Annotated in this window: 55 protein-coding genes, 2 pseudogenes and 1 riboswitch (1 of these 58 only partly in view); of the genes and pseudogenes, 24 read left to right on the forward strand and 33 right to left on the reverse strand. The window is 70.2% G+C overall.

All coding sequences use genetic code 11. The annotated features are described in order from the left end of the window. Positions 1 to 102 precede the first annotated feature (102 nt). Both ABZT02_RS41685 and ABZT02_RS41690 read right to left on the reverse strand, forming a co-directional pair. Positions 103 to 1,236: an IS630 family transposase gene (locus ABZT02_RS41685; RefSeq protein ID WP_356027689.1), complete on the reverse strand. Its 1,134-nt coding sequence runs from the start codon at positions 1,234 to 1,236 to the stop codon at positions 103 to 105. A gap of 85 nt (positions 1,237 to 1,321) precedes the next feature. Next, a complete protein-coding gene (locus ABZT02_RS41690; RefSeq protein ID WP_356027691.1) occupies positions 1,322 to 1,870 on the reverse strand; it encodes an N-acetyltransferase in 549 nt (182 codons plus the stop codon). 979 nt (positions 1,871 to 2,849) lie between these two features. Between ABZT02_RS41690 and ABZT02_RS41695 the strand changes: the two are divergent. The 7 genes and pseudogenes from ABZT02_RS41695 to lnt form a co-directional block, all read left to right on the forward strand. Continuing rightward, positions 2,850 to 3,284 (forward strand): annotated as a pseudogene (locus tag ABZT02_RS41695) (transposase); the annotation flags it as partial. Positions 3,285 to 4,574: 1,290 nt separating this feature from the next. After that, positions 4,575 to 4,826 carry a hypothetical protein gene (locus ABZT02_RS41700; RefSeq protein ID WP_356027694.1) on the forward strand — a complete coding sequence of 84 codons (252 nt, stop codon included), beginning with the start codon at positions 4,575 to 4,577 and terminating at the stop codon, positions 4,824 to 4,826. Continuing rightward, the gene (locus ABZT02_RS41705) at positions 4,823 to 5,212 is read left to right on the forward strand and encodes a hypothetical protein (RefSeq protein WP_356027696.1); all 390 of its coding nucleotides are present in this window, start codon (positions 4,823 to 4,825) and stop codon (positions 5,210 to 5,212) included. Before ABZT02_RS41700 ends, ABZT02_RS41705 begins: the two co-directional genes overlap by 4 nt. A 436-nt stretch (positions 5,213 to 5,648) precedes the next feature. Beyond that, entirely contained in the window at positions 5,649 to 5,828 is a 180-nt protein-coding gene (locus ABZT02_RS41710; protein WP_356027698.1) for a hypothetical protein, read from the forward strand. A 41-nt stretch (positions 5,829 to 5,869) separates the two neighbouring features. Continuing rightward, entirely contained in the window at positions 5,870 to 7,042 is a 1,173-nt protein-coding gene (locus tag ABZT02_RS41715; RefSeq protein WP_356027701.1) for an FAD-dependent monooxygenase, read from the forward strand. A 98-nt stretch (positions 7,043 to 7,140) separates the two neighbouring features. Then, positions 7,141 to 7,623 (forward strand): nuclear transport factor 2 family protein, encoded by a 483-nt coding sequence (locus ABZT02_RS41720; protein WP_356027703.1) that lies wholly within the window; start codon positions 7,141 to 7,143, stop codon positions 7,621 to 7,623. Between the two features lie 64 nt (positions 7,624 to 7,687). Then, positions 7,688 to 9,280 (forward strand): apolipoprotein N-acyltransferase, encoded by a 1,593-nt coding sequence (lnt, locus tag ABZT02_RS41725; RefSeq protein ID WP_356027706.1) that lies wholly within the window; start codon positions 7,688 to 7,690, stop codon positions 9,278 to 9,280. Here the strand turns inward: lnt and ABZT02_RS41730 are convergent. Further along, on the reverse strand, positions 9,204 to 10,109 hold the full coding sequence (locus tag ABZT02_RS41730; protein WP_356027708.1) for a Gfo/Idh/MocA family oxidoreductase: 906 nt from the start codon (positions 10,107 to 10,109) through the stop codon (positions 9,204 to 9,206). The two genes, lnt and ABZT02_RS41730, sit on opposite strands and share 77 nt — an antisense overlap. 121 nt (positions 10,110 to 10,230) lie before the next feature. On the opposite strand from ABZT02_RS41730, the gene ABZT02_RS41735 reads away from it, so the two are divergent. Together ABZT02_RS41735 and ABZT02_RS41740 are read left to right on the forward strand one after the other, a co-directional pair. Then, entirely contained in the window at positions 10,231 to 10,743 is a 513-nt protein-coding gene (locus ABZT02_RS41735; protein WP_356027711.1) for a DinB family protein, read from the forward strand. Between the two features lie 199 nt (positions 10,744 to 10,942). After that, entirely contained in the window at positions 10,943 to 11,386 is a 444-nt protein-coding gene (locus ABZT02_RS41740; RefSeq protein WP_356027713.1) for a hypothetical protein, read from the forward strand. A 12-nt stretch (positions 11,387 to 11,398) separates the two neighbouring features. Here ABZT02_RS41740 and ABZT02_RS41745 read toward each other — a convergent pair whose 3' ends face one another. The 7 genes from ABZT02_RS41745 to ABZT02_RS41775 form a co-directional block, all read right to left on the reverse strand. After that, positions 11,399 to 11,917 (reverse strand): hypothetical protein, encoded by a 519-nt coding sequence (locus ABZT02_RS41745; RefSeq protein ID WP_356027716.1) that lies wholly within the window; start codon positions 11,915 to 11,917, stop codon positions 11,399 to 11,401. Positions 11,918 to 12,260: 343 nt separating this feature from the next. Continuing rightward, positions 12,261 to 12,944 (reverse strand): uracil-DNA glycosylase, encoded by a 684-nt coding sequence (locus ABZT02_RS41750; protein ID WP_356027718.1) that lies wholly within the window; start codon positions 12,942 to 12,944, stop codon positions 12,261 to 12,263. A 68-nt stretch (positions 12,945 to 13,012) separates the two neighbouring features. Further along, complete coding sequence (locus ABZT02_RS41755) at positions 13,013 to 14,593, reverse strand: ABC transporter substrate-binding protein (RefSeq protein ID WP_356027720.1); 1,581 nt, start codon at positions 14,591 to 14,593, stop codon at positions 13,013 to 13,015. Positions 14,594 to 14,784: 191 nt separating this feature from the next. Continuing rightward, complete coding sequence (locus ABZT02_RS41760) at positions 14,785 to 15,549, reverse strand: SDR family oxidoreductase (protein WP_356027724.1); 765 nt, start codon at positions 15,547 to 15,549, stop codon at positions 14,785 to 14,787. 12 nt (positions 15,550 to 15,561) lie between these two features. Then, positions 15,562 to 16,323 carry a 3-oxoacyl-ACP reductase FabG gene (gene fabG / locus ABZT02_RS41765; protein WP_356027727.1) on the reverse strand — a complete coding sequence of 254 codons (762 nt, stop codon included), beginning with the start codon at positions 16,321 to 16,323 and terminating at the stop codon, positions 15,562 to 15,564. 132 nt (positions 16,324 to 16,455) lie between these two features. Continuing rightward, positions 16,456 to 16,905 (reverse strand): DUF3037 domain-containing protein, encoded by a 450-nt coding sequence (locus ABZT02_RS41770; RefSeq protein ID WP_356027729.1) that lies wholly within the window; start codon positions 16,903 to 16,905, stop codon positions 16,456 to 16,458. Then, positions 16,902 to 17,666 (reverse strand): HipA family kinase, encoded by a 765-nt coding sequence (locus ABZT02_RS41775; RefSeq protein WP_356027732.1) that lies wholly within the window; start codon positions 17,664 to 17,666, stop codon positions 16,902 to 16,904. The genes ABZT02_RS41770 and ABZT02_RS41775 overlap by 4 nt, the downstream gene beginning before the upstream one ends. A gap of 89 nt (positions 17,667 to 17,755) precedes the next feature. On the opposite strand from ABZT02_RS41775, the gene ABZT02_RS41780 reads away from it, so the two are divergent. Beyond that, positions 17,756 to 18,187 (forward strand): Rieske (2Fe-2S) protein, encoded by a 432-nt coding sequence (locus ABZT02_RS41780; RefSeq protein WP_356027734.1) that lies wholly within the window; start codon positions 17,756 to 17,758, stop codon positions 18,185 to 18,187. A 4-nt stretch (positions 18,188 to 18,191) separates the two neighbouring features. Here ABZT02_RS41780 and ABZT02_RS41785 read toward each other — a convergent pair whose 3' ends face one another. After that, positions 18,192 to 18,833, reverse strand: coding sequence for a cysteine hydrolase (locus ABZT02_RS41785; RefSeq protein WP_356027737.1), 642 nt, complete (start codon positions 18,831 to 18,833; stop codon positions 18,192 to 18,194). A 138-nt stretch (positions 18,834 to 18,971) separates the two neighbouring features. Here ABZT02_RS41785 and ABZT02_RS41790 point away from each other — a divergent pair, with 138 nt between their 5' ends. Continuing rightward, a complete protein-coding gene (locus tag ABZT02_RS41790) occupies positions 18,972 to 19,439 on the forward strand; it encodes a pyridoxamine 5'-phosphate oxidase family protein (RefSeq protein ID WP_356027739.1) in 468 nt (155 codons plus the stop codon). An 82-nt stretch (positions 19,440 to 19,521) separates the two neighbouring features. On the opposite strand, the gene ABZT02_RS41795 is transcribed toward ABZT02_RS41790, so the two are convergent. After that, positions 19,522 to 20,430, reverse strand: a complete 909-nt coding sequence (locus ABZT02_RS41795; RefSeq protein ID WP_356027741.1) for a LysR family transcriptional regulator — start codon at positions 20,428 to 20,430, stop codon at positions 19,522 to 19,524. A gap of 38 nt (positions 20,431 to 20,468) precedes the next feature. On the opposite strand from ABZT02_RS41795, the pseudogene ABZT02_RS41800 reads away from it, so the two are divergent. Further along, positions 20,469 to 21,403: pseudogene (locus ABZT02_RS41800) on the forward strand (DMT family transporter). An 80-nt stretch (positions 21,404 to 21,483) separates the two neighbouring features. Here ABZT02_RS41800 and ABZT02_RS41805 read toward each other — a convergent pair. Beyond that, positions 21,484 to 22,815: an aminotransferase class I/II-fold pyridoxal phosphate-dependent enzyme gene (locus ABZT02_RS41805; RefSeq protein ID WP_356027744.1), complete on the reverse strand. Its 1,332-nt coding sequence runs from the start codon at positions 22,813 to 22,815 to the stop codon at positions 21,484 to 21,486. 35 nt (positions 22,816 to 22,850) lie between these two features. On the opposite strand from ABZT02_RS41805, the gene ABZT02_RS41810 reads away from it, so the two are divergent. Beyond that, positions 22,851 to 23,534 (forward strand): pyridoxamine 5'-phosphate oxidase family protein, encoded by a 684-nt coding sequence (locus ABZT02_RS41810; protein WP_356027746.1) that lies wholly within the window; start codon positions 22,851 to 22,853, stop codon positions 23,532 to 23,534. Then, complete coding sequence (locus tag ABZT02_RS41815) at positions 23,534 to 24,166, forward strand: FMN-binding negative transcriptional regulator (RefSeq protein WP_356027749.1); 633 nt, start codon at positions 23,534 to 23,536, stop codon at positions 24,164 to 24,166. Before ABZT02_RS41810 ends, ABZT02_RS41815 begins: the two co-directional genes overlap by 1 nt. A 37-nt stretch (positions 24,167 to 24,203) precedes the next feature. On the opposite strand, the gene ABZT02_RS41820 is transcribed toward ABZT02_RS41815, so the two are convergent. The 3 genes from ABZT02_RS41820 to ABZT02_RS41830 form a co-directional block, all read right to left on the reverse strand. After that, the gene (locus tag ABZT02_RS41820; protein ID WP_356027751.1) at positions 24,204 to 25,115 is read right to left on the reverse strand and encodes an EamA family transporter; all 912 of its coding nucleotides are present in this window, start codon (positions 25,113 to 25,115) and stop codon (positions 24,204 to 24,206) included. Positions 25,116 to 25,306: 191 nt separating this feature from the next. Then, positions 25,307 to 26,329, reverse strand: coding sequence for an EamA family transporter (locus tag ABZT02_RS41825; RefSeq protein WP_356027754.1), 1,023 nt, complete (start codon positions 26,327 to 26,329; stop codon positions 25,307 to 25,309). Positions 26,330 to 26,381: 52 nt separating this feature from the next. After that, complete coding sequence (locus tag ABZT02_RS41830; protein ID WP_356027756.1) at positions 26,382 to 26,948, reverse strand: Clp protease N-terminal domain-containing protein; 567 nt, start codon at positions 26,946 to 26,948, stop codon at positions 26,382 to 26,384. A 195-nt stretch (positions 26,949 to 27,143) separates the two neighbouring features. On the opposite strand from ABZT02_RS41830, the gene ABZT02_RS41835 reads away from it, so the two are divergent. Both ABZT02_RS41835 and ABZT02_RS41840 read left to right on the forward strand, forming a co-directional pair. Then, positions 27,144 to 27,332 (forward strand): hypothetical protein, encoded by a 189-nt coding sequence (locus ABZT02_RS41835; protein ID WP_356027816.1) that lies wholly within the window; start codon positions 27,144 to 27,146, stop codon positions 27,330 to 27,332. A 103-nt stretch (positions 27,333 to 27,435) separates the two neighbouring features. Beyond that, complete coding sequence (locus ABZT02_RS41840) at positions 27,436 to 27,864, forward strand: SRPBCC family protein (RefSeq protein WP_280852777.1); 429 nt, start codon at positions 27,436 to 27,438, stop codon at positions 27,862 to 27,864. Positions 27,865 to 27,931: 67 nt separating this feature from the next. Here ABZT02_RS41840 and ABZT02_RS41845 read toward each other — a convergent pair whose 3' ends face one another. The 4 genes from ABZT02_RS41845 to ABZT02_RS41860 form a co-directional block, all read right to left on the reverse strand. Then, positions 27,932 to 28,555, reverse strand: coding sequence for a PadR family transcriptional regulator (locus tag ABZT02_RS41845; RefSeq protein ID WP_356027759.1), 624 nt, complete (start codon positions 28,553 to 28,555; stop codon positions 27,932 to 27,934). 96 nt (positions 28,556 to 28,651) lie between these two features. After that, positions 28,652 to 29,539: an alpha/beta hydrolase gene (locus tag ABZT02_RS41850; RefSeq protein WP_356027762.1), complete on the reverse strand. Its 888-nt coding sequence runs from the start codon at positions 29,537 to 29,539 to the stop codon at positions 28,652 to 28,654. Between the two features lie 95 nt (positions 29,540 to 29,634). Further along, positions 29,635 to 30,549 (reverse strand): RNA polymerase sigma-70 factor, encoded by a 915-nt coding sequence (locus tag ABZT02_RS41855; protein ID WP_356027764.1) that lies wholly within the window; start codon positions 30,547 to 30,549, stop codon positions 29,635 to 29,637. A 31-nt stretch (positions 30,550 to 30,580) separates the two neighbouring features. Then, positions 30,581 to 31,762 carry an FAD-dependent oxidoreductase gene (locus ABZT02_RS41860; RefSeq protein ID WP_356027766.1) on the reverse strand — a complete coding sequence of 394 codons (1,182 nt, stop codon included), beginning with the start codon at positions 31,760 to 31,762 and terminating at the stop codon, positions 30,581 to 30,583. A 169-nt stretch (positions 31,763 to 31,931) separates the two neighbouring features. On the opposite strand from ABZT02_RS41860, the gene ABZT02_RS41865 reads away from it, so the two are divergent. Beyond that, positions 31,932 to 32,744: a PhzF family phenazine biosynthesis protein gene (locus tag ABZT02_RS41865; protein WP_356027768.1), complete on the forward strand. Its 813-nt coding sequence runs from the start codon at positions 31,932 to 31,934 to the stop codon at positions 32,742 to 32,744. Here ABZT02_RS41865 and ABZT02_RS41870 read toward each other — a convergent pair whose 3' ends face one another. Beyond that, on the reverse strand, positions 32,745 to 33,545 hold the full coding sequence (locus ABZT02_RS41870; protein WP_356027770.1) for a type II CAAX endopeptidase family protein: 801 nt from the start codon (positions 33,543 to 33,545) through the stop codon (positions 32,745 to 32,747). 210 nt (positions 33,546 to 33,755) lie between these two features. Between ABZT02_RS41870 and ABZT02_RS41875 the strand changes: the two genes are divergently transcribed. Beyond that, positions 33,756 to 35,531 (forward strand): substrate-binding and VWA domain-containing protein, encoded by a 1,776-nt coding sequence (locus tag ABZT02_RS41875; RefSeq protein WP_356027772.1) that lies wholly within the window; start codon positions 33,756 to 33,758, stop codon positions 35,529 to 35,531. A 20-nt stretch (positions 35,532 to 35,551) separates the two neighbouring features. Here the strand turns inward: ABZT02_RS41875 and ABZT02_RS41880 are convergent, their stop codons facing one another. After that, the gene (locus ABZT02_RS41880; RefSeq protein WP_356027774.1) at positions 35,552 to 37,069 is read right to left on the reverse strand and encodes a glutamate-cysteine ligase family protein; all 1,518 of its coding nucleotides are present in this window, start codon (positions 37,067 to 37,069) and stop codon (positions 35,552 to 35,554) included. A gap of 525 nt (positions 37,070 to 37,594) precedes the next feature. Between ABZT02_RS41880 and ABZT02_RS41885 the strand changes: the two genes are divergently transcribed. The 3 genes from ABZT02_RS41885 to ABZT02_RS41895 all read left to right on the forward strand — a co-directional run bounded on the left by ABZT02_RS41885 (position 37,595) and on the right by ABZT02_RS41895 (position 39,949). Then, the gene (locus ABZT02_RS41885; protein ID WP_356027776.1) at positions 37,595 to 38,161 is read left to right on the forward strand and encodes a hypothetical protein; all 567 of its coding nucleotides are present in this window, start codon (positions 37,595 to 37,597) and stop codon (positions 38,159 to 38,161) included. A 375-nt stretch (positions 38,162 to 38,536) separates the two neighbouring features. Next, positions 38,537 to 38,734 carry a DUF5999 family protein gene (locus ABZT02_RS41890; RefSeq protein ID WP_020123464.1) on the forward strand — a complete coding sequence of 66 codons (198 nt, stop codon included), beginning with the start codon at positions 38,537 to 38,539 and terminating at the stop codon, positions 38,732 to 38,734. 177 nt (positions 38,735 to 38,911) lie between these two features. Beyond that, entirely contained in the window at positions 38,912 to 39,949 is a 1,038-nt protein-coding gene (locus tag ABZT02_RS41895) for a LacI family DNA-binding transcriptional regulator (RefSeq protein WP_356027778.1), read from the forward strand. 125 nt (positions 39,950 to 40,074) lie between these two features. Here the strand turns inward: ABZT02_RS41895 and ABZT02_RS41900 are convergent, their stop codons facing one another. The 5 genes from ABZT02_RS41900 to ABZT02_RS41920 all read right to left on the reverse strand — a co-directional run bounded on the left by ABZT02_RS41900 (position 40,075) and on the right by ABZT02_RS41920 (position 45,369). Next, on the reverse strand, positions 40,075 to 41,112 hold the full coding sequence (locus ABZT02_RS41900) for an endo-1,4-beta-xylanase (protein ID WP_356027780.1): 1,038 nt from the start codon (positions 41,110 to 41,112) through the stop codon (positions 40,075 to 40,077). 55 nt (positions 41,113 to 41,167) lie between these two features. Then, entirely contained in the window at positions 41,168 to 42,001 is an 834-nt protein-coding gene (locus tag ABZT02_RS41905) for a carbohydrate ABC transporter permease (protein WP_356027782.1), read from the reverse strand. Next, positions 41,998 to 42,996: a sugar ABC transporter permease gene (locus ABZT02_RS41910; RefSeq protein ID WP_356027784.1), complete on the reverse strand. Its 999-nt coding sequence runs from the start codon at positions 42,994 to 42,996 to the stop codon at positions 41,998 to 42,000. Before ABZT02_RS41910 ends, ABZT02_RS41905 begins: the two co-directional genes overlap by 4 nt. Before the next feature lie 6 nt (positions 42,997 to 43,002). Beyond that, positions 43,003 to 44,298, reverse strand: coding sequence for an extracellular solute-binding protein (locus ABZT02_RS41915; RefSeq protein ID WP_356027786.1), 1,296 nt, complete (start codon positions 44,296 to 44,298; stop codon positions 43,003 to 43,005). A gap of 729 nt (positions 44,299 to 45,027) precedes the next feature. Next, positions 45,028 to 45,369: a hypothetical protein gene (locus ABZT02_RS41920; protein ID WP_356027788.1), complete on the reverse strand. Its 342-nt coding sequence runs from the start codon at positions 45,367 to 45,369 to the stop codon at positions 45,028 to 45,030. Positions 45,370 to 45,603: 234 nt separating this feature from the next. Between ABZT02_RS41920 and ABZT02_RS41925 the strand changes: the two genes are divergently transcribed. Then, on the forward strand, positions 45,604 to 47,556 hold the full coding sequence (locus ABZT02_RS41925) for an APC family permease (protein WP_356027790.1): 1,953 nt from the start codon (positions 45,604 to 45,606) through the stop codon (positions 47,554 to 47,556). Between the two features lie 47 nt (positions 47,557 to 47,603). Next, the gene (locus ABZT02_RS41930) at positions 47,604 to 48,023 is read left to right on the forward strand and encodes a TOBE domain-containing protein (RefSeq protein WP_356027792.1); all 420 of its coding nucleotides are present in this window, start codon (positions 47,604 to 47,606) and stop codon (positions 48,021 to 48,023) included. A 58-nt stretch (positions 48,024 to 48,081) separates the two neighbouring features. Here the strand turns inward: ABZT02_RS41930 and gcvP are convergent, their stop codons facing one another. Continuing rightward, positions 48,082 to 50,967, reverse strand: a complete 2,886-nt coding sequence (gene gcvP / locus ABZT02_RS41935; protein ID WP_356027794.1) for an aminomethyl-transferring glycine dehydrogenase — start codon at positions 50,965 to 50,967, stop codon at positions 48,082 to 48,084. 175 nt (positions 50,968 to 51,142) lie between these two features. Then, positions 51,143 to 51,238: riboswitch (glycine riboswitch) on the reverse strand. A 123-nt stretch (positions 51,239 to 51,361) separates the two neighbouring features. Here gcvP and ABZT02_RS41940 point away from each other — a divergent pair. Then, positions 51,362 to 51,739 (forward strand): PRC-barrel domain-containing protein, encoded by a 378-nt coding sequence (locus ABZT02_RS41940; RefSeq protein ID WP_356027796.1) that lies wholly within the window; start codon positions 51,362 to 51,364, stop codon positions 51,737 to 51,739. 494 nt (positions 51,740 to 52,233) lie between these two features. Here the strand turns inward: ABZT02_RS41940 and ABZT02_RS41945 are convergent, their stop codons facing one another. The 5 genes from ABZT02_RS41945 to ABZT02_RS41965 form a co-directional block, all read right to left on the reverse strand. After that, the gene (locus tag ABZT02_RS41945; RefSeq protein ID WP_356027798.1) at positions 52,234 to 52,476 is read right to left on the reverse strand and encodes a hypothetical protein; all 243 of its coding nucleotides are present in this window, start codon (positions 52,474 to 52,476) and stop codon (positions 52,234 to 52,236) included. Positions 52,477 to 52,577: 101 nt separating this feature from the next. Next, a complete protein-coding gene (locus ABZT02_RS41950; RefSeq protein ID WP_356027800.1) occupies positions 52,578 to 53,945 on the reverse strand; it encodes a DNA polymerase IV in 1,368 nt (455 codons plus the stop codon). Between the two features lie 57 nt (positions 53,946 to 54,002). Next, entirely contained in the window at positions 54,003 to 54,686 is a 684-nt protein-coding gene (locus ABZT02_RS41955; RefSeq protein ID WP_356027802.1) for a MerR family transcriptional regulator, read from the reverse strand. 263 nt (positions 54,687 to 54,949) lie between these two features. Continuing rightward, a complete protein-coding gene (locus tag ABZT02_RS41960; RefSeq protein ID WP_004002801.1) occupies positions 54,950 to 55,423 on the reverse strand; it encodes a bifunctional nuclease family protein in 474 nt (157 codons plus the stop codon). 78 nt (positions 55,424 to 55,501) lie between these two features. After that, positions 55,502 to 56,019, reverse strand: partial view of a MerR family transcriptional regulator gene (locus ABZT02_RS41965; protein WP_356027804.1) — the 3' portion only. Its footprint extends 220 nt past the window's final position; only the last 518 of its 738 coding nucleotides appear in the window; its start codon lies off the right edge, out of view; it ends in the stop codon at positions 55,502 to 55,504.

Below are 56,019 nucleotides of genomic sequence, written 5' to 3' on the forward strand. Positions count from 1 at the left end.
CTCAACTCCCTCGCCGACTACCTCACCAAGGTCGGAACCACCGGCCAGAAAACAGAGCAGAACTAACCCTCAGGATTTCTGGCGCAGCACACTAGTGCCGCATCAGGCAACGTTTGCCCTGTCGATCACTTCACGTAGCCGTTCGTCGGCGGCGTGCTTGTTCCGCCAGATGATGTAGCGGCGGATCATGCTGCCCTGTTCTTTGTGGCTGGCGTGGTCCGTGCCGTCCAGGGCGAAGTAGCGCAGGGCGGTGAACTGGGCCTCGATGCGGTTCAGCCAGGAGCTGTTGGTCGGTGTGTAGGCGAACTCGACGTTGTTGGCTGCGGCCCAGTCGCCGACCCGGGAGTCCTTCTTTGTGGTCAGGTGCGGGGAGAAGTTGTCGAGCACGATCGCGATCCGGATGTCCGACGGGTAGAGGCTGCGCAGGTAGCGGCAGAACTGAAGGAACCTCGTCCGGTTCTTCTTCGGCTTGATGTGGCCGTAGAGCTTGTCTTGGGCCAGGTCGTAGGCGGCGAACAGGTGCCGGACCCCGTGCGGGCGGGTGTAGGTCGCCCGCCGACGGGGTCTCGGCTCCCGGTCGGGGTCCTTGTGCCGTCCGCCGCGCTCGGCCCACTGTCGTCCGGGATGGGGCTGGAGGTTGAGGGGGCCGAACTCGTCCAGGCAGAAGATGACTTCCGGCTCGCCGTCCTCGGGTATGACCTCGCCGTCGGCGATCGCGTAGAGGTGCTCGACGCGGGCCTTCTTGGCGGCATAGTCCGGGTCGCGGGAGGTCTTCCAGGTCTTTATGCGTTGAAAGGACACGCCCTCCTCGCGGAGCAGGACCCGCAGGCCCTCGTGGCTGATGTCGTCGACCACCCCCTCGGCGACCAGGAAGTCGGCCAGCTTGGCCAGGCTCCAGGTCGAAAACGGCAGGCCGTGCTCGGCAGGCTTGGACTTGGCGATCTTCTTGATGTCGCGCCGCTCGGGCAGGGTGAACGTCCTGGGCCGGCCGCCCTTGTACTTCGGGTAGAGCGCCTCGAAGCCGTCGGCGTTGAAGTTGTGGATCACGTCCCGAACCCGGTCCGCGCTGGTGAACGTCACCTCGGCGATCTTCGCCACGTGCATGCCCTGTGCGGACAGCAGCACCATCTGCGCCCGCCGCCAGGTCACCACCGACCCGGTGCCTCTGCGGATGATCCGCAGCAGGCGCCGCCCCTCGTCATCATCGATATCGCGGACGCGTACTCGTTCTGCCACCCGCACAGCCTGGCGACACCGCGCCGTCCGGACCAGCATCCAAACGGCGCGTCACGTCACAACACGGGTATCGGCGCACGCGTCACTATGCGTTGGGGTCACGCAGGCCGACTGCGTCATGCCGCCAGAACGGCTCTGCATAAACCAGTGTCCCCGTCATCCATGGCTCATGCTCCGGGAACCTGATGACCTGAAAGGCACCGTCCGGGATACGCAGGGATGGCTTTCGAAAGCCCAGGCCACCACCGGGCGCGAAGCCGAAACGCGAGTAATAGCCCGGATCACCCTCCAGGAAGACGAGGGGAACAGCCCGCTCGGCGAGGATCCCCAGTCCGTGTCGGACCAGGGCCGAGCCGATACCCCGCTTATGGAGCTCAGGCATCACTGCCAGCGGACTGAGGACTTGCACGTCAACCAGCCGGCGAGGGGCATCGAGAAGACTGCGGGTGAACATGACATGCCCGACGACCTGCCCGTCGTGCTCGGCGACCAGCGAGAGACCGTCCTCGGGTGTGATGGTGTCCCGCAGGGTATCGACCAGGTCGGCCACGACAAGGCCATGGTCACCGAAAGCCTGCAGGTGAACATCCCGCACGGCCTGTCTGTCACTCGGAAGTTCTTCGCGAAGATCCATGCCCGGAGGGTAAAGGCCCCTCCGGATAGTTTGCACACGGTTTTGGAGCCGGAAGGACCCGCGGCCAGTGACCGCTCAGTTGCACACCGGCCCAGCGTCCGAACCGAACGCTCGCTCCGACGGGGCGAAGGTTCGCTGATGCGGCGCTAGTCGATGTCGGCTGGTGGAGGCTGTCGATCAGCGCGATGAAGTCCCGCCCGCCCATGCCGCGACGTTTGCCCTTGCCCGCTCGGTGGGTGCGCAGGCGGCGGCACAGCCGGGTCCGGGAGTCGGCCGCATGGCGATCATCCCGGCCCCGGACAGTCCGCCCGAGCGTCGTCCGCTCACCGTCGCCTGCGGGATGTGGCCGCACCGGCGGTGCTGAATCACCGTGCAACATCAGGAGGCCCTGTTGCCGCAGTTCTCCATGTCGATGGGCGGGCAGTCCCGGCAGTCACGCTGGAGTGTGACCGCCTGGCTCACCGGCTCGGAAACGGCGCCAGCGATAGGGGTGGCGGCTGCCTCTTCAACCGGCGGGCATGACGGACGCGGAGTGGGCAGCCGGAGGCGTACTGACGCCATGCGACTCTCGATGCGACCCGCTATTCGGATCCGGACAGGCGGAGCCGATGTTCTCGCAGCGGCGCTGTAGGACACCGATCTGGGAGGATGCCACGCAAACACGACTTCCGTCCGTGATCAAAGGCGTCGACGGCTTTGATCATCAGGGGTCGCATCTCTCGTTGCCGAAGCAGACGAACCGCTCACGGCGGTGCGCACGCATGATCAGGCCATCACTCCAACTCGGAACGCATCAGCCCTGACGATCACCTCACGCGAGTTTCGCCTGCGCCGCATTGTCTACGCCTCTGATCAGCCTTGATTGACAACTCTGTGCCGCTCAGAATGGCTTGTGCAAAGGCCAAACTGCAGCGAGTCGCGCGACGAGCGGCTCCAGGTGGCACTTCCCGGGCCGCAACTCATCCTGCTCAACACGTTCGCGGTCATCCTCAAGGTCTCCGGCGAGCTGGTCGCCGCGACGATCCGCACCATTCGTCCAGCCCACCGCCGAGGTGGTCCGTGCCCAACTGGACAACGTCGTCGACATGCTCGCCCGGCAGTTCCCCAACGTCAGAGACATGTTCCTGGACGCCAAGGAGGACTTGACCGCCTTCACGGACTTCCCTGAGCGCCACTGAAGAAAGATTCAGTCCACCAACCCGCTGGAACGACTCAACCGCGAGATCAAGTGCCGCACCGACGTCGTCCCGATCTTTCCCAACCCCTCGAATGACTCGCAACCGCCGTGCTCGTCGAAATGCACGACGAATGGATTGTATTCCCCCGCCGCTACCTCCCCGAAGGCAGCACGGACAAGATCTACCCGAAGGAAACAGACCAGCTCGGCCCGATTACACCACCGCAGGGGACATGAGCGCACCAGCCCACTGGAGCACGCCAGGAGCGCAGATCGACAGCATCACGGATATGCAATTTCGAATGACGGTAAAGAACGCAGTCGGCAAAACGCTTGCCGTAGGAATCCTCAGCGCGGTCGCAATGCTGGGAGCTACAGGCAGCGCTAGCGCCGCGGAATGGATTTACATCGGACAGGTACAAGGTTACGGTCAAGGAGGGGATCGCAGCCACGCGTACGCTAACGCCATCAATGACGCATTCAGGAAAGGCGAAACCGGAGGGATCGCCGGAGCCCTACGTAACCAAAGCAAGGTATTGCAAGAAGGCTGGGTCCGCAACCAATATTACGTCCTGATCGAAGACGGCTGCGATCGCCTTGTGAGTAACAGCGCAATACGCTCCCCACTGACCTCCACTGATCGGATCCGTCCAGGCCCTAGCGTGCTTCACGCCAGGGCCGCTCCGACTGAGGCCGGATACGGCCTGCGGGCACGAAGGTGGACTGGCGAGAGGGCGTCAACCTCGCGCTTTCACGAGGTGGGCTGTCCAAGCACCGATCAACGACCTCGTGCACGGTTCGCCGTGGCTCGGCGCACGAGTAGCTCGTTGAACTGAGCATGGTGGCACGGGAATTGATCGTGGCGGAGTACCGGGTCACCGGGTTGTCGCCAGCAGTGATCGCTGAACTCGTCGCTGCGGTAGGGCCGTTGTGGCACGAACAGCACCAGGCACGCCTGGCGGCCCGGCCGCGGCGGCGGGCTGTAGGAGCCAGAGGAAGCACAAGTTCGTCTTCGTCGACCGACTGCTGGTCACATGGGTGAGTCTGCGCCATGGCACCACTCATGACGTGCGCGCGTGAAAGCGGTCCTTGACCTTGGCGGCCTCGTCTTCGACAGCTCCGCACACTCGCGGTGTATCCGAAGCAGCGCCGCCCGGTCGGCGGCAGGCCGCGCTCGACGCGCTGGCGCATCTCCCGCTGCTCCCACTCCGGCATCTGCCCGACCTCGCCGGGCCGGCGAGGAGGCGGCCAGCGGCCGTCGTGAGGTCCGACTCGGGACTCTGGACGCACAGCACGGACACCTCGTGCTTGCGGAGAATCTCGATTCCCTCGGCCGGTTCGCGCCGGTTCCGCCAGAGCATGTAGACGATGATGACGTCGACTTCGCCGCGCTGCACGACAGCCATGAGGAGCTCTCGCTTACGCGATCACACCTACCGACCGTCCCTCGCCCCCTGGCCGAGGGAAGCACAAGCAGCTACCTCGATCGCCTCCCCGGGCGGGTATACCCGATGCATTCTGTCAGGCATGGCGCACACAACGATCAAGGCCGAGAGCAGTGTCCGGGACCGGCTGGCGATCCTGGCCGCCGAGAAGGACACCACGATCGCGGGGCTCGTCGGCGAATTCGCCACCCACACCCTCACACAGAGCGAGCGGGACGAGCAGGTCGCGAAGACCCTCGAAGTCCTGCACGCGCTCTCCGGCTATGCCCCGGATCCCGAGCAGGACCGCGCAGCGGACGATGAGCTCACGCGCCGGCTCGGCAGCGCCGCGTGAACCCTGTCGCCTCTGTCGATGTAGTCCTCGACGACAGCGCTCTGCTCGCTCTGGGCTCGGGCAAGGTCCTGGCCTCCCGCCTTGTGTACCAGGCCGCCGAGACCGGGGCCTGGCGCGTCCACGTCGCGCTGGCCACACTCGCCGAAGCGGACCGGGTACGCACCGGACTCGCCGGCCACCTCGGCATGCTCGACCAGGTGGTTTTTCATCCGCTCGATCTCGCCGCCGTCCTGGCCGCCTCGGGCCACGAGCGGTCTCTGGGCTGGTGCCACACCCACCATGTGGCCATGCCCGGCCCCGAGCGCCCGGAGGGGGCACGCGTCGCCACCGTCCAGCCCAAGGCCTGGGACAAGGCCGGCGTCCGGGTGCTCGACCTCGCTCCGTGAGATACACCCAACCCCTGAGTAACTCTGGGTCGCGCCGGAGTACCTGGAGCGCTGCCGCACCGCGGCCCTGGACTCGCCGGTCTCGGCCCCGAGCTGGGATCCGCCGGCCGAGGACCTCCTGGACGCCGGCTGGGCGGTCTGGGGCCTCCTCCGGCACTGACGGCTTCGGGCCCCCCGCCCTCGCCGCGTCGCGGCCGCCGCCTGCGGCTTCGGGCCGGGGTTCGACGGCGACGTACGCGCCCACCTGGTGCAACACCTCGACGTGCGGCGGGAGTTCTACCGTGCAGCCGCGCGGCGCGGGCAGTGCGTGGTCGTCTGGATCGACTGACCGCACCCCCACTCCAGGGCGCCCGCCCCGAAACCCGTGACCAATCACATACGTTGTGCGTAGCCGTCCGGTAGCGCACTGTCAGTGCTTGCGCCTACGCTTGTGCGCATGTCCCCCGATTCCGTGACCCCTGGTTCCGTGCGTTCTGCTGCCGAGGTGAACGAGCAGATCCGGGCCCTCTGGATGCGCGCCGGCGGCACGCTGTCGTCACAGGAGCGCGCGGAGTACGAGCTGTTGGTGGTCGAATGGGCGGCCGCCATCCGCGGTGCCGTCATCGAGGCGGCCTGAGTCCCGAAAAGAAGGCGCGTCCCTCGAAGTGAGGTCATGCCATGAGAGCGATCGTCGTGGGCGCGGGCGTCGGAGGACTGACCGCGACACTGAGCCTGCTCCGAGCCGGCCATGACGTGACCCTGGTCGAGCAGTCGCGGCGGCTCACCGAGATCGGCGCCGGCATCCAGCTCGCCCCCAACGCCACCCGCGTACTGCGCCGTCTGGATCTGCTCGACGCCGTCGCGGAACACGCCACGCGTCCGGCCCACGTGAGCTTCCGCACCTGGTCCGACGGCTCCGAGATCTGTCGCTACGTCATCGGTCGCGAGGCGGAGGAGGAGTTCGGGGCGCCGTACCTCCAGGTCCACCGGGCCGATCTCCAACAGGCCCTGGCCGCCGCCGTACCGCCCGATGCGCTGCGCCTGGCCACCACCGTCGTGGGGATCGACCAGGACGACAAGGCGGCCCATGTGACCACGGCGAGCGGTGAACGCCTGGACGCCGACCTCGTCGTGGCCGCCGACGGCATCCGTTCCCCCGCCCGCCAGTGGCTCTTCGGCGCGGACGACGCGGTGTTCTCGCACACCGCCGCCTACCGGGCCCTGCTCCCCGCCGCCGAGGTCGCCGACCTCGACCTCCCGGAGTACGCCGCCTGGCTCGGCCCCGGCCGCCACGTCGTCCACTACTGGCTGCGCCGCGGCGAACTCCTCAACGTCGTGGCGGTGTTCGTGACGGACCGGACGGCCCAGGAGTCGTGGACCGCGCGGGCGGAACCCGGCGAGCAGCTGCGCGCCTTCGCCGGCTGGGACCGCCGGTTGCTGACCCTCCTCGACCGCGCGGGCCAGGTCCTCCGCTACGGCATCCACACGCGCGCCCCGCTTCCCCGCTGGAACGTCGGCCGGGTCACGCTGCTCGGGGACAGCGCCCACGCGATGGTGCCCTTCCAGGCGCAGGGCGCGGCCCAGGCGATCATGGACGCGGCCGTCCTCGGCGACTGCCTCTCCGGCACGACACCGGACGAGGTGCCCGACGCGCTGGACCGGTACGTCCGCAGGCGCGCCCCCGCCGCCACGGCCGTGCAGGCCGGCTCAGCGCGTGCGGGCCACGACTACCACCTGCCGGACGGCCCCGAGGCCGAGGAGCGCAACGCCCGCCTGGTCGCCCTCGCGGCCGAGAACAGGTTCGGCCCGCACGCGGCCGCCTGGCCGGTCGACGTCCTGGCCGACGGCTGACCCCCGCCCCTCGACCGCCTCGCCCATCCACCATCCCGCCCTCCGAATGTCACCGCACGCCCCTTGGCTCGGCCCGCCCCATGCCCAACACTGAGCCGATGACGCAGCGTGTGGAGCTCGCGACCGTGATGGACCGGCTGGCCGTGGACGCACTCGTCACCGACTACGCCGTGGCCGTGGACGACGGCGACTGGGAGGCGTACCGAGGACTGTTCACCTCCGACGGGAGGGCCGACTACCGCTCGGCAGGCGGGGTCGAGGGGGACGCGCGGCAGGTCGCCGCATGGCTCGCGGAGAGCCTGACGCCGTTCTCGATGCGGCAACACCTCATCGTCAACCGCCGCGTCCGGTTCGGCACCCTGGACCAGGACACCGGTGACACGGCCCGCGTCCAGGCCGACTACATCAACCCCATGCGCCTCGCCGACGACACCCCCTCCACCGCCCCCGACTTCGTCTGCGGCGGCCGCTACGCGTTCACCCTGCTGCGCACGGACGAGGGCTGGCGGCTGCGCGCGGTCGTCGTGCGCGAGAAGTGGCGCCGCCCGCCGGACCCCCGGCCCGCACCTGTGATCAACTGAGCCGACGCCCTCGGGTGGTCAACCACACGCACACCGGAGACCCACACGGGGTAGGAGGCGGCGTATGAACACGTTCGGCCACTGGCTTGCCTCCCCATGGCGGCGCTCGACCGTCGCGGTGCTGGCAGGCGCCCTCCCCGTCCTCGCGTTCCCCGCACCGTCCCTGTGGTGGTTCGCCTACGTCGCCCTCGTCCCCTGGATCGCGCTGATCCGCTCGGCTCCCACGGCGAAACGGGCGGCGTACGACGGCTGGGCCGGCGGCTTCGGTTTCATGGTGGGGATGCACCACTGGCTGCTGCCGAGCCTGAGCGTGTTCATCTTCGTCATCGGCGCCCTGCTCGGCGCGCTGTGGGCCCCGTGGGGCGCGCTCGTACGGCACTTCCTGGCCGGAACGGCCGGGACGGCCGGGACGGCCGGGACGCCCTCGCCCGGCCGGATCGCCGCCGCCCTGGCCGTACTGCCGTCGGGCTGGCTCGGCATCGAGCTCGTCCGCTCCTGGCAGGGGCTCGGCGGCCCGTGGGGCGTACTCGGCTCCAGCCAGTGGGAGGTCGCACCGGCCCTGCGGCTGGCCTCCGTCGGCGGGGTGTGGCTGATCAGCTTCCTGATCGTGGCCGTCAACGTCTCGGTCGCCGTACTCGTGACGGTCCGCGAGTCCCGGGCCCCCGCGGTGGCGGGCCTCGTCGCCACGGCCGCCGTGACCTCGGCGGCCTGGATGTGGTCACCGCGCCCCGACACGGGGGGCAGCACCCGGATCGCCGTCGTCCAGCCCGGAGTCATCGACGGCCCCGACCGGCGTTTCGCGCGCGAGGAGCAGCTGACCCGCGATCTCGCCGGGCAGGACGTCGACCTGATCGTCTGGGGCGAGAGCAGCGTCGGGTTCGACCTCGATGACCGGCCCGACCTGGCGAAGCGGATCGCGGCGCTCTCCGCGGAGACCGGCGCCGACATCCTCGTCAACGTGGACGCCCGCCGCTCGGACAAGCCCGGCATCTACAAGAGTTCGGTGCTCGTCGGCCCCGACGGGCTCACCGGCGACCGCTACGACAAGATGCGCCTCGTCCCCTTCGGCGAGTACATCCCGGCCCGCTCGCTGCTCGGCTGGGCCACCTCGGTCGGCAAGGCGGCGGCCGAGAACCGCAGGCACGGCTCCGAGCAGGTCGTGATGAACGTCGGCCACGGGCTGAAGGTCGGCCCGATGGTGTGCTTCGAGTCGGCGTTCCCCGACATGAGCCGTCATCTCGCCGAGGACGGCGCCCAGTTGCTGATCGCCCAGTCGGCGACCTCGTCCTTCCAGAACAGCTGGGCCCCCGAGCAGCACGCCTCGCTGGCCGCCCTGCGCGCCGCCGAGTCGGGCCGGCCGATGGTGCACTCGACCCTGACCGGCGTCTCCGCCGTCTACGACGCGAGCGGACAGCGCGTCGGCGAGTGGGTCGGCACCGACTCCAGCACCTCGCGCGTGTACGACGTACCGCTGGCGACCGGGACGACGCCGTACGTCCGCTTCGGCGACTGGCCGGTGCACGCGGCCCTGCTGGTGCTCCTCGCGTGGTGTGCCACCGCCGGCCTGCGCGCGCTTCGGCTCAGGCGGAGCGCTCCAGAACCGCTCGTACCACCCGCTCGCACAGCTCATGGGTCGCCAGCGCGTCCCGGGCGCTGAGCACCTTTCCCGCGCGCACGGCGTCGAGGAAGGTGAGCACCGCCTGCTCGATGCCGCGCTGCCGGGCCACCGGCACCCAGTCACCGCGCCGCCGCACGGTCGGCTGGCCCTTGTGGTCGATCACCTCGGCGAGGTTGAGCACCTGCCGCTTGGTGTCCTGCCCGGACACCTCCAGGATCTCCTCGGCCGAACCGCTGAGCCGGTTCATCACCCCGAGCGCGGTGAAGCCGTCCCCGGCGAGCTGGAGCACGACGTGGTGCAGCAGCCCGTCCTCCACACGCGCGCGTACGGTCACGTCGTCGACCGGCCCCGGCACCAGGAACCGCAGGGTGTCGACGACGTGGATGAAGTCGTCGAGGATCATCGTGCGCGGCTCCTCCGGGAGCCCGATCCGGTTCTTCTGCATGAGGATCAGCTCGCGCGGATGGTCGGCGCACTGCGCGTACCCGGGGGCGAACCGCCGGTTGAACCCGACGGCGAGACTCACGTCGCGCTGCTCGGCGAGCGCCACCAGCCGTTCGGAGTCCGCGAGTTCGTAGGCGAGCGGCTTGTCGACGTACGTCGGTACGCCCGCCTCCAGGAGCCGCGCGACGAGCTCGGGGTGCACGCTCGTCGGCGCGTGCACGAAGGCGGCGTCCAGGTCCTGGGCGAGCAGCGAGTCGAGGTCCCGGTGCCGTTGTCCCTCGGGAAGGCGGAGCCCGTCCGCGACCCGGCTCAGCGTCGCCGGCGTCCGTGTCTGCACATGCAGTTCGATGCCGGGCCGGCCGCCGAGCACCGGCAGATACGCCTTCTGCGCGATGTCACCGAGTCCGATGCAGCCGACCTTCACGTGGACTCCTCCGACGGTTGTCTCCCAGGCTCTGCCCGAAGCATACGGCGGCCGCGCCGCGCCCCGGCCGGCGCGGCGGAATTCGCTGGTGGCCAGGGGTGAGGTGGGTCAGGATGCGAGCATGACGACTCAGCGCGCCGAACCCGCGACCACGGCCGACGAACGCAGCATGCTGGAGGGCTGGCTGGACTACCACCGGCAGACCCTGGCCCTGAAATGCGAGGGCCTGACCGACGCCCAGCTCAGGACCGCCTCGGTGGAGCCGTCCACGCTCTCCCTGATGGGCCTGGTGCGGCACATGACGGAGGTGGAGCGCAGCTGGTTCCGCCGGGTCCTGACCGACGACGACGCCGGGCCGATCTACTACAGCGAGGCCGACCCGGACGGCGAGTTCCGTCTCAGCGAGGCCGACACCTGGCAGGAGGCGTACGGCACCTGGCAGGCCGAGATCGGGAAGAGCCGGGAGAACGCCGCCCGCTTCGGCCTGGACGACATCACCCTGGGCAAGCACCGCCGGACCGGAGAGCGGTTCAACCTGCGCTGGCTCTACACCCACATGATCGAGGAGTACGCCCGCCACAACGGCCACGCCGACCTGATCCGCGAGCGCATCGACGGCGCCACCGGCGACTGACGTCAGCACCGGGAGGCCCGAGCACGCCGTACGGGGTCGGAGATCACTCGTGCGGGGCAACCTGCGCTCGTCCGCTGTCGCCGAGGTCGCCCGAACCAGCAGAGTGACGCGGGTGCATCGAACCACGACTACCGCAACGCTCCTGGTCACCGTGGCTGTATCGGCCCTCACGGGCTGTGTGACGGTCCAGCGTCCACCCGTGTCCGGGCCGGCGACGACGGCACCGTCGCAGGTGCCGGGGCCGGGGGACACCCGTCCGGAGGGTCAGGCGGAGCCGCAGATCGTGCAGGCTCCGGCCCAGGAGGCGCTGTCCATGATCGAACCGTCCCCGTCCTCGAAGCCGGGCGGAACCGCGCCCCGTGACAGGGCCCCGGAGACCGTGGCGACCTCCGGGCGGCCGCAGGACCGACAGCCGGCCCACGTGCGTCCGGAGCGTCCCGCGCACCCGGCACATCCGCAGCCGTGGCACCCGGACGCCCCGCACCACCGCCAGCCGCGCGTCGAGATCCCGGACGTGGCCAAGTCCGTCCCCAAGTCGGTTCCCAAGGGCCCGAAGGACGTCTGCGCGCTGGGCAGGAAGTACGGCGGCTGGCAGGAGGGCAGCCCCGAGACGGTCATCTGCGAGCGGACCTACGGGCGTTGAGGCCCGCGGGTCTCAGGGCCGCTGCCGCGGCGGCCCCCATCGTCCGTCACCGGATCCCCCTTCGCCGAGCCGCAGCTCAAGTCTGCTGATCGCCGCCCGCACCCCGTCGCTGTAGCTGTCCTCCCCCAGGGCGTCCGCCGCCCTGCGAGCCCGGCGCAGATGGGTGCGGGCGGCGTCCGCGCGGGCCAGCCGCACGTAGTCGACGGCCAGATTGAGGTGCAGCGAGGGATACAGGGCGCGCACGGCGAGCGCGCTCTCGTGCCGGGCCGGCCGGTCGTCGGTGAGTTCCTCGGCGGCCGTCAACGCCCTGAGGTCCCAGGCGAGTTCGTCGCAGGGGTCGTCCTGGGCGTCGGCCATGTAGTGCGCCAGCGTGCAGCGGTGCAGGGGATCGCCGTCCTCGCCGATCTCCGCCCACAGAGCCAGGAAGCGGTGGCGGGCCTCCTCGCGGTCCCCCGCGTGACACAGCATGACGACCTGCCCGATCCGTGTCATCACGGCATCCGGCGCCGTCTGCTCCTGTCGCTCCGTCAAAGCGTCCTCCGGGCCTTCGTCGGCTGTCGTCGCTGTCCCCCCGACGCTAGGGCCTGTCCGACGGATCATGTCGGCGGCGCGTGGCCGGATACGCCCATCTGTGGCGCCGTCGCCGGGTGCCGGGTACCCCACGCCCGGCGGCGTTCGCGGGGGGATTCAGGTCGGGTCACCGGCCTTCCGCCACACGGCTGCCGCACCGTCCCCCGCACAGACGCGGACAGGGCACCGCGCCCGCCCCGGAGCCGACTCGACTCTCCGGACGGGCGCCGTGGCCCCCGCCCCTCACCATCCCGGTCGGGCGGGAGACCGGGCCGGCCGGTGCGGCACCGGCCCGGAGGAGGGGTCAGCCGAGGTTCGGGATCGTCCAGTCGATGGGCTCGTGGCCCTGCTGGGCGACCGCCTCGTTGATCTGCGTGAACGGGCGGGAGCCGAAGAACTTCTTCGCCGACAGCGGGGAGGGGTGCGCGCCCTTGACCACCACGTGCCGGCTCTCGTCGATCAGGGGGAGCTTCTTCTGCGCGTAGTTGCCCCACAGCACGAACACCGCCGGGTCGGGCCGCTCGGCCACCGCGCGGATCACCGCGTCGGTGAACTTCTCCCAGCCCTTGCCCTTGTGCGAGTTGGCCTCTCCGGAGCGGACCGTGAGCACCGCGTTGAGCAGCAGGACGCCCTGCTGGGCCCACGGCATGAGATAGCCGTTGTCCGGGATCTCCAGGCCGAGCTCCTCCTTCATCTCCTTGTAGATGTTCCGGAGGGAGGGCGGGGTCCTGACACCCGGGCGGACCGAGAAGCACAGGCCGTGTCCCTGGCCCTCGCCGTGGTACGGGTCCTGACCGAGGATCAGGACCTTCACCCGGTCGTACGGCGTCGCGTCGAGGGCGGCGAAGACCTCCTCGCGGGGCGGGTAGACAGGACCCTTCGCCCGCTCGTCCTCGACGAACTCCGTCAGCTCCTTGAAGTAGGGCTGCTGCAGCTCGTCGCCCAGAACCCCGCGCCAGGACTCGGGCAGCATGGCGGTGTCGGTCACGTCAGTTCCTCACGATGTGCGGTCACTTGCAGACCTCAGAACCTACAGGCGCCCACTGACAATCGCCGCTACCAGCTGGTCTTCCAGTACAGCTCCCACATCGTCATCATGGTCGCCGGGTCGATGACCTTCTCGAGACCTGCGATCTCCTCGCTCGCGGCCACGTACTGCTTGCCCTGCCACAGCGGCACCAGCCGTGCGTCGTTCACGAAGACCTGCTGGGCCTCCTCGATCTGGGGTCCGACAGCCCCGCGGTCGCTCTCCGCGCGCGACTCCGGCAGCAGTTTGCCGGTGATCTCGGGGGCGTCGTACGGGGTGCCGAGAGCGTTCTGCTTGCCCACGAAGGGAGCGATGAAGTTGTCGGCGTCGTGGAAGTCGGGGAACCAGCCGCGCCCGAACACCGGGTACTCACCGTTCTGGTAACCCTCGACGTAGGTCTTCCACGGGCGGCTCTTGAGGGTGATCGTGAACAGGCCGGAGGCCTCCAGCTGCTTCTTCAGCTCCTGGAAGGCGGGCTTGGTCGTGGAGCCGTACCGGTCGCTGGTGTACCAGAGGGTCAGCGGGACACGCTCGGTGATCCCCGCTTCCGTGAGGAGCTTCTTGGCCTTGGCCACGCTGGGGTCGCCGAAGTCGTCGAAGAAGCTCGTGGTGTGACCGGTGAGTCCGGCGGGGACCATGGAGTACAGCGGCTCGACGGTGTCCTTGTAGACGTAGTGCACGAGCGCCGGGCGGTCGACGATCTGGGCGACGGCCTTGCGGACCGCGGGCTTCGCGGACCACGGGTCGCGGGGGTTGAACACCAGGTAGCTGATCTCGGTGGTGGGGTTCTCGATGAGCTGGAGCCCCTCCTTCTGCTGGTTGACCTCGATGTCCACGGTGTCGGAGGCGCCGAGCCCGCGGTAGACGACCGAGATCTCCTTGTCCTTGAGGGCCTTGACCATGTCGTCCGACCGCTGGAAGTAGCGGATGGTGACGGCCTTGTTCTTGAGGTCCGCTATGCCCTTGTAGTTGTCGTTGCGGACAAGCTCGGCCTTCTCGCCCTCCTGGTAGGAGTCGAGGCTGTAGGGCCCCGAGCCATTGATCTTCCCGTCCTTGCGGATGGCGGTCGCGGAGTACTCCTCGGGGTCCACGATCGACATGGCCGGCGTGGTGAGCACCAGGGGGAAGGTGGCGTCGGGCTGGCTGAGGTGGAAGACGACCTCGCGGTCGCCCTTCGTCTGCACCCGGGAGAGCGTTCCCAGCAGGCCCGCGGGGCCGCCGTTGACGTTGATCTTCTTGATCCGGTCGAACGAGTACTTGACGGCCTCGGCGTCCAGCGTGTGCCCGTCGGAGAACTTCAGCCCCTCGCGCAGCGTGCAGCTGTACACGGTGCTCGACGAGTCCGTGAACTCACAGTGCTCGGCGGCGTCGGGTTCGGGGTCGGACGCGCCGGGGGAATAGTTCAGGAGCGTCTGATAGACGTTGCGGAACAGCTCCCAGGAGTTGTCCCAGGAGGCCGCGGGGTCCAGCGTGGCCGGGGCACTGGTGGTCCCCACGACGATCGACTTCCCGCTGTCGGAGGAGTCCGAGGAGAACACACCACATCCGGCCACCGTGGATATGGACACGAGTGCCGCGAGCGGCGGCAGGTATCGGTTCCGCTTGAACACGCGCTTGCTCCTCGAGATGCCGTGCCGAGAGTCGGCAAAACATACCGCAGCGCCACGCACACTCAACCGGTTCGGTCACAGGCGGCTTGATCGTCTCATCGGTGATGACCCTGTATTGCCGCTGTGAGGCTTTTGTGCGTCGACACGGGCGCCGTCGGTGTCAACGGGCGCCCGTGCCGAGGCGACGAGGGTCAGCCCACGCCGGCGTTGAGGAAGATGCCGCCGTCGACGACGAGCGTCTGGCCGGTGACCCAGTCGGACTGCGCCGAGGTCAGGAAGGCCGCGGCGCCGCCGATGTCGGAGGGCACGCCGAGCCGGGCCAGCGGGTAGGACGCGGCGGCCTCGGCCTCGCGCCCCTCGTACAGGGCCGACGCGAACTTGGTCTTGACCACGGCCGGAGCGATCGCGTTGACCCGCACTCCCGGCGCGAACTCGTGCGCGAGCTGCTGGGTGAGGTTGATCATCGCGGCCTTGCTGACGCCGTACGCGGCGATGAAGGGCGAGGGCGCGATGCCCGCGACGGAGGCGATGTTGACGATCGCGCCGCCGTTGTCCTTCTGCCAGGCGTGCCAGGTCCTCTGCGCGAAGCCGAGCGCGGAGATCACGTTGGTCTCGAAGACCTTGCGGGCCACGTTCAGGTCCAGGTCGGCGATGGGCCCGAACACCGGGTTGGTACCGGCGTTGTTGATCAGGTAGTCGACACGGCCGAAGGCGTCCATGGCGCGCTCGACGGCGACCCGCTGGTGCTCCTCGTCGTGCGCCTTGCCGGCGACATAGACGGCGCGCTCGGAGCCGAGCTGCTCGACGGCCTCCTTGAGCGCGTCCTCGGTGCGGCCGGTGATGACCACCCGGTCGCCGCGCGCGACGAGCGCCTCGGCGACGCCGTAGCCGATACCGCGGCTGGCGCCCGTGATGAGCGCGACCTTGCCCGAAAGCTCGGGGAGTTGCGAAGTCATGGTCCCGTTCCCCTAGTCGAGCGGTCCGCCGGCGACGTACAGCACCTGGCCGGAGACGAATCCGGCCGCCTCGCCCGTGAAGAAGGCGATGGCGTTGGCGATGTCCTCCGGCTCGCCGACGCGCGCGACCGGGATCTGGGTGGCGGCCGCGGCCTTGAACTCCTCGAAGCCCATGCCGACGCGTTCGGCGGTCGCGGCGGTCATGTCGGTGGCGATGAAGCCGGGGGCGACGGCGTTGGCGGTGATGCCGAACTTGCCGAGCTCGATGGCGAGGGTCTTGGTGAAGCCCTGGAGCCCGGCCTTGGCGGCGGAGTAGTTGGCCTGGCCGCGGTTGCCGAGCGCCGAGGAGGAGGACAGGTTGACGATCCGGCCGAAGCCCGCGTCGACCATGTGCTTCTGGACGGCCTTGGTCACCAGGAACGAGCCCTTGAGGTGCACGTTCAGGACGGTGTCCCAGTCGGCGACGCTCATCTTGAACAGCAGGTTGTCGCGGAGCACGCCCGCGTTGTTCACGAGGATCGTCGGCGCGCCGAGCTCCTCGGCCACGCGCGCGATGGCGGCCTGCACCTGTGCCTCGTCGGAGACGTCCGCGCCGACCGCGATGGCCCGGCCGCCGGCCGCGGTGATCTTCTCCACGGTGTCCTTGCAGGCGGCCTCGTCGAGATCGATCACGGCGACCGCGCGGCCCTCGGCCGCCAGTCGTACGGCGGTGGCGGCGCCGATGCCGCGCGCGGCACCGGTGACGACGGCTACCCGCTGCTCAGTGGTGGACATTGCTGATTCTCCTCGCCCTTGAGAACGTTCGGCCCGACCGGGTCGGTGAGCGACCGCTTAGTACCTTCGGCAGACGTGACGCTAGAAGCCCTGGCACGCGGTGTCAACGTCCCACGGGACCGGTGTGATCCATTACCTCACCAGCAGGTCGAGCAGGCGCTCCGGTTCGGCCGCCGGATCCAGGGTGAGTCCGGTGTGCACGGGGCCCGGCTGGACGATCGCGGAGCGGGGGGCGACGAGCCACCGGAAGCGGCGTCCGGCGTCGTCCCGCGCGGCCGGTCCGGCGGCCTCCCTGCCCTCACAGACCGCCTCGACGGCCCGCAGCGCGGCCCGGACACCGGCCGCGTCCGCGTCCGGGTCGAGCGCCCGCAGCCGGTCCTCGTCGAGGTGGGTGCGCACGCCGACGTAGGCCTTGGCGCGGCAGTACACGAGCACGCCGGCGTTGATGCACTCACCGCGCTCGATCCGGGGGACGACCCGCAGCAGGGCGTACTCGTAGACGTCCCGCTCGCTGCTGCGGCCGCCCCTGATGACGTGGCGCTCGACCACGCTGCCGGCCATGTGGATGTGGCGCTCGCTCACTTGCCCCCCTCGATGCCGGTGATGCGTTCGTGGACCGCGGCGGCCCGCAGGAGCAGGGGCCGGGCGTACGCCCTCCTGAGCTCGTCCGGGGTGCCGAAGCCGGGCTCCTCCGCCAGCCAGGCGTCCGGGATCTCGGCGGTGACCTCGGCGAGCAGGTCCTCGGTGACCCGGGGGGCCAGTTCGGCGGCGGCAGCGGCGACGTCCGGCGCGAAGGGCCTCAGGACGTGGTCCGAGGCGTCGTAGGGACGGGCGGCGGACTTCTCGGCGCCGGGCCAGTTGTGCTGCCAGATCATGGTCGCACCGTGGTCGATGAGCCACACCTCGCGCCGCCACCACAGCAGGTTGGGGTTGCGCCAGGAGCGGTCGACGTTGTTGACCAGCGCGTCGAACCAGACGATCCGGCCCGCCTCCTCGGGGCTCACCGGGAAGGCGAGCGGGTCGAAGCCGAGCGCTCCGGAGAGGAAGTCCATGCCGAGGTTCGTGCCGCCGCTGGACTTGAGAAGCTCCTGCACCCGCTCGTCCGGCTCGCCGAGTCCCAGGTCGGGGTCGAGGTCGAGCGTGCGGAGCCGCGGCACCCGGAAGCCGAGCCGGCGGGCGAGCTCCCCGGCCACCACCTCGGCGACCAGCGTCTTGCGACCCTGGCCCGCGCCGGTGAACTTGATGACGTACGTCCCGCGGTCGTCGGCCTCGACGAGCCCCGGCAGCGAGCCGCCCTCACGCAGAGGCGTGATGTAGCGGGTCGCGATGGCTTCCTTGAGCATCGCCCCAGGTTACTGGGGGGTGTCTGAACAACAGGCACTCCGGGGCCGTACCTCAGGGCAGTTCGGATTCCGTGGAAGGGGACGTCAGCATGGCCAGCGAATCGATTCATCCCGCATCGGCCCCCAGTCGCCGGGTCGTCGTGGCGGCGGTCGGCGCGGCGGGGCTCGCCCTCACCTTGAACGCGTGCGGGTCGGAGGACGAGCCCTCCTCGTCGTCGGACACGGCCGCCGCCGGCAGCGTCCTGGCGAAGACCTCGGACATCCCCGAGGGCGGCGGCAAGATCTTCAAGGACTCGGGGGTCGTGGTCACCCAGCCCACGGCGGGTCAGTTCAAGGCGTTCTCGTCGAAGTGCACCCACCAGGGATGCGCGGTGTCGGGCATCACCGACGGGGTCATCACCTGTCCGTGCCACAAGAGCGAGTTCTCGGTGGCCGACGGCAGCGTGAAGAAGGGTCCTGCGACCCAGCCGCTGCCCGAGGAGAAGATCACCGTCAGCGGCGACTCCATCTCGCTCGCATGAGATGTCACCCGCGGCGGGACCGTTGCAGACAGGCCAGCACCTCGTCCGTGGTCGCGAGGGTGGCGACGAGGGCGAGCGTGTGACGGATCATCGCCGGGATGTAGTCGGAGGGCACCCCGGCGACGGCGTCCGTCACCACCACGGCCCTGTAGCCGCGGTTCACCGCGTCGAAGACGGCGTTGGGCACCGCCACGTTGGCGGAGACCCCGGTCACGACCAGGGTGCGGCAGCCGAGGTTGCGCAGCAGCGCGTCGACCTCGGTGCCCTGGATCGGCGACAGGCCGTGCAGCCGCCGTACGACGAAGTCCTCCTCGCGCACCTCGATCGGGGCCGCCACCCGCACCGCGGTGGTCCCGGAGAGCTGCTGGACGGGCAGGCGCTCGGCGGCGCTGAAGAGGCGGGCGTTGCGGTTCGCGCCGCGCCCGTCCGGACGGCGTTCGGCGATCGCGTGGATCACCTGGACCCCGCTGTCGTGCGCGGCGGCGACCAGGCGGGCGACGTTGGCGAGAGCGCCCGAGGCCCGTGCCGCGTGGGCGAGTTCGGGCAGCGCGCTCTGCGGTCCGACGACGCCTTGCTGGCACTCGACGGTGAGCAGGACGGTGGCCCCGGGATCGAGCAGTTCGCTGAGTCGGTCGTACGACGGCACGGCTCCCCCTCGTCGCCGGTGGTCCGGAGCCGGTGACAGTAGCCACCATTGCGTGGAGACGGAAGACAACCCATCCTTTTCTGACGTGATGTCAGAGGATCTCTCCTCTGGCACGACGTGAGAGACAGAGGGGGATGTATGACCGTCACTCAGCGCCGGGGCCGGAAGATCATGATGACGCCGGGCGAGCTGGACGAGTTCCTCACCAGCCAGCGCACCTGCCGGGTCGCCACGGTCTCCACCGACGGCGCTCCGCATGTGAGCACGCTGTGGTTCGCCTGGGACGGCACCTCGATGTGGCTGTACTCCGTGGTGCGCAGCAAGCGCTGGACGGACCTGCGCCGCGATCCGCGGGTCGCGATCGTGGTCGACACGGGTGAGGAGTACGACGAGCTGCAGGGCGTGGAGCTGTCAGGTGCCGTGGACTTCGTGGGCGAGGCTCCCCGAACCGGCGAGCTGTGCGCGGAACTCGACGTCCCGGAGACGCTGTTCGCCCGCAAGAACTTCCGCCTGGAGGAGATGCCGCACGACGGACGGCACGCGTGGATACGGCTGACCCCGGAGAAGATCGTCTCCTGGGACTTCCGCAAGCTCGGCTCGGCGTAGGCCTGTCCGGCGGACGACGACCGCGAAGGACAGCGCCTCACCGGCGCCTTGACGCGGGCCCGTTCCGCCGGACCGCACGGGTTCAGGCGCAAACGGCTTTCTCCGCAGCCGACTTCAGTGCCTCGACCGCCGCCCGGATCGACGGGCGGCGGTCGGCGTCCGCACGCCACACGGCGTAGATGTGCCGGCTGACCGACTGCCGCACGGGCACGGTCCGCACGCCCTCCGGGACCGGCCCGCGCCCCAGCCGGGGCGCCACGCACACGCCGAGTCCGGCGCCGACCAGGGCGAGTTGGGTCGGATGCTCCTCCGCGCGGTGCGCGACGCGCGGTTCGATGCCCTTGGAGCGCAGGGTGTGCATCAGCCACTCGTCACAGAACTCCCCCTCGCCCCAGGTGATCCAGTCGTCGTCGGCGAAGTCCTCCAGGTCGACCTCGCTGCGGTGCGCGTGGCGGTGGGTCGCGGGCATCGCCACATCGGCCGTGTCGTCGACGATCGAGGCCTTCACCAGCCCCTCCGGCATGGGCAGGGGCTTGTTGTACCAGTCCAGGACGACCGCGAGGTCGTGGTCCCCGCGGAGCACGGCGAGGACCGCGGCCTCCGGCTCCATCTCGCGCGAGCCGATCCGCAGGTCCGGATGCGCCGAGCGCAGTCCGGCGATCGCGACGGGGAACAGTCCACGCGCTGCCGTCGGGAACGCGGCGAGTCGCAACTCCCCGACCACTTGGCCGCGTTGGGCCTCCAGGTCGGACTGGGCGAGTTCGACCTGGGACAGGATGCGTGCCGCGTGGTCGGCGAGGAGCCGGCCGGCGTCGGTGAGCCGCACCCCCCGGCCGTTCTTGGCGAGGAGCTGCTGGCCGACCTCGCGCTCCAGCTTGGACATCTGCTGGGAGACGGCCGAGGTCGTGATGTGCAGGCCCTCGGCGGCGCCGCTGACCGAGCCGTGCCGGGCGAGGGCGTCGAGGGTGCGCAGACGCTCCAGGTTCAACATGTAAGCGATCCTACGAGATATCTCGCTGAAATTCTCGCTTGTGCTACGAGATCATGTGCTGGATCGTGGTCGGCATGACCACCGCGACCGTCACCGAAGCCCCGGTTCGGGACTCCCGCCGCCCTGCCCTCGACTGGCGCCTGCGCTTCGGCGTGCTGTCGCTGATCTGGGGATTCAGCTTTCTGCTCATCAAGGTGGGCACCGAGGGGTACGCGCCGTTCCAGGTGACGCTCGGCCGCCTGTTGTTCGGGGCGCTAGTGCTGGTGGGGGCAATGGTGGTGAAGCGGCAGCGGCTGCCTCGCGGGGTGCGGACATGGGGGCACCTGGCGGTAGCCGCGTTCCTGTTGAACGCGCTGCCGTTCTCGCTCTTCGCCTACGCGGAGTTGACGATCCCGTCCACGCTGGCGGGGATCTGCAACGCGACCTCACCGTTGTGGGGGATGGTTCTGTCCCTCGTCGCACTGTCCGAGGACCGGCCCACGCGCGTGCGTGTCGCGGGGCTGGGGCTCGGGTTTCTGGGAGTGCTGACCGTTCTCGGTGCGTGGCAGGGCTTCAGCGGGCTGGACTTCGCCGGCACGGTGATGGCTCTGCTGGCCTCGCTCAGCTATCCCATCGGGTGGATCTACGTGCGGCGGACGCTGGCGGGGGTGGGGTACTCCCACATATCCCTGACGGGGGCGCAGTTGCTGCTGGCCACACTGCAACTGGCGGTCATCACACCGCTGTTCGCCGGGATACCGACGCACATCGAGGTGCTTCCCCTGCTTGCCGTCGCCGGTCTCGGCGCGCTCGGTACGGGAGTGGCCGTGCTCCTGCAGTACGGGCTGGTGGCGGAGGTGGGGCCGACGACCGCGCAGATGGTCACGTACTTCATTCCGGTCATCGCCACGGGGGCGGGGATCGCGGTGCTCGGGGAGTCGGCGTGGTCGTTATGGCGGGGGCCGCGTTGACTCAGGTGCGGCGGGGTTCCTAAGGGGGTGGGATGCGTGGACTGTTGGCGGGCGCGGGTCGCATGTGGCAGGCCGCGCCCCTGGGTAGGTTGGCTTTCCGCCTCTATACATGGTTCCGCGTCGATGCCGGGCCCACAGACTTCGCGATCGCGTCCGCCAGCGGGGGGACTTCGTCGCCCCCCAGCGTCGCCACCGTCACCCTGATTCCCTGCGGGGCGCCCATCCTGAAGCGGGCTCCCGGGGCCACCGCCCAGCCCGCGTGCAGCAGGCGGGACACCGCGCCCGTCTCGTCCGGGACCGGGATCCACACGTTGAGACCGCTGCGGCCGTGGGCCTCGACTCCGCGTTTCGCCAGTGCGTCGATCAGCCGGTCGCGGCGCTCGCGGTAGGCGGCCGCAACCCTCGTGGTGTCGAGCACGCCGTCCGCCCACAGGTGCGCCACCGCCCGTTGGGTGATTCGGCTGACCCAGCCGGGGCCCAGGCGGTGGCGGCCGTGGACACGGTCGACGGTGACCTCGTCGCCGGTGAGCACGGCAAGGCGCAGATCGGGGCCGTAGGCCTTGGCCACCGAGCGGACGAAGGCCCAGTGGCGGGTGACTCCGGCCAGGGGGTGCAGGGGGAGGTCGACGATGCCGTGGCCGTGGTCGTCCTCGACGAGGAGGACGTCCGGATGCTCCTCGAGGACCGCGCGGAGGGCACGCGCACGTGTGGCGGTCACCGAGGCGCCGGTCGGGTTCTGGGCCCGGTCGGTGACGATCAGGGCTCGCGCGCCCGACTCCAGGGCCCGGCGTACGTCTTCGGGACGCGGCCCCTCGTCGTCGACGCCCACCGGGGCGATCCGCAGCCCCAGCGCCGGGACCAGGTCGAGGAGGCTCCCCCAGCCGGGGTCCTCCACGGCGACCGTGTCACCCGGCTTGAGGTGGGCGGCCAGGACGCGCTCGATCACGTCGAGGGATCCGGAGGCGACGGCGAGAGGGCCGTCCGGAACGCCGTCCGCGTCGAGGGCCTTGCGCGCCAGGCGCGCCAGGTCCGGGTCCACACTCGCCTCTCCGTACAGGACCGGCTCGCGGTCGCCCTGTGCGGCGGCCGCCGCGAAGGCAGGCGCCAACGGGGGCAGCAGTGCGGGGTCCGGGTTGCCGTTCGCCACGTTCCGCACGCCGTCCGGGACCTCGACCCCGATGTACTCGCGCCCCGTGGTCGCCGGCTTCGACCGGACCCGGCTGCCCCTGCGCCCGGCGGTCTCGATGACCCCGCGCTCCCGCAGAGTGCGGTACGCCGCCGCGACCGTATTGGGATTCACCCCCAGCTCGTTCGCCAACTCTCGCATGGGAGGCAGCAGTTGGCCGGGCTCCAGCTTTCCGGCACCCACCGCGCGCTCGATGCCGGCCGCAATCTCTGCTGCGCGTCGCCCTGTGATCCGATATTCTCCTAGCACAAAGCAGATTATGCACTAGTGCAATGGAGACCGCAATGCAGGGGACCACCGCGACCACGCCGGAGCCGACCGCCTACGCGCCGACCGACCGCACCGTCCCGACGCGCTCCCCCGACCGGGCCTCGTACGACCGGGACCTGGTGCACTCGATACTCGACGAGGGCTACGTCTGCCACCTCGGCTTCGTCCGGGACGGCACTCCGGTGGTGCTGCCCACGCTGTACGGGCGGGTGGGCGAGCGCCTGTACGTCCACGGCTCGACCGGTTCGCGCCCGCTGCGGATGACCGGCCAGGCCGACCCCGGGCTGCCGGTGTGCCTGACGGTCACCCACGTCGACGCGCTGATCCTGGCCCGCTCGGCCTTCCACCACTCGATCAACTACCGGTCCGTGGTGGTGCACGGACTCGCGTACGACGTCACGGACCCCGAGGAGAAGCGCCTCGCCCTCGACGCCCTGGTCGACCATGTGGTTCCCGGGCGGGCTCACGACTCCCGGCCCGCCAACAAGAAGGAGCTGGCCGCCACCGCCGTCATCCGCCTCGACCTCGACGAGGTCTCCGCCAAGCTCCGCACCGGCGGTGTCAACGACGAACCCGAGGACCTCGCCCTCCCCCACTGGGCCGGCGTGGTCCCGCTGCGCAAGGGCTACGGCACCCCGGTCGCCGACGCCGACCTGGTCCCCGGTACCGAGGTCCCGGACTACCTGGCGGTGCTGTGATGCTGATCCACCCCTGGGACGCGGCCCGGGACGACGCCGAGTGGCAACAGTGGCTGGCCGTCCACGACTTCGGGCAGCTCGCCGTCAACGGCCTCGCGGGCGAGCATCCGTTCGTCCAGCCGCTGCACTTCGCCTTCGACCCCGCACGGGGCGAGGTCCTCACCCACCTCGCGCGGCCCAACCCGCTGTGGGGTGCGCTGGAGGCGAGTCCGGACTGCCTGCTGAGCGTGGTCGACGACTACGCGTACATCCCGGGCCCGTGGCAGGCCGACCCGGACGGACCGTCCGAGCACGGCACGCCCACCAGCTTCTACGCGGCGGTCCAGCTGCGTTGCCGGGCCCACGTGGTGGACGACCCGGCCGAGAAGGCCTCGCTCCTGAACCAGCAGGTCGGCCACTTCCAGCCGGAGGGCGGCTCCGCGCGCGTGGCGGTCGGCGAGGTGCCGTTCGGGAGGATGCTGTCGGGGATTCGCGGGCTGCGGCTCGAAGTGACCGGCGTACGGGCGAAGTTCAAGTACGCCGGCAAGCGGACCGCGGAGGTGCGGGAGCGGATCGCGGACGGGCTGGCGGACCGGGGCGGTCCCGGAGACGCGGCGGCACGCGAACACCTGCTGCGGCGGCAGCGCGCCTGAAGGAGGGGCCCTTCACCGAGAAGGGCCCCTCCGTCTGTCAGGCGGGTACCCGCGCCTCCGTCACCGCGAGTCCCGCGACCGCGCCCAGCATCAGCACGGTGCCGAGGACGACGGCCGGGGTGAGGCGCTCACCGAACAGCAGGACGGCCAGGACCGCCGCGCTCACCGGTTCGAGCAGCATGATCACGGAGACGGTGGTGGAGCGGACGACCGCGGCGGCCGCGAAGTAGAGGCCGTAGGCGAGAGCCGTGGGGACGGTCGCCAGGTAGCCCAGCAGAACCAGGAGCAGCCCGGGTCGGGCCGTGTGCGGGAGCAGGCCCTCGTCCAGCGCGAGGGGCAGCAGACAGAGGCTGGTGACCGCGAACACCGCCACGGACGTCCCGGAGGACTCCGCCCGGGCGGCGCGGGTGATCAGCGTCATCACACAGCAGCCGGCCGCCGACAGCAGCCCGAGCAGCACACCCGTCGGGCGTACCGACGCGTCCGCACCGCCCAGCATCAGCACACCGAGTCCGGCGAGTGCTCCGGCGACGGCGACGGCTCCGCCGCGCCCGAGCCGCTCCCCGAGGGTGAGGCGGGCCCCGAGCGCGATGAGCACGGGTCCGGCGCCGAGGGTGACGACCGTGGCCACGGCGAGCCCGGTGGACCGTACGGCGGCGAAGTAGGCGGTCTGGAACACCGCGAGCCCGACGCCCGACGCGCCGACCCGCAAGGCCCTGCGGCCGAACGGTTCCGAGATGGCCGTACGCGCGCGTGGCCGTACGAGACGGACGGCGAGCAGCACCGCCAGCCCGGTCGTGCAGCGCCAGAAGGACAGGGACACCGGGCCCAGGTCACTGGTCCGGTAGGTCAGGGAGGCTACCGCTCCGGCGGTGCCCCAGGTGGTACCGGCGATGATCAGGTAGACGAGGCCTCGCCCTACGGGCAGGCCTGAGGAAGCATGCGACACGTGTTCTCTCCGCAGTCGCGCCGAGGCGCGGAAGTTCGGAAGAGGACGCCCGCTCACCGGCGGGGTCCGCGGACTTCGTCTGCGGGCAGCACCGTTCAGCCCGGCGACGGACCGGGCGTGGTCTCCGGAGGGCCCGCCTCAGGCGGCCGGCGGAGAGACGATGAGAGTGCGCGTATGCATGATCCCGAAGCCTAGAGGGCGTTTTCCCGGGCGGACAACCGACTTTCGGCGGCACCGGCCGCGACCGGCTCCACGGAGCCCTTGGCCGGGGTCGAGGACTGCGCGATGAAGGCGCCCAGCAAGACGACCGCGCCGCCCACGATCTGCGGTGCCGAGAGGTGTTCGCCCAGCAGCACCCAGGCGAGGACGGTCGCGACGACCGCTTCGAGACAGGCCACGACCCCCGCTATCGCCGGTGAGAGCCTGCGTACCGAGACCACTCCGGTGACGTAAGCGAGGACGGTGGCGATCAGCACGATCCAGCCGAGCAGCAGCCCGGCCGCGACCGGGGTGCCGTTCATGTCGGCGCGCTGCGCAAGGACGGAGAAGTCCATCGTCCAGGGGTGGGCCACGGCGGTCAGGACGGCGGTGCCCACGAGCAGGCCGTACGCGATCACGCCGAGCGGGTCGGGGGCCTCGCCGGAGTCGCTGCCCTGGTCGGACAGGACGAAGTAGCCGACCTGGCAGCAGGCGGCGCCGAGCGCGAGGAGCAGTCCGAGGGCGTCGAAGCTCAGGCCCGACCAGACCTCGACGACACAGGCGAGTCCACCGACCGCGAGGACCACGCCGAACGCGGCGGCGCGGGTGACCGGCCGCCGCTGCACGAACCGCACCCAGCCGAGCACCAGGGCCGGGGCGAGGTACTCGACGAGCAGGGCGACACCGACCGGGATACGGGAGATCGAGGCGAAGTAGAAGGCCTGTACGCCCGCCACGCCGAGCAGCCCGAAGCCGGCCAGCAGAGCCGGACGGCTGCGCAGCAGCGCGCGATGGCGGACGGCGAGCGGCAGCATCACCAGGGCGGCGCCCGCCACCCGCAGCCACACCACGTGGAGCGGATCGAGACCCGCCTCGATCAACGGCTTGGCCGCGACCCCGGATCCGCCGAAGGCGAGCGCGGACACCAGCGCGAGACCGAGCCCGACACCCTTGCCGTCACCGGGACCGACTCCCTTGCCGTCACCGGCCGCCCTGCTGCTCTCAGACGTATGCACCGGCCCATGATGACAGGGGACGACATGAGCGTCACGCCCGTTGACTCCTGTCTCAGCGGCTGGACCGGGGCGGGCCGTCCCACAGGCCTCCGGGCTGGTGGTCGTCGATCCGCGCGAACACGGCCCGGGCGTCAATTCCCGCCCGGGTCAGCACCTCTACGGCCCGGGACTCGGGGTCCACCAGAATGGCCGCGAGCAGGTCGATCCCGCGGGCGGGCCCGTCGGCGCGGTGCGCAGCCCGGGCGCGGGCGTGTTCCATGGCGCCCGCGGCGAGCGGCGAGAAACCGTCGGCCGCCGTCACCACGGGGACCGCGCCGGAGTCCTCGACGGTGCCCTGCCAGCGCAGTCCGTAGCCGATGCTGCGCTGCACGAGATACCCGAGGAGCCGCGGCAGCTGGGGTTCCGCGTCGAGGACGGCGTACGCCTCGGCGTCGGCGTCCAGCAGCGAGTGCAGCAGATGGGCCGTGTCGATCTGCCGGTCCCCGTCCCTCAGTGCGCGCCTGCGGGCACCGGACACCACCGCTGTCAGTTCCGCGCTGAGCCTGACGTCGTCGTCCGGACGGCCCGGCGGCGGGCCGCTCGGTTCGCGGGCCGACTGCCGGGGGATATGGGGGTGCACATCCCCCACCCCATCAGCCCCGGCTCATCCGGACATCCCCGAGGGGAAGCATCTTCGCGTCCCACGGAGAGCGGAGCCCGCGGCCGCGATCTCCTCCTTACGGAGGACATCAGACCTTTGTGTCCCGGTGGCGCGCCGCCTTGTCGTGCGCCTCTCGCGCAACCGCCACGCGACCGCCGGTCGTCCCACACAGGCGTGGAGAGCTGGAGCTGGCTGGTGACGCTGCCGGCCGTGGACGGCAAGCGGTACGTGTACCGGGTGTACGCCCCGGAGGACGCGCTGCTCGCCGACCTGTTCTGGGAGGCGTGGCACTGTCACGACGAGAGCGCGTTCCCGCGCGCGTGGGACCTCATCGACGCGGCGGAGATACGTCGGGTGGGCTGAACGTCCCACGCCCCCACACTTTCTGACGGTCAATCAGTATTGAATGTTGCAGCCCCTGCGGCTACTTTCCGCGACACCACAGCCCACACGAAGAGGTGGCCGCATGGCGGAAATCAGCGCGGAGGCACGCATCCCGGCACCCGCGGAGAAGGTCTGGGCCCAGCTCACCGACTGGTCCGCGTACGGGGAGTGGAACGCGACGCACACCAGCTTCCCCAAGGGCGGCCCGACGGTCCTCGAACCGGGCGGGACCTTCCAGGAGAACATGAAGCTGATGGGCTTCCCCGCCGAGGTCGAGTGGACCATCGACCAGGTGGAGCCGGCCCGGCTGTTCGCCATCCGGGGCAAGGGCCCGATGGCGGTGAGCGTGGCCACGCGCTACACACTGACGCCCGACGGCGACGCCACCACGGTCCGGATCGACGGCGAGTTCACGGGCGCCGCCGTCTCGCTGATGGCGGGCAAACTGAAGGATTCGGGCACCGCCGCCCTCAACGAATCGCTGCGGAAACTGGCCGGGCTGGTGTCCTGACGGCAGGGCACGCGAAGACGCCCCGGGAATCTCTTCCCGGGGCGCAGTCACCGCCGTACGCCTGTGATCAGCCCTCGTCGGCGAGGATGAGGTACAGCTTCTTGCGGGCCTCGTTGATGACGGCCACCGCCTTCTCGCGCTGTTCCTTGCTGCCGGTCTTCCAGACCTGGCCGAAGGCCTCCATCAGACCGAAGCCGGCCTGCCGGATCTCGCCGAGTGCCTCGAAGTCGATGCCGCGGGAGGCTTCCTCCCAGGGCGCGTCGGGACCCTCGTCGGCCGCGCTACGGCCGGCCTCGGTGAGCGAGAACAGCTTCTTGCCGCCCTCGGTCTCACTGGAGATCAGCCCCTCGTCCTCCAGCAACTGGAGGGTGGGGTACACCGAGCCGGGGCTGGGCTTCCACGCCCCGCCACTGCGCTCGGCGATCTCCTGGATCATCTCGTAACCGTGCATCGGCCGGTCCTTGAGCAGGGCCAGGATCGAGGCGCGCACGTCGCCGCGCCGCGCCCTCCCCCTGGGTCCGCCCCGACCCCTCGGCCCCCAGGGCCCGGGGCCGAAGCCCGGCCCTCCGAAACCGGGGCCACCGGGACCGCCCGGACCGAAGGGCCCGAAGGCGGCCCGCAGGCTCTCGGGACCACCACGGCCCCGACGACCGGCTCCACCGTGTCCACGCTCGAATCCGTGGGAACGCATCGCCATCACTCCATTCCATCGTTGATCTGTCGCGATGCTTCAACGATATATCGGAACCGATCGCGTGGCAAGGCCCCATGGCAGTGCCGAGGAGGGTCAGCTCAAGGCGTCGCGCAGCGTGGTGGCCATCAGGTCGATGGCCTCTTTTCCGGCCGTGACCGGGCCCGTGTGGGTGAAGTAGTGGTCGACGCCCTCGAAGACGCGGTGGGTGACCGGAACCCCGGCCGCCTCCAGGGCCTTGGCGTAGGCGTCCCCCTCGTCGCGCAGGCGGTCGTTCTCCGCGGTGATGACCAGGGCGGGAGGAAGGCCCGCGAGGTCGTCGGCGAGTCCGGGCGAGACGAGGGGGTGGGCGCGATCGGCGGGGTCGGGGACGTAGGCGGCGGTGAAGATCCGCATGATCTGCGGGGTGAGCAGCGGCTTGGCGACGAGGGACCGCTTGGTGGCCGGGTCGGCGAGCTGGTCCGTCGGTGCGGAGTCGATGATCTGGAGCCGGGGGGTGAAGGTGCCGCGCTCCCTGGCCAGGCGGCACACCGCGGCGGTCAGGTTGCCCCCGGCGCTGTGTCCGCCGACAGCGAGCCGCGAACCGTCCCAGCCGCCGGCGGCGCCGTTCTCGACGACCCACGCGGTGACGTCGTAGGCCTGGGTGACGGGCGCGGGGTAGGGCCGCTGGGGCGAGACCGCGTAGTCGACGTTGATCACGACACAGCCGGCCGTGGCGGCGATGTAGCGGCAGATGTGGTCGTCCTGCTCGGGGCGGGCGACCACGAACCCGCCGCCGTGGAAGTTGACGTACACGGGGGCGGGGGCATCGGTGGCCGGCGGGCGGTAGACGGTGCACGTCACCGGCCCGGCGCCGGTCTCCACCCGAAGGGGCTCGGTGCGCGCCGGGATGTCGGTGAAGCGCAGGTCCTTGTGCACACGGGACATCACGCAGCCGAGCAGGAGCTGGATCCCCCTGGCCTTGATTCCGGGGCTGAACGGCATGACTGAACACCCATCGCTACAAGATTAAATTAACAGGAATCCTGATAATGAATGCTCGGCGTCGAGAGCGCAATGGGTGTTCGGCGGGCGGTGTGTCACTCCCCTGTCGCCGCCGGTCGCAGGGTCAGCGGAGTCTGCGACCCGACCCGGGTCAGCTTCTCCGGGTTGCGGACGTAGTACAGGCCGGTGATACGGCCGTCCTCGACGCGGGCCGCGAGGACGCCGTCGATCTCGCCGTTCACCCGAAGGACGAGCGCCGGGCTGCCGTTGACCTCGGTGGCCTCGCCGGTCAGCGTGACGGTGAACTTGGCGATACCGCCCCTGATGAAGCGGGCCACCTTGTCGGCGCCGGCGATCGGCCGGGGCGCGGCCTGCTTGACGCCGCCGCCGTCGCTGACCAGGACGACGTCGGGGGCGAGCACGTCGAGCAGTCCCTGGAGGTCGCCGGTCTCCAGGGCGCGCCGGAACGACTCCACCGCTGCCCGCGTCTCACCTGCGGAGGCCGCCCTGCGGGGCCGCCGGGCGTCGACGTGGCGGCGGGCGCGGTGGGCGATCTGGCGCACCGCCTCGGGGCTCTTCTCCACGGCGGCCGCGATCTCGTCGTAGTCGACGTCGAACACCTCCCGCAGCACGAACACCGCACGCTCGGTCGGTGACAAGGTCTCCAGGACACACATCAGCGCCATCGACAGGCTCTCGGACAGTTCCACGTCCTCGGCCACGTCCGGCGCGGTGAGCAGCGGCTCGGGCAGCCAGGGCCCCACGTACGCCTCCTTGCGGCGGGTCATGGTGCGCAGCCGGTTGAGAGCCTGGCGGGTGGTGATGCGGACCAGGTAGGCGCGCCGGTCCTGGACCTGCGCGAGGTCGACCCTGACCCACCGCAGCCAGGTCTCCTGGAGGACGTCCTCCGCGTCGGCCGCCGAGCCGAGCATCTCGTAGGCGACGGTGAAGAGCAGGTTGCGGTGGGCGACGAACGTCTCGGTCGCCGGGTCGGTGGTGTGCTCGCTCATGTGTGGGTCCTTCCCCCGTGGAACGCGCGGCTCAGGCCGCCTGGTCGGCGGTGGCCCGCGCTTCGGTCAGCTTCTGCCCGCGCGTGGCGTCCTTCGCCCACCAGGTGCGGACACCGGGCTTGCGCGCCTCGTACCCGAGCTGCCAGACGGTGCTCCGGCAGACGATCTCCTTGAGCTTCGCACCGAGGAAACCGCCGAGGTGGAGGCTGATCGCGGTGTCGTCCTTGCGCGCGAACTGGAAGATCCCGACACGACGGCCCAGGCTGATGCACTGGCCGGCGAACCCGACGTCGGCGGTGGCGGGCCGCTCGCCCGCGATCCGGCTGAGCACGGTCTGCGCGGCCTGCGGGCCCAGCTGTACCGCGGACTGGCAGCCCATCCGGTACGGCAGGTCCGACGGCGCCGCCGAGTCGCCGGCGGCGACAATGCGCTCGTCGTCCACGCTGGTCAGGGTCTCGTCGGTGCGCAGGCGGCCCAGGGCGTCGGTGCTCAGCCCGCTGCGCGCGGCCAGGTCCGGCACGCCGAATCCGGCGGTCCAGATGGTCACCTCGCTCAGGAGCTCGCGCCCGTCGTCGAGCCGTACGGCGTCGCGGGTCACGGCCGTGACCTTGGTGCCGGGGCCTTCGAGGACGGTCACCCCGAGCCGGGTGAGGCGCCGCGCGACCGAGAGCCGGCCCCGCGGGTGCAGGTACGGGCCGAGCACGCCGCCGCAGACGAGGGTCACCGCGCGGCCCTCCTCCGCCAGTTCGGCGGCGGTCTCGATACCGGCCGGGCCGGCCCCCACCACCGTCACCGGAGCCGTCGAGGGCAGGGCGTCGACGAGGGGCCGCAGTCGCCGCGCGTCCTCCAGTGTGGCGATCGGACGGGCGAACTCGGCCGCTCCGGGCACGTCCGGGTCGGCGCTGCCGCTGCCCACCGCGTAGACCAGGTAGTCGTATCCGAGCGTCTCTCCGCTCGCCAGGCTCACGTTGCGCCCCGCCGCGTCGATCCCGGTCACGGTGTCGACGACCAGCCGGACCCGCTCGGCAAGGACCTTCCGGTAGGGGACGACCGCGTCGTGGGAGCCGCCGACCAGCTGGTGCAGCCGGATCCGCTCGACGAAGCTCGGGCGCGGGTTGACCAGGGTCACGGTCACGTCGTCGCGCAGGGTCAGGCGGTTGGCCGCCATGACACCCGCGTATCCGCCGCCGATCACGATGACTTCGGTGCTCATGGTGTCTCCTCCGTCTCAAGGGGTTCGGCCTCAAGACACCGGGCGGGAGGCCCCTGTGACAGCTTGTGAGCCAGGTCACTTCTCGGTGCGGAGAATCGATGGGGAAATCGGTCCAGCGAATCCGGATTGGCCTTGTCCCCGGCGCCGGACCGCCCCGTACCGTCAGCCCATGCGTATCCGAATCGTCGACGCCTTCACCGACCGAGCCTTCGCCGGCAACCCGGCCGGGGTCCTGCTCCTGGACGACACCTTCCCGGACGACGAGCGGCTCCAGAACATCGCCCTGGAGGTCAACCACGCAGAGACGGCCTTCGCGCACCGGCTCCCCGGGGGTGGCGAGGCCGACTGGGCGCTGCGGTGGTTCACGCCCGCCACCGAGGTCGACATGTGCGGCCACGCGACGCTCGCCACGGCCCACGTCCTGTTCAGCACCGGCATCCACCGGGATCCGGTACGGTTCGCGACCCGCAGCGGGGTCCTCGTCGCCACACCCGGCGAGGACGGCTCGATCACCCTGGACTTCCCGACGGCCCCGCTCACCCGGGTCGCGCTTCCCGAGGGGGTCGCCGAGGCGCTGGGCACCGAGCCGCTCACCGCCTTCGACACCGGCCCGAACATCGGCGACCTGCTGCTCGAGCTGGCCGACGAGAAGACCGTCCACGCCCTGCGCCCGGATCTCAAGGCCCTGGCCGCCTACTCGGAGCGCGGGATCATCGCCACCGCCCGCGCCGAGAATCCGGACCTGGGCTACGACTTCGTCTCCCGCTGCTTCTTCCCGAACGTCGGTATCGACGAGGACCCGGTCACCGGCAGCGCCCACACCGCCCTGGCGCCCTACTGGTCGGAGCAGCTCGGCCGTACGGATCTCACCGGACTGCAGGCCTCGCCCCGGTCCGGCCGGGTCCGCACCGGGCTGCGCGGTGAGCGCACGCTGCTGACGGGCCGTGCGGTCACGGTCATCGAGGGCGAGCTGCTCGCCTGATCACGCGGTCGGCAGCCAGCCCACCTTCCCGGCGAGCAGCGCGTATCCCACGAACGCCCCGATGTCGAGCAGCGAATGCGCCACCACCAGGGGGCCCACCCGGCCCCACCGCCGGTACAGGTAGACGAACACCACGCCCATGACCATGTTGCCGATGAAGCCGCCGACGCCCTGGTAGAGGTGGTAGCTGCCGCGCAGTACGGAACTGGCCACCAGGGCGGTGCCCGGCGTCCAGCCCAATTGGTTCAGCCGGCGCAGCAGATAGCCGACGACGATCACCTCTTCGAGGATCGCGTTCTGCATCGCCGAGAGGATCAGCACCGGGTACTTCCACCACACGTCGGGCAGGGCCTCCGGCACCACGGTGAGGTTGAAGCCCAGGCCGCGCGCGGCCAGGTAGAAGGCGATTCCGGTGCTGCCGATCACGGCCGCGATCCCGGCCCCGCGGGCGAGGTCGGGGCCCGGCCGGGTGCGGTCGAAGCCGAGGGTCCTGAGGCTCTGCCCCTCGCGCAGCAGGAAGTGCGCGACCAGGAGGACGGGCACCAGGGCCGACGCGATCCCGAAGAGCTGCCAGGCGAGATCCAGCCAGGGACGGCCGGGCGCGGCCGAGGCGTTGAGGGTCGCCGCCTGGTCCCTGAGACCCCCTGGTTTGGTGACCGATCCGACAAAACTGATCAGCGCGGACACACCGCTCGCACCGAGCGAAAGCCCCAGAACGAGCAGCGTCTCGTCACGGAAGAACTTCCGTGAGAGCGCCCTCTGCGGAAAAGAATCGGCCACTGCCCCTTCCTCCGCCTGCACACCTGCCTCCAGTTGAGTAATCCAGCCTCATCCCCAACTCCGCCCCGCTAGGGTCCTTCGAAAGAACTTACGAAGATCGTGAGTACTGACGAAGTTCGTGCGCGACAGGCCGTCGGGGGGACGGACGCCGTACGGGGCGTACCTCCCACCTTTTCCTGCCAGATACGGCTGTCCGGGCACGGGGAGTCGACAGGGAGGGGCACCACCGTCATGGGACGTCACAGCTTGCCCGATCAGTATGGGGCGGGCGGCAGCGACCCCCGCCCACGCGCCCGCCGCCGCACCGTGGCCATCGCGACAGTGCTCGTTTTGACCGTCGCCGGCGGTACGGCCGCAGCCGTCCACGGCGGTCTGCTCTCCTTCGGCTCCTCCTGCCGGGACGAGGCGGTACGGATCGAGGTCGCCGCCTCCCCCGACGTGGCCCCCGCCCTGCGCACCGCGGCCGAGCGGGCCCACGACGAGAACCTCACCTCCGACGGGCGCTGCGTCGACATCTCGGTGACCGCGCGAGAGTCGTACAAGGTCAGGGACACGCTCGTGGCCGGCAAGGACCCCGGCGCGCAGGTGTGGGTGCCGGACTCGGACCTGTGGGTGGAGCAGATCTCCGCGGACTCCGGCGCCACGGAGGTGGCCCGCGTTGGCAACGTCGCCTCCAGCCCGGTCGGGATGGCCATGGTGCCGACCGCCGCGAAGTCGCTGGGCTGGCCCAAGAAGACGTACGGCTGGCTCGAACTGGCGGGCGCCACCCTGCGGGACGACTCCCTCAAGCTGGGCGCCGCCGACCCCGCGCGCAGCGCGTCCGGGCTGCTCGCCCTGACCCGGCTCAGCGGTGCGGCGGGACAGGTCGAGGGCGGGGCGACGCAGGCCGCGGCGATGATGAAGGCGCTCTCGCAGCGCATCTCCGACAGCGACGGCCAGCTCGTGGAGACGCTGCCGCGGGACTCCTCGGGCACCGAGCAGGGCAATCCGAAACGCAATCAGGCGCTGGTGCTGTCCGAGCAGGCGGCCTTCGCGTACAACTCCTCGGCGGAGTCCGGGGACGGATTGGACTTCTTCTACCCCGAGGACGGTTCACCGCGGCTGGACTACCCGTTCACGCTCGTCGACGAGAAAAGGCTGAGCACGGACGAGAGCCGGGCGGCGATCCGCTTCATGACGTATCTGCGCAAGCCCGAGCAGCAACAGCTGCTGACGGACCGGGGGTTCAGGACCTCCGGCGACCAGGTGTCGGCCTCACTGGTCGCCAAGGCCGGGGGCAGGGTGCCGCAGCCGTACGCGGCGGCGGCCGGTGAGCCCGCCTCCGCGACAGCCCTCCAGGAGGCCCTCGGCACCTGGACGATCACCGTGCAGAGTGCGCGGATCACCACGGTCGTGGACGCGTCCTCCTCCATGTCGGAGACCGTGCCGGGCACCGGCCGCTCCCGGATGGACGTCACCAGGGCGTCCCTCCTCCAGGCCCTCGCCACCTTCACCCAGGAGGACGAGATCGGCCTGTGGGAGTTCTCCACGAAGCTCGACGGCGACAAGGACTACAAGATCCTCGTGCCGACCAACCGACTGGGCGACAGCACGGCCGCGGGCGGCACCCAACGGGAGCGGCTGTCGGCGGCGTTCGGCGGTCTGGAGCCGGTGCCGGGCGGTGCGACGGGTCTGTACGACACCACGCTCGCCGCGTACAAGGCGGCGACGTCCTCCTACGCCGCGGGAAAGTTCAACGCGCTGGTGGTACTGACCGACGGTGTCAACCAGGACCCCGGCAGCATTTCGCGCGGGGCGTTGATCTCCGAACTGGAGAAGCTCTCCAGCCCGGCACGCCCGGTCCCGCTGATCGTGATCGCGGTGGGCCCCGGCGCCGACCGCGCGGAGGCCCAACAGCTCGCCGGGGCCACCGGCGGTTCCGGCCAGCAGGTCAACGACCCCGCCCAGATCCACACGGTGATCCTGAAGGCCATCGTGGCCGCGGGTGCCAAGGGCGGCAGCGGCTGACCCCGCGCCCGGCGGGGGCCTCACCCCAGCCGGACCGGCTCCGGCAGCCCGACCGGCCAGGTGTGCACCGGCTCTCCCTCGCGCATCAGCTCGCCGTACCGCCGTGTCGTGGCCGCCAGCGCAGCGTCCCGCGACAGTCCCGCCTCCAGGGCCCGGTGGAAGGTCGCCGCCTGCCAGGACGCCCCGTTGGCCCGGCGCCGGCACCGCTCCTCGATCACCCCGAGATACAGGTCCCGGTCGGCGCGCTCGATGCCCCACGCCGCGAGCCCGGCCTCGGCCAGCGGCAGCAGTTCGTCGCGTACGAGGCTCACCGCGTCGACCTCGACCGTGCCGCCATGCCGGCCGCGGCGGGGCCAGGTCATGCGCGCGTCGATGCCGTGGCGGCAGGCGGCGTCGAAGTTGGCCGCGGCCGCCTCGAAGGGCATCCGGGTCCACACCGGCCGCGACTCCTCGGCGAGGGCGCGGACGAGGCCGTAGTAGAAGGCCGCGTTGGCGATGACGTCCGTGATGGTGGGGCCGGCCGGCAGCACGCGGTTCTCGACACGCAGGTGCGGGACACCGTCGGCGATGTCGTAGACGGGCCGGTTCCAGCGGTACACCGTGCCGTTGTGCAGGACGAGTTCGGCGAGCGAGGGCACCCCGCCCTCGTCGAGGACCTTCAGGGGGTCCTCGTCGTCGCAGATCGGCAGCAGGGCCGGGAAGTAGCGCAGGTTCTCCTCGAACAGGTCGTACGCCGAGGAGATCCACCGCTCCCCGAACCAGGTGCGCGGCCGCACGCCCTGCGCCTGGAGTTCCGGCGGGCGGGTGTCCGTGGACTGCTGGAAGAGCGGCGGCCGGGACTCGCGCCACAGCTCACGGCCGAACAGGAAGGGCGAGTTGGCGCCGACGGCTATCTGCACGCCGGCCACCGCCTGTGCGGCGTTCCACACGTCGGCGAAGCGGTCCGGGGTGACTTGGAGGTGCAGCTGTACGGAGGTGCAGGCGGCCTCCGGGGCGATGGACTTCGAGGTGCAGGTGAGACGTTCCACCCCGTCGATGTCGAGCACGAACTCCTCACCGCGCGCGGCCACGATCTGGTCGTTGAGCAGGGTGTAGCGGTCGACGTCGGAGAGGTTGGAGGAGACCAGGTCGTCCCGGTCGAGGGTCGGCAGAATGCCGATCATCACGATTCCCGCGTCGAGCTCGCCCGCTTTACGGTCGGCATATGCCAGCGAGGTACGGAGTTCCTCCGCGAGCCGGTCGAATACCCTGCCGCCCAGTCGATGTGGGGCTATGTTGACTTCCAGATTGAACATGGCGAGTTCTGTTTGGAAATCTCGGCTTGCGATGCGTTCGAGGACCTCTCCATTCAGCATTTTCGGCATACCGTCGGTGCCGACCAGATTCAATTCGATCTCCAGCCCCATCAGATTCTTGGGGCGATCGAACCGCTGCTCCGCCAGAAGCCGCTCCAGCCCCGTCAGGCACGTGCGGAGCTTGTCGCGGTAGCGCTGGCGATCGGACAGGTCGAACTGGCCTGCCACGACCTTCTCCCCCATCGATGGGTCCTTCCTCGCTGCGTCATGATTCACGTGGGATGATGCCCAGCCGGAACGATCGGTAACGTCCCGCCGCGGCCCCGAGCCCGCTACGCTGTCGGATGTGACCGGTGGCACATTCACTCGGCATGCGGCTGCCAGCAGTTTCGAGTGCCCCGAAGAACTCGTGAAAAACGCCGACGAGAATTGGCCGACCGCTCCCCGAACATTCTCCGAGGTCATCGCCGCGAAGTAACCACGGTATCGGGATGATTCCCGCGTATCGCCGACCGAATGACTCCTTGCCCTGGGCGTCGGAAGCGGCTAGACGAAACACCGTCTGAACATATGTCGTATAAACTCCGCACAAGGCAGAGGGTTGGCACCCGCGGTCCTGGATCCTGCCGTCAGGTGACGTACGGCAGTCCCCACCCCCGCACCTGCGTCACCGGACCCCGGCCCCCGCCTCTCTGACCCCGTGAGCTGACAGCGTCGTCCGCCCCCGCCCTCGCGCCACCGTGCCTGTCGAATGAGAGGCGACCCACCATGCCGCTGCATGTCCCTCCGGCTCCCGCACCAGCACTTCGCTCCGTCCTCACCGCACTCGCCTCGCCCACCGCAGTCCGCGAGGCCCGGACCCCTTCCCTGTTGCGCGCCCAGGGGCCCGTCACACCCGAGCTCCCCCTGCCCGTGCACGTCCTGGACGGCACCGCCACCAGGCTGGCCGGGTGGCGTTTCCTGATCCGCTGCGGCGAGCGGTCGGTGGCCGCGGCCGAGACCATGCTCACCCCGGACGGCTGGGCGTTCTCGCACTTCTTCGAGGGCCCCTACATCGCGTCCACCGAGCGCGCGCTGCGCCAGGCCGAGGTGATGCAGCAGCCCTACCAGCCGCGCCTGCTGTCGATCCCGGGCCTGTACATGCTCGCGCTGTGGCTGCACGGCGACTGCGCGGCGGACGCCGCCGCGGGCGACCTCGCCGCCACCGACCTGCTCGTCCCACTGGCACCGGCCCCGCCGGGCATCGCCGCGCACCGCCCGCACCGGGCCGCCGAACTGCTCCCGGTACTGACCCATCGGGTGACTCCGGCCCCACTGCTCGGCTCACCCGCCTGAACCCCCGCCCCGCCCGCTCGTACCCCGCCCCGAATTCCGGGTAGCGGGGTACGACTCCGTTTCAGGCGCCATTAGGGTCGTACGAAATCCCCCGGGGATCACACAGAAACCCTTTGCTCGTACGAGCGCACAATTGCTCGGACGAGCCGGACGCAAGACCGACTCCCAGTGGACTAGCCCTATTCGGCCCCCTCGAACCACCCGAAGGGACAGTGCAGTTGAGATGAACCGTCCGGCCGGGTGACGCGTCTCCAACCTGTGAAGAAGTGGTGATGCGAAATCCCTGCGGATTGACGCCCGTAGGGCAACACTGGGTTCGACTGAGTTATCGCAACGGGGGACGTCATGACCACAACACAGCGAAAGATCCCACCAATGTGCCAGCACCAGCCACCGTGTCCCACCGCCGACTCCGCCGACCGGGAATCCGCCCGCCTCGTGGCGCACCACCCGGAACAGGGCTGGAGCCTGCTGTGCAACGGCGTTCTGCTCTTCGAGGACACCGGTGAGCTCCTGCCCGACGGTCGGGTCATCGCCCCGCACCGCCCGCTCGCGGCGGCCACGGCCGCCTGAGCACGGCCGGGCGGCCGCGTACCGCCCGGAGACCTGAGGGGCCGGCTCGCAGCGATCGTCTGCGCACCGGCCCCGACGCATGTCCATCGGCGATCACTCGCTGTGACGCCTTGTGTATGGGCCCACTTTTCCGGAAGACTCCTGGAAGTTTCGAGGCTCCGACGCGGAGGTGGGCAAGTGACAACAGGCGAGGCCGACGCCGGGCCCCGGGGCAGAGTCACCATCACGGAGATCGCCCGGCAGGCCGGAGTATCGGTGCCGACGGTGTCCCGGGTGGTCAACGGCCGGTCGGACGTGTCCCCGCACACCCGCGCCCGGGTCGAGGAACTGCTCCAGCGGTACGGCTACCGCAAGCGCCCCGCGGCCCCCGGCACCCGCGCCTCCTTGCTGGACCTGGTCTTCAACGACCTCGACAGCCCCTGGGCGGTGGAGATCATCCGGGGAGTCGAGGAGGTCGCCCACGCGGAGGGCGTCGGCACCGTGGTCTCCGCGATCCACGGCCGCTCCGGCGACGCCCGCGAGTGGATGCGCAACCTGCGCGCCCGCGCCTCCGACGGGGTCATCCTGGTCACCTCGGCGCTGGACACCGTCCTCCACGACGAACTGCGCGTGCTCGGCGTCCCGTTGGTCGTCGTCGACCCGGCCGGCTCGCCCGCGCTGGACGTCCCCACCATCGGCGCCGCCAACTGGTCGGGAGGGCTCGCGGCCACCGAACACCTGCTCTCCCTCGGCCACCGCAGGATCGGCCTGATCGCCGGGCCGCCCCGGCTGCTCTGCTCGCGGGCCCGCCTCGACGGCTATCGCGCCGCCCTCGAAGGCGCCGGGCTCACCCTCGACGAGGCGCTCGTCGTACCGGGCGACTTCCATCCGGAGTCCGGCTTCGCGGGCTGCGAGAAGCTCCTCGACCTGCCCGAGCCGCCGACCGCCGTGTTCGCGGCCAGCGACCAGATGGCCCTCGGCGCGATCGAGGCGCTGAGGCGGCGTGGCCTGAGGGTGCCGGAGGACATGAGCCTGGTGGGTTTCGACGACCTTCCGGAAGTCCGCTGGTCGGCTCCGCCGCTGACGACCATCCGCCAACCCCTCGCCGACATGGGCAAACTGGCCGTCCGCACGGTCCTCGAACTGGCCCGTGACGAACACCCGGACTCACCGCGCGTGGAACTGGGGACGGAACTGGTGATCCGGTCGAGCACCGCACCCCCGGGCACTGCCTGACGGGCCATGGCCGGGGGTGGGGTGGGGCTCCGGTCGCCCGGGAGCGGACTCCACCGGTCGAGCCCGGGAGCGGGCTCCACCGGTCGGTCCGAGCAGGCGGCCCCCGGGCGGGACAGCCCGGCCCCCTACTTCAGCGCCGCCCGGATCGCGTAGTACGCCGGCTTCGGCTGGAACTGCTCGTCCCACGGCAGCGCGGCGCCCTGGCCCTCGAAGAAGGCGGGGATCCAGCTGTACTTGTCGGTGTAGTCCCAGATGGTGATGCCGACACACCGGCGCACCGCGAGGCACGCGTCGGTCAGGTCGGCGTACCACTCGGCCTGCTGGGCCAGTTTCTCCTCCGTCGCGGGCAGGATCATCCGGATGTCGACCTCGGTCAGCGCGGTGTCGAGACCCAGCTCGGAGAAGCGGCGCAGGTTGTCCTCCAGGGTGGTCGGATAGCCGTACTGGAGTGCCAGGTGGGCCTGGAGGCCGATGCCGTCGAGCGGGACACCCTGTGCCTTCAAATCCTTGGCCAGGGCGTAGTAGGCGTCGCTCTTCGCCCCGACCCCCTCGATGTTGTAGTCGTTGAGGTAGAGCTTGACCTTGGGGTCGGCCTGGCGGGCCCAGCGCAGCGCGTCGGCGATGTAGCCGGGGCCGAGGGTCTTGTAGAACACGGTCTCGCGGTAGGTGCCGTCCTCGTTGAAGGCCTCGTTGACGACGTCCCAGGCGAAGACCTTGCCCCGGTAGTGCCGCACCTCGGTCTGGATGTGCTTCTTCAGTACGGCCTTCAGCTCGTCCGCCGTCCACTCGCGCGAGGTGATCCAGCCGGGCAGCTGGCTGTGCCACACGAGCGTGTGGCCGCGCACTTTCTGGTGGTTCGCGCGGGCGAGGTTCACGATCTCGTCGCCGTTGGTCCAGTCGAAGACGCCCTGCTCGGGCTCGGTGGCGTACCACTTCATGCCGTTGCCCGGCGTGATCTGGTCGAACTCGCTGCCGAGGATCTTCTTGTACGGCTCGTCGACGAGCTCGGGGTTGTCGGTGGCACTGCCGAAGTAGCGGCCGTGGCGCTGGGCGAGGTCGGCCAGGGTGGCCGGCTTGCCGTGGGCCTGGGCGGGTGCGCCGAGCCCGGTGACCACCAGGGCCGCGGCCAGGACTCCGACGAGTCTCAGACGGTTCTTGCGCATGGTGCGACTCCTCACGTGCGGGGGTGGGGTGAGTCGTACGGGTGAAGCGCCGCCGTCAGCCCTTCGTGGCACCGGCGGTCAGTCCGCCGACGAGCTGGCGCTCGGCGACCGAGTAGAAGGCGAGGGCGGGAACCATCGCCAGGACGAGATAGGCGAAGACACGGGCGTACTCGGCGGAGTACTGGCCCTGGAACTGCTGCACGCCGACGGGCAGCGTCCACCAGGTGTTGTCGGTGAACACCAGCAGCGGCAGCATGAAGTTGTTCCAGCTGGTGACGACGGCGAGCACCGAGACCGTGCCGAGCGCGGGCCGTGCCATCGGCAGCAGGACGCGCCAGAAGAAACCGAAGGGGCTGCACCCGTCGAGGGTGGCCGCCTCCTCCAGCTCACCGGGGATCTCCCGGAAGAAGGCCCGCAGGATGATGATCGTCATCGGCAGTCCGAAGGCGGCCTGCGGAAGGATCACGCCCAGCGGGTTGTCGAGCAGTCCGAGTGAGCGCAGCAGCAGGAACAACGGGAGCACCGCCACCGCGAAGGGGAACATCAGCCCCATCGTGAAGAGCGTGAACAGCGCCTCCCGGCCGCGGAAGGCGAACCGCGCGAAGGAGAACGCGGCCAGCGCGGACGCGGCGACCACCAACACGGTCGTACCCACCGCGATCAGCGTGCTGCTGCCGAGCAGCCGCCAGAAGTCGCTCCCCCCGAGGATGTCGGTGTAGTTGCTGATCAGCCAGTGCTTCGGCAGCCCGAAGGGGTTGCTGGAGAGTTCGTCGGTGGACTTGAACCCGGACAGCACCGCGTACACCAGGGGTACGACCATCACCGCGCCGACGGCGACGAGGATCGCGTGCAGGGGCAGGGTCCGAGCGGTGGTCTTGCGGGCGGTCACTTGCCGTCCCCCCTCATCGTCGTAGTGGCCCCTTCGAGGTCGCGGCGGAGCACGAACCGCTGGTAGGCGAGGGCGAAGACGAGGCAGATGCCGAACATGACCACGCTGATCGCGCTGGCGTAGCCGACCTGATAGCGCTTGAAGCCGTACTGGAACATGGTCACGGCCATGGTCTCGGAGTGGTGGTCGGGGCCGCCTTGGGTGACCACCCACACCAGGTCGAAGAGCTGGATCGACCCGATGACGGACAGGAAGACGCTGATCCGCAGGGTGGGCGCGAGCAGCGGCAGGGTGACGTTGCGGAACCGCTGCCAGGCACCGGCTCCGTCGATGAGCGCCGCCTCGGTCAACTCCCGTGGAATGGACTGGAGTCCGGCCAGGTACAGCATCATGTGGAAGCCGAAGTACTTCCACATCATGACCAGGAAGAGCGTCGCCATGACGTACGAGGGGTCGGCGAACCACAGCCCACCCACCCCGTCGAGGCCGACGGCGCCGAAAATGTGGTCGGCGAGCCCGTCGTCCGGGGCGAAGACCATGCTGAACAGCACGCCCGTGATCGCCTCGGACAGGACGTAGGGCGCGAAGAACAGCATCCGGTAGACGGCCCGGCCGCGGAACTTCTGGTTGAGCAGGACCGCCATGGCGAGCGCGAACGGCAGTTGGAGCGCGAGCGAGAGCACGACCAGGACGAGACAGCGCCACAGGTCGCCCAGGAAGACGGGGTTGTCGAAGAGGGACGTGAAGTTGTCGACGCCGACGTAGTCGGAGGGCATGCCGAAGCCGCCCCAGCGGAAGAAGGCCGCGTACAGCGCGAACAGCATCGGCAGCAGGACCATGCCGATGAACAGCACCAGGGCGGGCAGCTGGAAGCCGACCGCGGTGAGCCAGTGCGTGACGCGCCGGCGGCCCCGCCCCCGGGCCCTGACGTGTTCCGGGGGCGGGAGATCGGTGCCCGGACCGCTCCGCTTGTCTGCGAGGAACGTGGAGGTCATCGCGGGCTACTGCTCTTCCTTCGCCGTCTGCGTGATCGACTGGGCGACCTGTTCGGGGGACTTGGAGCCGGCAATCAGCGCGGCCACGCTGTCATTGACCTCCTGGCCGACGGCGGGCGCGTACGCCTGGTCGAGATAGAGCTGGAAGCCGGTCGCGGCCTTCAACTGGGCCTGTACGAGCTTGAGGTTGGGGTCGGTCATGGCCTTCTCCGCGTTCGGCAGCACCGGAAGGACGCTGGTCTTCTTGACCAGTTCCAGTTCGGTGGCCTCGGAGGCGAAGAACTTCAGGAAGTCGACGGCCGCCTGCGGGGCGCCCCGGCGCAGGGCGTGTCCGCCGCCGCCGCCGAACACCTCGGTGATGGCGCCCTTGCCGCCCTCGACCGAGGGGAACGGGAAGAAGCCCAGGTCGTTCCCGAGGCCCTTGCCGCTGTCGGCCTCCACGGACGGGGCCCACTGGCCCATGAGTTCCATGGCCGCCTTGCCGTTGCCGACGGCGGCCGCCTGGCCGGTGGGGGTGGAGTAGGCGGCGTTGAGGAAGCCCTTCTGGAAGGGCTGGAGGTCCACGAGTTCCTTGAGGTGCCGGCCGGCCTCGACGAATCCGGCGCCGGTGAAGTCCTTGTCCTCGCTGGCCTTCTGGAGGGCGTCGATGCCGGCGGTGCGCATCGCGAGGTAGGCCCAGTAGTACATGCCGGGCCACTTCTCCTTGCCGGCGAGGGCGATGGGCGTGATGTTCTTCGACTTCAGCTTGCTCACGGCCTCCAGGAAGCCGCCCCAGGTGGTGGGGGGTTCACTGACCCCGGCCTGCGTGAAGAGCTTCTTGTTGTACCAGAAGCCGATCATGCCCATGTCGAACGGAATGCCGTAGACCTTGTCGTCGTAGATGTACGGCTCCTTGGTGACCTTCAGCAGACCGTCGGCCCACGGCTTGGTCCGGTCGGTCAGATCCTCCACGAGCCCCGCGTCGACCTGCTGCTTGAGAACGCCGCCGCCCCAGGTGTGGAAGATGTCGGGGAGCTTCCCGGAGGCGGTCAGCGCCGTCATCTTCGACTTGTAGGCGTCGTTCTCCAACTGGACGATCTTTATCTTGACCTTGGGGTTCTGTGCCTCGTACTTCTTGGCGAGGCTGGCCCAGACACTCTTCGCCGGCTCGGTGGTGGAGATGTTCCACCACTCCACCGTGGTCGTCCCGTCGGACGATCCTCCGTCCGAGTCGCCGCCACAGCCGGTCAGTGCCGTCATGCCCAGACCGGCCGCGGCGGACGCCGCCAGAAAACCACGGCGGGACAGTGCCGGGTCGCCCATGATGCGCTCCTTGGGTACGGGACGGAGCCGTCCTTGTCCGTCCTGCGGTCCGAAAGTTTCGGAAGAGATCCAGAAAGCTTCGCTGCTGCCGCACCCTAGAGACAGCTACTAAACGGTGGCAACCCCCTGTGCACGGGGAATGTTCGCGGATTGATCCGCCAACTCCCCCCGGAAGGACCCGCTTAGAGAGATGGGGACCGCTCGCGCGGCGAACACTTGCGGCGCGGAACCGATCCGGGGCATCCCGCTCGACTCCCCTCGGCGCCAGAGCGCCGAGGCATGGGCACCTCACGTCGGCCCCCCACACGGGCAGCCGATCCAGACCGGACCAACCCGCCGTGCACCGGGGCCGGGAGAAACCTCCGACGACCCGTGTCACCGCACCTCGGCCACGCCTGACGCCTCCGAACTGCCGAAACATTCGGTAGCACTGGCGAACATTACGAAGCGCTCCGGCGCGGAGATTCCGCACGGACCGCTTCACCTCGACCCACCAGCCAGGGGCCTGGCCTGCACTGCCACCCACTCCGCGTGATGTCAGCTCCTTTCGTGAGCCGAACAGCGTGTCGAGGTGCCCAGCGGTGGCGTCCGCGGCTGTCCGCCCCCGGAGAGCGCAGGCGACGCCGATCGCGGCGACATCGCCCGGTCTGTCGACGGCGCTTCCACCGGCTTCGCGGGTCTCGATCGGGGACTTGGACATCTCCCCCGAGGCAGATGGTTGACGTGGTGTCAGGCGGCCGAGCACCGCCGCTCCGGCAGTTGCGGCAGCACCTCGGAGCCCGTTCCAGTGGCCCGTTCCTCCAGGTCCAGCACTCGCAGATGGACGCGGGCAACCCCGGCGTCGACGTACCGCCCGACCAGGTCGACGATCCGATCGGGCGTGCCCGCGAAGCTCTCCGGACGCCGCCGCCCACCCAGCCCCGCGGCTCGTGCGGTGACCTGGGGCTCGCCCTTGCCACAGCACACCGTCTGCAGCACGGAGACCCTCGGGGCCTCGGCGGCCCGACCGGTCTGCTCGGCCTTCACCTGCAACCGCCCGGAGATCCCCACCGCTCGTTCCTGCCCCGACATGACGCTGCGTGTCCATCGAGACCACTCCACCCAGGCAACTCGAAGCGGGCGTACGGCGGCCCTCTCAACTGGCCCATCACCCACCTCTGACGTTCCGCAGGCCGAGTCTTAACGGAAGTTTGACGCCCGCACACCCTCCAAGCACGGGCCCGAACGTCACTCTCCGCTTACGCTGGTCCCGCCGTCGGACGGGCGGCCGGACCCGAGCTGAGCCGCATCTAGGAGCACGCCCCGATGGCCACCACCGAGCACCCTCCCCCGAGTCGTCTGCGCTCCTGGATGCTGGAGGGCCTGTCCGACATGGGCAAGAGCGGCGGCCACACCGGCCCCCATGCCGAACCGGAACCCCCGCACCAGGGCCAGCCCTGGTGGCGGGTCATGTGCCTGACCGGCGTCGACTACTTCTCCACCCTCGGCTACCAGCCCGGCATCGCCGCCCTCGCGGCCGGCCTGCTCTCCCCCATCGCGACCATCGTCCTGGTGATCGTCACCCTCGCGGGCGCCCTGCCCGTGTACCGCAGGGTCGCCGAGGAGAGCCCCCGCGGTGAAGGCTCGATCGCCATGCTCGAACGGCTGCTGTCGTTCTGGCAGGGCAAGCTCTTCGTCCTCACCCTGCTCGGCTTCGCCGCCACCGACTTCCTGATCACCATCACCCTGTCCGCGGCGGACGCCTCCACCCACCTGGTCGAGAACCCGCACCTCACCGGCGCCCTGCACGACAAGCAGATGCTGATCACCCTCGTCCTCGTGGCCCTGCTGGGCGCGGTCTTCCTCAAGGGCTTCCTGGAGGCCGTCGGCGTCGCGACCGTCCTGGTGGGCATCTACCTCTCCCTGAACGTCGTCGTCGTGATCGTCGGCCTGTGGCACATCATCACCGCGGAACACGTCATCACCGACTGGTCCAGCGCCCTGACCACCGAGCACGGCAACGTCTTCGTGATGATCGGCGTGGCCCTGATCGTCTTCCCCAAGCTCGCCCTCGGCCTCTCCGGCTTCGAGACCGGCGTCGCCGTCATGCCACACGTCAAGGGCGACCCCGATGACACCGAGGAACGCCCCACGGGCCGGATCCGCGACACCAAGAAGCTGCTCACCGTCGCAGCCCTCATCATGAGCTGCTTCCTGATCGCCACCAGCTTCATCACCACCCTGCTGATCCCGGAGAGGGACTTCGAGCCGGGCGGCCCGGCCAACGGCCGCGCGCTGGCCTACCTTGCCCACAACTACCTCGGTGGCGTCTTCGGCACGGTCTACGACATCTCGACCATCGCCATCCTGTGGTTCGCCGGCGCCTCCGCGATGGCCGGCCTGCTCAACCTGATGCCGCGCTACCTGCCCCGCTACGGCATGGCCCCGCACTGGGCCCGCGCGGTGCGCCCCATGGTCATCGTCTTCATCCTGATCGCCTTCCTGGTCACGTGGATCTTCGACGCGAACGTCGACGCACAGGGTGGCGCCTACGCCACCGGCGTGCTGGTCCTGATCAGCTCGGCGGCGATCGCGGTGACCATCGCCGCCCACAAGGCCGGCCAGCGCGGCTGGGCCATCGGCTTCGCCGTCATCTCGGCGGTGTTTCTCTACACGACCGTCGTCAACGTCATCGAACGCCCCGACGGCGTCAAGATCGGCGCTTGCTTCATCGCCGGCATCATCCTCGTCTCGCTGCTTTCACGCCTCGCCCGCGCCTTCGAGCTGCGCGTGACCAGCGTGACGCTCGACGACATGGCGGAACGTTTCATCCGGGACATGGCCAGCCGCAAGATGCGCTTCATCGCCAACGAACCCGATCAGCGCGACCGGGCCGAGTACCGCGACAAGATCGAGCAGATCCGAGAGGACAACGACATCCCCGGCGAGGACTTCGTCTTCGTCGAGGTCACCGTCCTGGACCCCTCCGAGTTCGAGGCGAGCCTCACCGTCCGCGGCGAGGTCCTCCACGGCCGCTACCGCGTCCTGACCTTGGAGTCCTCCTCCATCCCCAACGCCCTGGCCGCCCTCCTCCTCCACGTCCGCGACACCACCGGCTGCACCCCGCACATCTACTTCGAGTGGACCGAAGGCAGCCCCTTCGCCAACTTCCTCCGCTTCTTCCTCTTCGGCCAGGGCGAGGTCGCCCCCGTCACCCGAGAGGTCCTCCGCGAGGCGGAACCCGACCGCGCCCGCCGTCCGCGCGTCCACACCGGCTGATCCGCGCATACCGAACATGAGCCGCATACAGCCCTAAGTTGATGCGCATGACCCTGAGCATCCGCAACCAGCTCCCCGGCACCGTCACCGCCGTCACCCCGGGCGAGGCCATGGCGACGGTCAAGATCCGACTCGACGGCGGCCAGGACCTCACGGCCGCGATCACCCTCGATGCCGTCGACGAACTCGGCCTCGCCCAGGGCACATCCGTACGCGCCCTGGTGAAGTCGACGGAGGTCTCCCTCGCCACCGCCCCGGTCCGGGGCGTGTCCATCCGCAACCAGCTCCCGGGCACGGTCACCGCCGTGGCCGCCGGCGCCGCCATGGCCACCGTGAAGATCGCCGTCGAGGGGGGCGAGCTCACCTCCGCGATCACCGCGGACGCCGCGACCGACCTCGCCCTGGCCGCCGGCACCCCCGTGGTGGCCCTCATCAAGTCGACCGAGGTGTCACTGGCGAAGGAGTAGGCCCGCCCCGGCGCAAAGAAAGAGGGCCCCGCCGAGACGGGGCCCTCATCACCTCAGGTCAGTCCTCGTACGCGTCCAGCGGCGGGCAGGAGCACACCAGGTTCCGGTCTCCGAAGGCCTGGTCGATCCGCCGCACCGGCGGCCAGTACTTGTCCGCGACCGACACGCCGGCCGGGAAGACGGCCTCCTCGCGCGTGTAGGCGTGCTCCCACTCCCCACCCAGCGCCCCGGCGGTGTGCGGAGCGTTCCGCAGCGGGTTGTCGTCGGCGGGCCACTCCCCGGCCCCGACCTTCTCGATCTCCCCACGAATGGCGATCATCGCCTCGCAGAACCGGTCGAGTTCGATCAGGTCCTCGGACTCGGTCGGCTCGATCATCAGCGTCCCGGCCACCGGGAACGACATGGTCGGCGCGTGGAAGCCGTAGTCGATGAGCCGCTTGGCCACGTCGTCGACGCTCACCCCGGTCGCCTTGGTCAGCGGCCGCAGATCGATGATGCACTCGTGCGCGACCAGCCCGCCAGGGCCGGTGTAGAGCACGGGGTAGTGCGGCTCCAGCCGCTTGGCGATGTAGTTGGCGGAGAGCACCGCCACCTGCGTGGCCCGCTTGAGCCCCTCGCCGCCCATGAGCCGCACGTACGCCCACGAGATCGGCAGTATCCCCGCGGAACCCCAGGGCGCGGCCGAGATGGGCCCGACGCCGGTCTCCGGGCCCGCCGCGGGCTGCATCGGGTGGTTCGGCAGATACGGCGCCAGATGCGCCCGCACACCGACCGGACCGACGCCCGGGCCACCGCCGCCGTGCGGGATGCAGAAGGTCTTGTGCAGGTTCAGGTGCGAGACGTCACCGCCGAAGTGTCCCGGCTTGGCCAGTCCCACCAGCGCGTTGAGGTTGGCCCCGTCGACGTACACCTGCCCGCCGGCCTCGTGCACCTGCGCGCAGATGTCGGCGACGTGCTCCTCGAACACACCGTGCGTCGAGGGGTACGTGATCATCAGCACGGACAGCTCGTCGCGGTACTGCTCGATCTTCGCCCGCAGGTCCTCGACGTCGATCTCGCCGTCCCCGGCGGTCTTCACGACGACGACCTTCATACCCGCCATCACGGCGCTGGCCGCATTGGTCCCGTGCGCGGACGACGGAATCAGACACACGGTCCGCTGCTCGTCACCGTTCGCCCGGTGATACCCGCGTACGGCGAGCAGCCCGGCCAGCTCGCCCTGCGAACCGGCGTTGGGCTGCAGCGACACCTTGTCGTACCCGGTGACCTCGGCGAGCCGCTCCTCCAGCTCCCGGATCAGCGTCAGATAGCCCTGCGCCTGCTCGGCGGGCGCGAAGGGGTGCAGCTGCCCGAACTCGGGCCAGGTGACCGGCTCCATCTCCGTCGTGGCGTTGAGCTTCATGGTGCAGGAGCCCAGCGGGATCATGCCCCGGTCGAGCGCGTAGTCGCGGTCGGCGAGCCGACGCAGGTAGCGCAGCATCGCGGTCTCGGAGCGGTGCTGGTGGAAGACGGGGTGGGTGAGGAAGTCGTCGCCACGCAGCAGCGCGTCCGGCAGCGCCTCCTCGGTGGCCACGTCCAGCGCCTCGATGTCGGCCTCGACCCCGAAGGCGTTCCACACGGCAGCCACCTGGGCCCGAGCGGTGGTCTCGTCACACGCGACGGACACGTGGTCGGCGTCGACGAGGTGCACGTTGACGCCGTTCCGCCGCGCCGCGGCGACGACCTCCGCGGCCTTCTGCGGCACCCGCACGGTCAGCGTGTCGAAGTAGGACCCGTGCACGACCTCGACCCCACCGGCGCGGAGCCCCGCCGCGATGATGGTGGCGTACCGGTGCGTCCGCCGCGCGATGCCCCTGAGCCCGTCGGGCCCGTGATAGACGGCGTACATCCCGGCCATGACCGCGAGCAGCACCTGCGCGGTGCAGATGTTGCTGGTCGCCTTCTCCCGGCGGATGTGCTGCTCACGCGTCTGCAGCGCGAGCCGGTAGGCCTTGTTGCCGTCGGCGTCCACGGACACACCCACGAGCCGCCCGGGCAGGCTCCTGGCGAACTTCTCCTGGACGGCCATGTATCCGGCGTGCGGCCCGCCGAATCCCATCGGCACGCCGAACCGCTGCGTGGTCCCGACCGCGATGTCCGCCCCGAGCTCACCGGGCGACTTCAGCAGGGTCAGTGCGAGCAGGTCGGCGGCGACGGTCACGAGCGCGCCGAGCTCGTGAGCCTGGTCGATGAGCGGCTTGATGTCCCGGACGGCCCCGGAGGCGCCGGGGTACTGGACGAGCACCCCGTTGATCTCACGCCCGGCGACCTCGGCCGGGATCCCGTCGCTGAGGTCGGCGACCACGACCTCAAGGCCGGTCGGCTCGGCACGGGTCTCGATCACGGCGATGGTCTGCGGCAGCGCGTCGGCGTCGACGAGGAAGAGCCCCTTCTTGTTCTTCCCCATCCGGCGGGACAGTGCCATGGCCTCCGCCGCCGCGGTCCCCTCGTCGAGCAGCGAGGCACCGGAGGTCGGCAGCCCGGTCAGGTCGGCGACCATGGTCTGGAAGTTGAGCAGAGCCTCCAGCCGCCCCTGCGAGATCTCCGGCTGGTACGGCGTATAGGCCGTGTACCAGGCCGGGTTCTCCATGACGTTGCGCAGGATGACGGTCGGGGTGAAGGTGCCGTAGTACCCGAGCCCGATCATGGAGTCGAGCACCTGGTTCCGGTCGGCCAGCGACCGCAGCTCGGCCAGCACCTCGGCCTCGGTACGCGCACCGGGCAGTTCCAGCGCATCGGCGTTCTTGATCACATCCGGCACCGCGGCGGCCGTGAGCTCGTCCAGCGAGCCGTAGCCGACCTGCGCGAGCATTTTGGCCCGAGCCTCGTGATCAGGGCCGATGTGACGCTGCTCGAAGGGGATTCCCTGTTCGAGCTCGGAGAGTGGAATGCGGTGGGCGGTCATTGCGGAGGCCTCCTGGTCTGACGCGACCTTCGAGGGGTACCCCGGCACGGGTACCCCGACGGCCTCCCCCTCTGTCATCTCGACCTGAGAGCTTCACCGGCTGCCCGAAGGCCGCCGGCTTTCACCGTCGGTGAGAGCGGAAGGTGTCGACGCCCGCCCTGCTTTCCAGAGTGACCTCGTCCGTGCGGTACGTGAGCCTGAGAGATTCCGGGGAGGATTTGCTCCTTCGGCGCCTCCGATGGTGTCTGGAGGACTCTCCCGCACGGGGTCAGCAGCCGCTGGCAAGCCTACCAGCGGGGCTGCCGCACGAGTCTTCGAGTGGCCGCGCACCCCGATGTGCTCTTTCGTAGTGCTTACGACCGCTTCGGATGAGTTGCGACCAAGTGGAGGGCACGTGCAGACCGACATCGATCCGCGCAACCTGATCGGCCGCAAGGCGTTCGACCGCAACGGCACCAAGATCGGCACCATCGACGAGGTCTACCTCGACGACGCGACCGGCGTGCCGGAATGGGCTGCCATACGCACCGGCCTCTTCTCCCGGGACGCCTTCGTCCCCCTTGAGCCGAGCGAACTGATCGAAGGCACCCTGCGCGTCCCCTTCGACCGCACCCTCATCAAAGACGCCCCCGACTTCGGCGTCGGCCGCCACCTCTCCCCCGACCAGGAACTCCAGCTCTACCACCACTACGGCCTCGACGTGGCGGCACCGCCCCCGATCCCGGACCGGGACTTCGGCAAGCTGGCGGGCACGGAGGACGTGGAAGCCTGACCACTCGCCCCGCACCGTCTCGACGTCCGACCGGGCCACGACGCCCAAGGTCGCCGACGGCATCGGGGTCTTCGTCCGCAGGGAGCGCACCCACCACCCCGGCAACCGAGCCGAAGCCGACACCCGACCGACACCCCCCGCCCTCAACCACCGCCGCGCCCACCTCAGCCCAGCCGGCCCTCCCCACAACCCCGCGGCCACCCGAGCTCTGCATGCCCGCCGACGCCCACCCCAGCCGGACGTCCTACACGCCCGCCGCCCCACGCGGACCCCGATAGCCCTTCCGTGCCAGACGCTCGGCACGCCTCGCCGGCCCCATCCGGATCCTGGCAGACCCGCTCAGCACACCCTCCGGAACCCCGGGAACCCCCAGGGGGCGCGGGGAACTGCGCGACCAGCCACGACGGCGCTGTGGACGGGATGTGGCCTGTCGCGGCACTCACGACCCCCTCGGCGTCCCCCACCGGTACGAACGCCACCGCGTCCCACGCGATCTACGCGTCCCCGATCGCGTCAGCCGTAGCCGATCTCAGCGAGACGCTGGGGGTGCCCTTGAACTCGTACGACCCGAGCGAGACCCATCTGTTGTTCCCGCCCGTGTCCCGGGAGATCGTCTTCTCCACGCCCGTGCCGTCACCCAGGTCGATGCGGTACGTGGCCGACGGCGTGTCGGCCTCGTGGTCCGGCAGGTGCAGCGCCCTGCACGCCTCTCCGCCCCACGACGGCCCGCCAGGCACCCCACACCCCACCCAAACCGCGACGACCCCACACACAGCCCCGCAAGGCCGCCGAAGGCGCTCAGCCCCCACAGGGGCCACCCGCACCCGACAACGAACTGTCACGGGAGGTGCGGGAGGTGCGGGTGGGAACCCATCACCTCGACCAACGGCAACGGCTCAGCCGGCTCCAGCGCGGGATCATCGACAAGAAACGTCCGCACTCGCCCCGGCTCAGAACCCGGCGTCTCGAACCGCACGGTCACCCTCCCCAGCCCACTCCCCTGCACCCACCCGTGCCCGTACTCGGCATGCCGCACGTCATGCCCGGCGACCCACCGCCGCTCGACCACCACGTCCCGCACCTCAGCAGGGACGTCATCAGCCACCTCCTCGACGGCATGATCCACCCCCTCCCCCGCGGCCTGGGCGAACAGATCCTCCTGAGTGAAGTCGGCAAGCCCGGAAACCCCCACCCCCAGCAACCGCACACCCCCCGTCGAGTCGACGCCCTCCAGCAACCGCAGGGCGGCCTCCCGCACCACGGCGGGATCATCCGTGGGCCCCCGCAAGGTCTCGGACCGCGTCAAGGTCGAGAAGTCGTACCGCCGCACCTTCAGCACGATGGTCCGCCCCGACAACCCCGCCTCACGCAACCTCCGCACACACCGGTCCGCCAACCGCTGCACCTCGAGCCCGACCCGGACCCGGTCATGGATGTCCACGTCGTACGTGTCCTCCACCGACACCGACTTCGTCTCCCGCTCCGCCACCACGGCCCGCTCGTCCCGCGCCAGCGCCATGGCGTACAGCCCGTGCCCGTGTGCCTTCCCGAGCAGCCGTACGAGCTCGTCCTCCCCCGCCTCGACGATCTCGTCGACCGTATGGATCCCGGCCCGCCGCAGGTGGTCCCCCGTCGCCGGCCCCACCCCGGGCAGGGTCCGCACCGGCAGCGGCCCGAGCAGCGCCCGCTCGGTGCCCGGCTCGATCACCACCAGCCCGTCCGGCTTGGCCTGCTCCGAGGCGATCTTCGCGAGCATCTTGGACGCGGCCAGCCCCACCGACCCCGTGAGCCCGGTGAAGGCCCGTATGTCCGCCCGCAGCTTCGCTCCGACCAGTCGCGCCGAGGCCTCGTCCCAGGCCGCCGACCCGGCCTCCAGGTCCACGAACGCCTCGTCCAGGCTCAGCGGCTCCACCAGCGGCGACAGCTCCCGCAGCAGCCCCATCACCTGCTCGCTGATGGCCTTGTACAACCCGAAGCGGGGCACGAGATACGCGGCGTTCGGCGCGAGCCGTCTCGCCTGGGCCGTGGGCATCGCCGAGTGCACCCCGAACACCCGGGCCTCGTAGGACGCGGTGGCCACCACTCCCCGCGGTCCAAGGCCGCCCACGACGACCGCCTTCCCGCGCAGACTCGGCTTGGACGCCTGCTCCGCCGAGGCGTAGAAGGCATCCATGTCGAGATGCAGGATCGTGGGCGCTTTTCTCACATGTCCGATGCTGCCCTACGCCACTGACAATGCCCCGCCGCAGAGGGCGGGCAGGCGTCAGACCGCCCGGTTGCGCCGCCTGGCCAGCTCGTCCGCGGGGTTGTGCCCGATGAGCGTCTCCCCGGTGTCGATGCGCTCCCCGTGCAGCTGCGAAAGGGCGCTCTCGACATCCCGCCACACGACGCCCACGGCGATCCCGAAGACTCCCTGACCGCCCTGGAGCAGCGCGTGGACCTCGTCGGGCGAGGTGCACTCGTAGACCGTGGCCCCGTCGCTCATCAGGGTCATGCGCTCCAGGTCCTGGAAGCCGCGCTCCCGCAGGTGCTGGACCGTGGTGCGGATGTTCTGCAGCGACACACCGGTGTCGAGGAACCGCTTGACGATCTTCAGGACGACGACGTCCCGGAAGCTGTAGAGCCGCTGTGTCCCCGACCCGTGGGCGGGCCGCACGCTCGGCTCCACGAGCCCGGTGCGCGCCCAGTAGTCGAGTTGCCGGTAGGTGATGCCGGCCGCGGCGCACGCCGTGGGACCGCGATAGCCGATCTGCTCGGACGCCATGGACGTCGCCCCTCCGCTGCTCGGCACGGCCGCCGGTCGCTGCGGAACGGGGTCGGCCGCGCTGCCGTGATGGGGATCTCCCCAACCCGACCGAAGTTGAGAGCTTGGGGGAGGGTACGGACCGCTTGCCCCGAGACTCCGTCCGGGGGCACCCCCAGCCGTACCGTCGCCGCTGCTTCTCACGCCGACCTCCGTCCTTGACCTGCCTTCTCGACGGTAGGCAGTCACCAGGGGTGCGTCAACGATCGCCACACTCGGCACGCCGAGTGATAATCACCCTAGGAGTGGTTTGCCGTACCCCACTGCGGGGAAAGGCTAGCCGAATGCGCTCCGCGCGGGCCGCAGGACGCTCTCACGCGCCGGTGGCAAATGCCAGCATTTCGGTGACGACCGGACACGGCCGACCCGTCACGGACCACTGATCCGCCGGATCGACCGCTGCTGCCTCACTGGCTGCTGGTGCCGAAGTCCTCGGGGGAGATCTGGTCGAGGAACTCGCGGAACTTCTCCACTTCGTCCTCCTGCTCGTCCGGAATCGCGATGCCGGCGTCGTCGAGCACTCCGTCGCTGCCGTAGATCGGCGTCCCGGTGCGCAGGGCCAGCGCTATGGCGTCGGACGGCCGCGCGCTCACCTCGACCCCGCTGGCGAAGACCAGCTCCGCGTAGAAGACGCCCTCACGCAGGTCCGTGATGCGTACTTCGGTGAGCTCCTGGCCGACCGCCTCCAGCACGTCCTTGAACAGGTCGTGGGTCAGCGGTCGTGCGGGGGCCATGCCCTGCTGCGCGAAGGCGATCGCCGTCGCCTCCCCCGGCCCGATCCAGATGGGGAGGTAGCGGTCGCCTCCCACTTCACGCAGGAGCACGATCGGTTGGTTGGAGGGCATTTCGACCCGGACACCTACGACATCGAGCTCGTTCACACAGCAACCCTAGGCCGTGCCCGGGACGTTTGGGTAGTCGGGCAGGAAACGGGTGACGATCCGGTGCCCCGGCCGCCCTCAGGGCAGGCGTACGCCGAGCGCGGTCTGCACAAGTGCCGCGTGCAGCCTCACCGTGAGCCCCGCGAGTTCCTTGGCACGGGCTTCGGCGTGTGCGCGGGTCTGCGGGTTGCGGTGGCGCTTCAGCGGCGCCACCACCTGGTCCACGAGCCCGGCCTCACGGTCGGCGGCCGCCTTCATCGCCCGCAGATGGCGCGGCTCGATCCCGAACCGCCCGAGCTCCACGACGAGGGCGGCCACGGTCACCGTCTCGGCGTCGTAGGCCCCGTCCGGCAGCGGCGTGATGAGCCCGTACGACTCCCACTCCGTCAGGTCCGACTCGCCGATCTCGGCGGCGGCGAGCAGCTCGGCCCGGCCGATCCGGGCCGCGGTCGGGCCTTCCGAGACCTCCAGGACCGTTTCTCCGTCCCGCTGGCGGCCCACCGTGGGCAGCGGGACGGCCTCGCCGCGCTCCATGGCGTCCAGGTGCTCTCGGATCACCTTGAGCGGCAGATAGTGGTCCCGCTGCATCCTCAGGA

Source organism: Streptomyces sp. NPDC005402, assembly GCF_040606575.1.
Classification (GTDB): Bacteria; Actinomycetota; Actinomycetes; order Streptomycetales; family Streptomycetaceae; genus Streptomyces.

Excerpts from the sequence above, each read along its gene's own strand:
- ABZT02_RS41690 (WP_356027691.1), bottom strand. The coding sequence starts at position 1,870 with ATGGATCTTCGCGAAGAACTTCCGAGTGACAGACAGGCCGTGCGGGAT.
- ABZT02_RS41700 (WP_356027694.1), top strand. The coding sequence starts at position 4,575 with ATGGCGCACACAACGATCAAGGCCGAGAGCAGTGTCCGGGACCGGCTG.
- ABZT02_RS41710 (WP_356027698.1), top strand. The coding sequence starts at position 5,649 with ATGTCCCCCGATTCCGTGACCCCTGGTTCCGTGCGTTCTGCTGCCGAG.
- ABZT02_RS41715 (WP_356027701.1), top strand. The coding sequence starts at position 5,870 with ATGAGAGCGATCGTCGTGGGCGCGGGCGTCGGAGGACTGACCGCGACA.
- ABZT02_RS41720 (WP_356027703.1), top strand. The coding sequence starts at position 7,141 with ATGACGCAGCGTGTGGAGCTCGCGACCGTGATGGACCGGCTGGCCGTG.
- lnt (WP_356027706.1), top strand. The coding sequence starts at position 7,688 with ATGAACACGTTCGGCCACTGGCTTGCCTCCCCATGGCGGCGCTCGACC.
- ABZT02_RS41735 (WP_356027711.1), top strand. The coding sequence starts at position 10,231 with ATGACGACTCAGCGCGCCGAACCCGCGACCACGGCCGACGAACGCAGC.
- ABZT02_RS41760 (WP_356027724.1), bottom strand. The coding sequence starts at position 15,549 with ATGACTTCGCAACTCCCCGAGCTTTCGGGCAAGGTCGCGCTCATCACG.
- fabG (WP_356027727.1), bottom strand. The coding sequence starts at position 16,323 with ATGTCCACCACTGAGCAGCGGGTAGCCGTCGTCACCGGTGCCGCGCGC.
- ABZT02_RS41775 (WP_356027732.1), bottom strand. The coding sequence starts at position 17,666 with ATGCTCAAGGAAGCCATCGCGACCCGCTACATCACGCCTCTGCGTGAG.
- ABZT02_RS41780 (WP_356027734.1), top strand. The coding sequence starts at position 17,756 with ATGGCCAGCGAATCGATTCATCCCGCATCGGCCCCCAGTCGCCGGGTC.
- ABZT02_RS41790 (WP_356027739.1), top strand. The coding sequence starts at position 18,972 with ATGACCGTCACTCAGCGCCGGGGCCGGAAGATCATGATGACGCCGGGC.
- ABZT02_RS41795 (WP_356027741.1), bottom strand. The coding sequence starts at position 20,430 with ATGTTGAACCTGGAGCGTCTGCGCACCCTCGACGCCCTCGCCCGGCAC.
- ABZT02_RS41810 (WP_356027746.1), top strand. The coding sequence starts at position 22,851 with ATGCAGGGGACCACCGCGACCACGCCGGAGCCGACCGCCTACGCGCCG.
- ABZT02_RS41815 (WP_356027749.1), top strand. The coding sequence starts at position 23,534 with ATGCTGATCCACCCCTGGGACGCGGCCCGGGACGACGCCGAGTGGCAA.
- ABZT02_RS41840 (WP_280852777.1), top strand. The coding sequence starts at position 27,436 with ATGGCGGAAATCAGCGCGGAGGCACGCATCCCGGCACCCGCGGAGAAG.
- ABZT02_RS41845 (WP_356027759.1), bottom strand. The coding sequence starts at position 28,555 with ATGCGTTCCCACGGATTCGAGCGTGGACACGGTGGAGCCGGTCGTCGG.
- ABZT02_RS41850 (WP_356027762.1), bottom strand. The coding sequence starts at position 29,539 with ATGCCGTTCAGCCCCGGAATCAAGGCCAGGGGGATCCAGCTCCTGCTC.
- ABZT02_RS41855 (WP_356027764.1), bottom strand. The coding sequence starts at position 30,549 with ATGAGCGAGCACACCACCGACCCGGCGACCGAGACGTTCGTCGCCCAC.
- ABZT02_RS41860 (WP_356027766.1), bottom strand. The coding sequence starts at position 31,762 with ATGAGCACCGAAGTCATCGTGATCGGCGGCGGATACGCGGGTGTCATG.
- ABZT02_RS41865 (WP_356027768.1), top strand. The coding sequence starts at position 31,932 with ATGCGTATCCGAATCGTCGACGCCTTCACCGACCGAGCCTTCGCCGGC.
- ABZT02_RS41875 (WP_356027772.1), top strand. The coding sequence starts at position 33,756 with ATGGGACGTCACAGCTTGCCCGATCAGTATGGGGCGGGCGGCAGCGAC.
- ABZT02_RS41880 (WP_356027774.1), bottom strand. The coding sequence starts at position 37,069 with ATGGGGGAGAAGGTCGTGGCAGGCCAGTTCGACCTGTCCGATCGCCAG.
- ABZT02_RS41885 (WP_356027776.1), top strand. The coding sequence starts at position 37,595 with ATGCCGCTGCATGTCCCTCCGGCTCCCGCACCAGCACTTCGCTCCGTC.
- ABZT02_RS41890 (WP_020123464.1), top strand. The coding sequence starts at position 38,537 with ATGTGCCAGCACCAGCCACCGTGTCCCACCGCCGACTCCGCCGACCGG.
- ABZT02_RS41900 (WP_356027780.1), bottom strand. The coding sequence starts at position 41,112 with ATGCGCAAGAACCGTCTGAGACTCGTCGGAGTCCTGGCCGCGGCCCTG.
- ABZT02_RS41910 (WP_356027784.1), bottom strand. The coding sequence starts at position 42,996 with ATGACCTCCACGTTCCTCGCAGACAAGCGGAGCGGTCCGGGCACCGAT.
- ABZT02_RS41915 (WP_356027786.1), bottom strand. The coding sequence starts at position 44,298 with ATGGGCGACCCGGCACTGTCCCGCCGTGGTTTTCTGGCGGCGTCCGCC.
- ABZT02_RS41920 (WP_356027788.1), bottom strand. The coding sequence starts at position 45,369 with ATGTCGGGGCAGGAACGAGCGGTGGGGATCTCCGGGCGGTTGCAGGTG.
- ABZT02_RS41925 (WP_356027790.1), top strand. The coding sequence starts at position 45,604 with ATGGCCACCACCGAGCACCCTCCCCCGAGTCGTCTGCGCTCCTGGATG.
- ABZT02_RS41930 (WP_356027792.1), top strand. The coding sequence starts at position 47,604 with ATGACCCTGAGCATCCGCAACCAGCTCCCCGGCACCGTCACCGCCGTC.
- gcvP (WP_356027794.1), bottom strand. The coding sequence starts at position 50,967 with ATGACCGCCCACCGCATTCCACTCTCCGAGCTCGAACAGGGAATCCCC.